Genomic DNA, 57,026 nt, shown 5'->3' with positions numbered 1-57,026 from the left:
CGTCCTCGGCGACGAGTCCGTCTGGCGCCTGGGCGAACTGGCGGCCCGCGGCGACGCACTGCTGGAGCGGGCCTGGCATCTGCACATCATCAGCACATCGGGGGCGGTCGCGGCGGAGGTGTTGCAGCGCACCGTGGTCGGCCGGCTCGCACGCGGCGGCAACCTGATCACCAACTGGCTCAAGGAACCCGCCGAATTGCCGTGGGGCCGCATCGGTCAGCTGGCACCCCTCGCCGACGGGCCCGCACGCTTCGTCCAGCACCCGTTCTACGAGATCGCCGACACCGACCTGCCCTGGTCCGACTATGTGATCCCACCCATGAACCACACCCCGGCCGCCACCCGGGAGGAGTCCGATCTGTCGCCGCGGGAGGCGCTGATCGGCATGTCCGGAGCGGCGCGCGGCCGGGCCATCGACGCCTCGGTGCTGTTCCTGGGCGACGTGATGGCCTTGCGGGAGCACAGTAAATCGCTGGCGATGCGGTTGCTGCACGCACACCGGCGGTTCGTGCCCGTGATCGCCGCCCATCGGGGCGTGGCCGCCGCGGACTGGCCCTACCTCGCGATGCGCGAACTGCGCGACGCCCTCCCGGACCGCGCCGAGATAGAGCGGCGCCGCACCGCCTGTGAGGACGCCCTCGCGGTGGCGATGCCGGATTATCTGGATCTGTCGCCGGGCGCGCCCGCACACCATCAGCCGCACCGCACCCCGCATGGGGCCGCGGCGGGCGTCTGCGACGGGATCGCCATCGGGCTCGGGGACATGCCCACCGAACGGGGGGCGGTGCTGGCCTGCGAGAGCGCCGACGCCAACGTCATTCCGATCCTGCCGTTCGTCGGCGCGGTGGTGACCGCCCGCGGCAGTCAGTACTCACACATCGCGATCATCTGCCGGGAACTCGGGATCCCGGCCGTGGTGTCGCATCCGCTGGCCACTGAAATCAAACCGGGACAGCGGGTGTACGTGAACGGAGATACGGGAGAGGTGCGAATTGTCCACTGATAACCAGACTTTCGATCCGGTGGCCGATCCGGAGGCGGTGCTGACGGTCCTCGAAGACAAGATCGCGGTCGGCCGGCCCCGGCTGGACCTGCGGCTCACCGATTCGGTCCGCGACGACATCGACCTCGACTCGCTGTCGCTGATGGAGGCGCTGACCCGGGTCGAGGAGGAGTACGGCATCGAACTCATCGACCACGAGGACATCTACGGCGTCGAGACCGTCGGCGACCTGGTCGCGCTGATCCAGCGCACCTATCACGATCGGTACCCGAACGACCCCGCGTCCCGGGAGGCGCGGTGAGATCACTCGTCGACTGGATCACCGAACGCGACAACGACGGCACGGTCCGCTTCTACACCGGACACGAGTGGGAGAGCCTGGGCTACGACTCGATGGCCACCGAGGCCCTGAATGTGGCGGCCGCCCTGCGCGAACGCGGAATCGGGCGCGGCGACCGGGTGGCGCTGGTCCTGCCGACCTGCCCCGAATTTCCCCGATACTTCTTCGGTGTCATGGCGATCGGCGCGATACCCACCGTCGTCGCCCCGATCGGGCTGCCCGAGGGTGGCCGGGCCGGGCACCTGTCGCGGTTGCGCGCACTGGCCCCGGCGGCCGTGGTCGCCGGGCCGGAGACGCTCGCCGGCCTGACCGAGGCCGGAGCGGACCGGCCCCGCCATCTCATCGATGCCGAGGAGCCGATACCGGCGGCCGACAGGGTCGCGCTGTGCCCGGCGACCGACGACGAGACCGCGATCATCCAATTCACCTCGGGTTCCAGCAGTCTGCCGCGAGCGGTCCGGATCAGCGCACGCGCCGCCATCGCCCACGTGGAAATGCTGAAATCGGTATTCCACGACAGCACGGGGCATTCCACCCAGACCTTCGGATCCTGGCTGCCGTTGCATCACGACATGGGGCTGATCGGCACCTTCCTGTCGCCGATCCTCTACTCCCAGGACGCGTGGCTGATGCGTCCGGAGCATTTCGTCCGGCGCCCGCTGACCTGGCTCGAACTGTTCGGCCGCCACGGGGCGAACCATTCCGCCATACCGAATTTCGCGATCGAGCGCATCGTGCGGCTGGTGGGGTCCACGGCCCTGGCGGGCATGGACTTCTCCGAGTGGCGGTCGCTGATCGTGGGCTCGGATCGCATCAATTTCGCCGCGCTGCGCAGCTTCTACGAGCTGCTGGCGCCGTTCGGGCTGCCCGCCCGGACCGTCAAACCGGGATACGGGATGGCGGAGACCACGCTCGCGGTGTCGGTCTGCCCGCTGCCGGACGTGCCGACCGCGCTGGACATCGATCACCGGACCCTGTCCGATCAGGCCCAGGTCGAGGTGCTCGGGCAGCGGGACCTGCTCGATGCCGAGCCGGTGCCCGACGGCGCGACCTGCATCGTGTCGTGCGGGCGGGCCCTGCCGGGTGCGCACATCGAGGTCGTCGACTCCGATCGTGTCGTGCTGCCCGACGGCCAGGTCGGCGAGATCACCGTGGCCTCACCGGCATTGTTCAGCGGCTATCTCGACGAGGACGACACCGTCCCCGTGGTGCATTACACCGGCGATCTGGGCTTCCGCTATCAGGACGAGGTCTACGTGCTGGGCCGGATGGGCAACGCGATCAAGGTGAACGGCACGTTCATCACCGCAGAGGACGTCGAACTCGCTCTCGCCGAACGGCTTCGGGTCCATCACGACAAGATCACCGTGGTGCTGCGTGATCTCGAGATGGCGGGTAAACCCTCGAGCCTGGTGGTCTTCCAGCAGCGGGTGCCCGCCGAGGCCGTCGAGACGACGCTGTCGGTACTGCGGCGGTCGGGGCTCGACGCGGCCACCGCGGCCCTGGTCACCATGGCGCCCTTGGCGATTCCGAGGACCACGAGCGGAAAACCGCGGCGCGTCGAGCTGTGGAACGATCTGGCGACCGGAATCAGTGCGGCCCGTCACCTGTTCGTCGGCGCCGCCTCACCCCTGCTGCGCCTCACCCTGGGAGCCGGTCATGAGCCACCCGGGCATTGAGCGTTTCGAGACCCCGCAGATCTCGCGAGCCCTGTTCGGCGGCAAAGGATTCTTCCTCACCAAGTTGGCCGAGATGAATTATCCGGTACCGCCTTTCCGGATCCTGCCTGGTGAACGCCTGCGGCAGACCGGCGGCCCGCTCGACGAGATCGCGCAACTGATCCGGGAATTGCGGAGGGAAGCGGCCGCGACCATGGCGGCCGACCGCGCCACCGTGGCCTTCGCCGTGCGATCGAGCGCGCCGGTGAGTATGCCCGGCATGATGGACACCCTGCTGTGTATCGGTCTGACACCGGAGAACGTGCCGGCGCTGGCCGAGCGGCTCGGCGGGCAGGAATCCGCATGGCGCGCAGTGGCTTCCGGTGCCCGTGCGCTGTGTGTGCACGTCGCGGGTGTGCCGGAGGCGGAACTACCCACCGGAGCGCCCGAGCGGATCCATCCCGAGCTGATCGACATCTACGAACAGCGCACCGGGGCGCGATTCCCGCTCGATCCCGCGGCGCAGGTGAAGGCGGCCGTGGATGCGGTGGCCGCCTCGTGGAACAACCGCCGGGCACGGGAATACCGTGCCGCACATGGCATTTCGGAATCAGACCGGCCGTCCGTGGTCGTGCAGGCGATGGCGTACGGGACCGCGGCCACCGCCAGCGGCAGCGGTGTCGTCTTCAGCCACGATCCCCTCACCGGGATGCGCGGACTGCACGGGGAATATCTGCCCGTGGCAACGGGGGAATCCCTGGTCGGCGGCACCGCGACACCGGTGAACATCGAGGTGCTCGCCGATTCCGCGCCGGGCGCCTACGGTGAGCTCGCCGCCACGGTGGACGAACTGTTCTGCTGGTTGACGTTGATCGTCGAGGTCGAATTCGTCGTCGAATCCGGGAAGCTGTGGCTGGTGCAGGTGCGCCCGGCGGTGGCCGCCGATCGGGTCCACAACACGGTCACCGTCGACGCGTGGCGGGCGGGGCTGCTGGATCGCCCGGCCGCCCTGCGACGGCTGCGGCCGGCAGCGCTGTTCGACCAAGCGTCCCCGCATGCCGCCGCCGGTCACGCGCCGTTGCTCGCCCGCGGAATCGCCGCGTCGACCGGTGTGGCGTCGGGCCGGCTGGCCCGCGACACCGCGGCCGTGCTCGCCGCGGCCGGTGCGCCGACGGTGCTGCTGCGGCCGTCCACCGAGCCCGAGGACTTCGCGGGCATGCTGCACGCGACCGCCGTGGTGACCCAGGAAGGCGGGTCCGGTTCGCACGCGGCGGTCGTGGCGCGCGAACTCGGAAAGCCGGCGGTGGTCGGTGCCCGGTTCGTCGATCCAGAGTGGCCGGCGCGGGCCGGCGGCGAACTGGTCACGGTCTGCGGGACCACGGGCCGGATCTGGCACGGGCTGGTTCCGGCCGTCGAGGGGCACCCGCCGCCGTGGCCGTCGGATCTGATCGGGGAACCGCTGCGCACGACCGTGGTCGACTCACCCGACGACCTGCCGTCCGTGGAGACGGACGGCGCGGGCCGCGGTCTCGTCGTCACCGCCGACCCCGACCTCGCCTGCCGCGCGGCGGCCGGCTCGCCGATCGCCTTCGTCTGCGGCGCCGGTCCGGCCGAGCGGCCGTGGCTGGCGGAGCTGCCCGACATCCCGTTGCGCTACGTGGTGGTCAACTCACCCGTGCAGCGACGCTTCGTCTGCACCCTGCTGGCGATCCGAGAAACCCTGTCCCCCAGATCGGAGACGCGACGATGACCACCGCCGACGATGCGCTCGTGGTGATACCCCGGCGCACCCGAGTCCTGCACACCCTGCGGGTCGCCGGGTGGCTGGCCGCCGACCACTTCGGTGCGGACGCACCGCTGACCGACGCGACACTGTTCACACAGGTCCCGACACCGCGCGGTGACATGATCACGCTCACCCCGGCGGGAGAACACGCGGCCGAGGTGGAGCTGGGCGCCGTCTGCCGCCACCTGTCCCCTGCCGGGCGGGACCACATCGCCGCCCTGCTCGATCGGTTCGAACAGGCCGATCCGCGAATCAAGAACGCGGTGACGGCATTTCAGCGCGATCGCGGAACGGTGACCGCGCGCGCAGTGCTCGAACTGCACCGCGAGGTCGCCGAGCTGCTCACCGCGATCGGCGACGCCCTCCCGCTGTGGGACGAGTACCCGGCACGGTTCGCGACCGTGGTGGCGCTCATCGAGTCCGGCGATCTCGACAGTGTCGCCTCGCCGTTGCGGGACAGCTACCACACGGTGTGGCATCTGCTCCATCGTGATCTGCGACTGGTGGCCGACTGCCCGTAGCCGGGCCGGCTACTACGGCGAGTCGGCGGCCACCGCGTGATCGTCGCCCTGCACGACCAGCGCGACGTGCAGGCGGGAGCGGCAATCCAGCTTCTGCATGATCTGGCGGATGTGGTTGACCACGGTCCATTCCGAGAGGTTCAGCCGCTTGGCGATCATGCGGTTGGTCATTCCGGTCGCCACCAACTCGGCGATCTCGCGCTGGCGGGCGGTCAGCACATCCAGCCGGGAGTCCGCCGGTTCGAGGGTGGCCGGTGCCGACAGCGAATACGCGGCGGCATCGGCCACCGTCCAGTGGTTCACCTGCGCGGCGATCTCCCGGAACCGCTCCGGCCCCAGCATCGTCCGAAGGCGATGAACCGAGCCGGGCACATCCTCCGGATCGAGCTGCGGAATGCTGTGCCGGGCGCGCAACCGCCGCGCCGCCAGCCACAATCGTGCCGAATGCTCGTGGTGGGCGGTCCCGGCCCGGTCGTAGACCCGGGCACAGCCTTCGATCGCGATCACGGCCGACACCACTTGGTCGGCGAGGCCCTCGTCCGCGAGCACTTCGCGGTAGACCGCCAGCGATCGGTCCGGTGCCGGTCCGCCGATCTGGCTGCGCGCCAGCGCATTCAGTGCCGACAGGCGAATCGATCCGGCGCAACGCCGGATCCGTGCCGCCACCTCGTCCCAGCCCTCGGCGCGAGCCGAAAGGCCGGCCAGGGCTTCGGTGATCCACATCCAGTCGGCGAACCGTTCCGACAGCCGGCCCGCGAATCGCGACGACAGCGTCAGGCAGTGCTGTGCCGATTCCGCGTCACCCAGGGCGCACAGCGCGGCGGCGAGCGGCACTCCGGTCCGGGCGGCCCGGAATTCGTCGCCGGCCTCGCGGTAGGCCTGTCCCGCCGCGGTCAGCATGCGCATCGCCCGATGCAACCGGTCGGTGCGTAATGCCCACAGCCCCAGCAATTCCCGGCACAGCGCCGCCGACACCCCGGCGAGCGGCTCGGTGCGCGGCGCCAGCAGTCCGGACAGCACCGTCTCCAGCTCGCGCACCCGGCCGTGCTGCGACCACACCGGATCCAGCAGCGCGATCGTCTCGATCGCGCGTTCGGCCTGCCCCACCGCGATCAGCTGGTTGATCGTCGTGAGCAGGCTGTCCGGTGCCGCCCGCCGGTTCGTGCGAGGTCCGGCGACGAGCACGCGCTCGGCGAACTCCGTGCGCAACCGGGCCGCTCGCGCGGGGTCGGCCGCGTCGACCCGGCGGCAGTAGCTGCGCACCGTGGCACCCACCCGGCAACTGCCGATATCCGTTCCGGATTCGACCCGGTGGATCAGTCCGCGCTCGAACAGCACATCGAGTGCCGCGGTGGTGCGACCGCGATCCAGCACACTCACCCGGTAGGCGAGCTCGATATCGAAGGGCGTCTCGAACAGTGACAGCCGCAGCAGCAGGTCGACCACGTGCGCGTCGAGATCCCCGATCGTCCACTCGACCGCATCGTGCATGGTCCGGTGCCGGGTCGGGGCCGAGCCCAGCGCCGGGGACTGCAGATCCACACCCGCCTTGATCCGCCGCAGCGCACGCGCCGGGCCGACCCGCGCGATCTCGGCGGCGGCTAGCTCCAGCGCCAACGGGACACCGTCGAGTTCCCGCACGATCTCGTCGAGCACCAGACGATCGGCCAGGGAGTGCATCCGCCGGTAGTGGCTGTCGATACTCGCCAGCAGCAATCGCGAGGCCGGCGAGGATCCCGGATCGTAATTCAGCAGACCGGTATCGACCGCCAGCGGCCGCACCAGGACCACGTACTCCTGCGGCAGGCGCAGCGCCTCACGGCTGGTTACCACGATCCGCACCTGCGGACACCGGTCGAGCAACTGTCCTACGTGGGGTGCCAGTTCCCGGGCGACGGGATCGCAATTGTCCAGCAGGACGATTCGCGCCTCGGCGCCGATCACCGCCGCGAGCTCGGAGAACGCGGACGCCACCTGCCGCGGCTCGACCGTCACGGTACCGGGCGCGGCGTCCAGGAACCCGATCAGCCGGTCGCGAAATTCACTGTACCACAGCACTTCTCGCGCCAATCGTGACTTTCCGACGCCGGCCCGGCCGGTCAGGGTCAGCAATCGGATCGACTGTTCACCGAGGAGCCTGCGGAGGGTGTCGACGTCGTCGCCACGCCCGACGAAGGCGGGGCCGGACGGTGCGGCAGAGCCGGGTGGGGAAAGCGGGTGTTCGTGCCTCATGCGCCAATCACTTTCACACTGCGCCCCGATGGCGATCGAGAGAATCGATCAGGCCGTGCCGCGCTGCACCATTCGTCGCGCGAATCCAACTCCCCGAATGTCGACGAATACGACGTGATCCCGGATAACGATACCAACCCGAGGCCGCTCACGAGCGGTATCGAACCGGTCACGATCATCTGCCCGGACCGTGATCGACAGATCCGGTCCGCCGCGAGGCTTGCGCCGCGCCCGCACCGGGGGGCAGAATTCAACACACAATGAATTCAACGCTCGGTGAATAATCTCGCCGGTCGTACGAGCTGAGAGGTGGACCGTGGCGAACTCCGATTCGTCCCCGGCGATCACCGTCGAGCACCTGCGGGTGCGGCGCGGGGGACATGAAGTGCTGCACGATATTTCGCTGACCGTTCCGGCGGGCAGCATCACCGGTCTGCTCGGCCCCTCCGGCTGCGGTAAGACCACACTGATGCGCAGCATCGTCGGCACCCAGCTGATCCAGGCCGGCAGTGTGCGGGTACTCGGCGAGGAGGCCGGCAGCCGTGGTCTGCGGTCCCGCATCGGATACGTCACGCAGGCGCCGAGCATCTACGACGACCTCAGCGTGGTGGAGAACGTCTCCTATTTCGCGGCGCTCTACGGCCGCGACACGAAGGCGGTGCACGCGGCGATCGACCAGGTCGGCATGACCCCGCACGGCCGGCATCGGGGCAATCAACTCTCCGGCGGACAGCGGACCCGGGTGTCGCTGGCGTGTGCGCTGGTCGCCGATCCGGAACTGCTGGTCCTCGACGAGCCGACCGTGGGGCTGGATCCGGTGCTGCGGGCCGAGCTGTGGAAGCAGTTCCACGAACTCGCCGGTCAGGGCCGCACACTCGTGGTGTCGAGTCATGTCATGGACGAGGCCGAGCACTGCGACCAGCTACTGCTCATGCGCGACGGCCACCTCTTGGCTCAGCTCACCCCCGACAAACTGCGCGCCGACACCGGCGAAACCAGCTTGGAGAACGCATTTCTCGCCCTCATCACGATGGGACAGCCGCGATGACAACGACATTCGCCCCGCCGTCACGCCGGCCGCTGCGCTGCTACACCGCGACCTCGGCGCGCATCCTGCGTCAGCTGCGCGCGGACCGGCGCACCGTCGCCATGCTGCTGCTGGTGCCGACACTGCTCATGACACTGCTGTATTTCGTCTATCACGAGACGCCGACGATGCCCGGCGTGCCGTCGCTGTTCGACCGCGTCGGGATCAGCATGCTGGGCATCCTGCCCTTCATCGTGATGTTCCTGATCACCGCGATCGCCATGCAGCGCGAGCGGACCTCGGGCACGCTGGAGCGGCTGATGACGACGCCGTTGTCGAAACTGGATCTGCTGGGCGGGTACGGCACCGCGTTCTCCGTCGCCGCGGCGGCGCAGGCGGGCCTGGCGTGTCTGGTCTCCTTCTGGTTGCTGGGATTACAGGCCGCCGGCAGCGCCTGGCTCGTGCTGCTGATCGCCGTGGTCGACGCGGTGCTGGGCGTGGCGCTGGGGCTGCTGGCCAGCGCCTTCGCGCGCACCGAATTCCAGGCCGTGCAGTTCATGCCGCTGGTGGTGGGCCCACAGTTCTTCCTCTGCGGCCTGTTGGTCCCGCGCGATCAACTGCCACGCTGGCTGGAGATCATCAGCGACGTGCTGCCGCTCAGCTATGCGGTCGACGCGCTGCAGGAGGTCTCCCGGCACCCGGGCGCGACCGCCGCGATGTGGCGAGATCTGGGCATCGTCGCCGCATTCGCCGCTGTCGCACTGGCTTTGGGCGCCGCCACCCTCCGCCGGCGCACGGCATGAGCGGTCGGGCGCACGACGTGAGCGATGTGACCGATCGGGTGGGCGGGCGCAGCGGGCGGCGAGCCGGCGAATCGGGTACGCGGGAGGCGATTCTGGACGCGGCGCGCACCCGCTTCGCCGAAGTCGGATTCGACAAGGCGTCGATCCGCTCGATCGCGGGCGCGGCGGGAGTCGATCCCGCACTGGTGCATCACTACTTCGGCACCAAACAGCAATTGTTCTCCGCCACACTGAATCTGCCGATCGATCCGGAGATGATCCGCGGGCCGATCCGGGCCGCCGAACTCGACCGGCTGGGCGAGACCGTGGTCCGGACCGTGGTCGGCGCGTGGGATTCCTCGGTGGGCGAGCACGCGGTCGCGGCTTTCCGGGGCATCCTCGCGGGCGGGGACGCCGCGCTCGCGCGCAGCTTCCTGCTGGAGGTCGCGCTGAAAGACGTTCGGGAGAAGGTGGATTCGCCACCGGGCACCGGCACCACGCGAGTGGTCCTCGCCGTATCGCAGATGGTCGGCCTGCTGGTCGCGCGCATGATTCTGCAGGTCGAACCCGTGGCATCGATGCCGCTGGACGAGCTGGCCGCGACAGTCGGGCCGACGATCCAGCGTTATCTGACGGGCGAATTGCCCGTCGCCGGCGGCTAGCCCGCACACCGCCGGCCGGCGGACTCAGCCCTGCGCGGTGAAGGCCTCGTGCTCGGCGTCGCCGACCGCACGGGCCTCGTCGACCAGCAGCACCGGAATACCGTTGTCGACCGGGTAGGCGCGGCGCAGGCGCGGGTTGTAGAGCACGCTGTTGCCGTCCGCGTCGCGGACCAGCGACAACGGCCCCTTGTCCTCCGGACAGGCCAGCAGGCTCAACAACGTCGGGTCCAGGGTTTGCTCCGCCATATCGGACAACCTACCCGCCCGCCTGATCCGCGGGCCGCGCCGCCCGCCGGAACGAGATGTGCCGATGCCCGAAGAAGCTGAGCACCGCCACCAGACCCATCACCACGACCGTCGCGGGAGTCTCCGGCAGGTCGAACACCCCGACCGCCAGCTGCACTCCGGCCATGTTCAATATCAGTCCGCCCGAGTTCACGGCGACGAATCGCACGAAGTCGGCGACCAGGTGACCGCGCACCCGGAAGACCAGGGTGCGATGGGCGAAGAAGGCGAACACGATGCTGATCGAGTAGGCCAGCGCCACCGCCACCGCGGGCGGCCAGCCGCCGGGCAGCACCTTCAGCCACATCACCGTCAGCACCATGCCCAGCAGCGTGTTGGCCGCGCCGACCGCGGCGAAGGCGATCTCCTGGCGGCGGATCAGTCGCAGCAGCAGACCCGGCGGCGGGGTGCCGGGCTCCCCCGCCACCCGCGCCGCGGCCGTTCCGTCCGCGCCAACGCTCACGACACCACGTCCGCGGCTTCCTGCTTTACCGGTTCGCCGGATTCGCCGGGACGCCGCCGGGAACGCAGGTACAGCCACTGCATCACCGCCAGCAGCACCAGGCCGCCGGCCGCGGCGGCGACACCGATACGCCACCCCGGCGGCTCCCAGGAGACCTCCAGCGTGGCATCGTGGGTTCCGGCCGGAATATCCACGGCGACAATCGATTTCGCGACCTCACGAATTGGCAGCTCATGCCCGTCGAGGGTGGCGCGATAGCCGGGCCAGTTCAGCCGCGCGAGGACCACACGCCCGCCGTCGGGTGAGCTCACACGTACCCGGCTGGTGCGGTCCGTTTCCGACAGCGAGCTCGCCCGCACGTCGTGGGCGTCGGCGATGCGGCCGTTCTGCGTGGAAACCAGGCCCTGCTCACGCTCGAGCACCCAGATGTAGCGTTCGTGGCCCGGATGGTCGACCCACTTCCAGCCCGGCGGGGCGGGCTGATTGCCCAGCTCCGGGTACATGGCCCGCTGCAGGACGACCCGGTCGAGTTTCATCAGGTCCACCGGGGCGACCCCGGTGGACGGCTCGGGGGTGAACAGCCGCCGGAACGAGTCCGGACAGACGCTGGAATCCCAGCGCATGCACAGCATCTCGCCGAACCAGTAGTGCCCGTTGGGTGTGTAACCGTTGACGTAGTTGCGATGCACGTCCTTGGCGAAGTTGCCGAACACCAGCGATCCGTAGGCGCCCTGCAGGCTCTTGTCCTGCGGCTGCAGCAGTCCCCGGTCGCCGAGCTGGATGGTGACGCCGTCGAAGGCCGGGAAGGCTGCCTCCGCCTCGGAGCGGTGCACGGGCAGATTCCAGCCCATCGGCGTCGGCTGCACCAGATACACCTGCAGGTAGGCGATCGGGAGCATGGCGACGACGGTCGCCAGCGCGGCCGCCCCGCTTCCGCGCTTCGCCCACAACCACACCACGCCGGCACCGACCGCAGCGACCCCGAGCGCGGAGAGTACATGCCACCAGATGTGGTGCGGGTCGGCGGAAAACGTTCGCACCCAGAGCAATCCGATCAGCACCGCCGCCGCCACCGCGCGCGAGCGCCAGTCGCGCACCGTGCCGAACCGGCCCAGCAGCACGCAGACCAGGATCAGCAGGCCGACCGCCACCATCGGCAGCACTCGCGCGGGCCAGCGCAGCGGGCCGACCGTCCCCGGCCCCGCCGTCCACATCAGGAACATGATCGCGAACAGCGCCACCGAGATCAGTTCCCGCCACACCTGGCGCGCGCGATTCCAGTCGACGAATGCCAGCGCCGGAATCAGGAACCACGCGATATAGGTGACCGGCAGCGGCTGCACATACCCCCACCACGAGGTGAACGCCGGCATCGCCGACGGCAAGCTGGCGTTCAGCGATTCCGACCACGGCACCGTCAGGAACCGGTCGTTGTTGATCTGGGAGTTGCCCCGCCAGCTCACCGTCGCGGACAGCATGCTCGGCAGATACGTCATCAAACCGGCCATACCGGCCGCGGCGGCGACCACCGCCACGCGCAGCACCGGCCGCCAGGCGCGTTGGACGACGAACTCTCCCACCGCGACGGCCACCAGCATCAGCGCCGCCTCGACGGCCGGAAAGACGTATTCGACCGAAATCGCCAGATACAGGAAGACGAACAACGGAATCGGCCCGTAACCGCGGGTGCCGCCGTAGCGCGACCGGTCACCGGCCGGGCCGCGGGCATAACGCACGGCACTGGCCCAGGCGTGCAGCATCCAGGCTGTGCCGGTCAACGCGGTGACCCAGCTGGCCTCGTCGAAGAACAGGAACCAGCCCGAGAGCGGAAATGCGATGCCCGCCACGGCAGCCCACGACGCGCGACTGCCGTAGACCAGGCAGACCCGGTACACGCCGAGTGCGGCGATGATCGAGAAGATCAGCTTGACGACCGTGGCCAGCAGCGCGAGGTTGTCCACCGAGGGTGCGATCAGATCGATCAGCAGCTGCGGCGGATTGAACAGGCCCGCCTCTTCCATCGTGTAGTTCCCGGTCATCCACTGTTCGGGCACCATCAGCGGCAGATGGCCCTCGCGCAGATGCCGGCCGAGCATCACCCACAGCGGGGTGTACTGGGATTCGGTGTCGTCGGTGTAGAAGTGCCGCGCGTTGGCGAGCAGCACCGCGATATAACCGGCAATTACCCCGAGTGCGGTGATCGCTCCCCATCGGAACACGATCCGCCGCGGATGCCCCGCGCCACTCTCCTCGGGCCGGGGAGCGGCAGGCCGCCCATCATCGACGGCGACATCGCGCCGATCCTCCCCGGGCTCCGCGAGCGCCGTCGTCGACACTGCACTTTCCACCACGATTGACAGACCCTACCCGCCCGCGTGCTCGCGGGCACCGCACCCGCAATCGCCGCCCGCTCGCGGAGCCGAAGCCGGTGACCAGCAGCGTGTTAGAGTTCACCCCGATTCGGGCTCTGGATACAGCCGAGGAGTTCCGGTGCGCACCGTCATCGAAAGTCGAACCAGCTGATGCCGATTCCGTCCGCAACCGCACAATCCCCTGCCGCCGGGCAGGCTCCGACACCGGATGTTCACCTCCCGGTCACCGGCGGCGGCGAGCGGGTGCATGCGGTCTCGGTGGTGATCCCCGTGTATCGCGGGGAGCAGACCATCGCCGGACTGGTCGCCGAACTGCACGAATTGTCGCAGTCCTCGGTGACGCCGGAGGGCAACCGTTTCGCGGTCGAGGAGATCGTGCTGGTCCACGACCACGGCCCCGACCGTTCCGACGTCGTGCTGCAGCGGCTGGCCGCCGAATTGCCGCAGGTGCGGGTCATCTGGCTGAGTCGCAACTTCGGTCAGGACGCGGCCACCATCGCCGGGATGGCCGCCGCGCGCGGCGAGTGGATCGTCACGATGGACGAGGACGGACAGCACGATCCGGGATTCATCGGCGCCTTCCTCGACACCGCGCTCGCCCAGCGCGCGGATCTGGTCTATTCGAAGCCGACCAACACCCGCCCGCACGGCTTACTGCGCAACCTCACCTCGCGCGGCGCCAAGGTGGTGCTGGCGACGGTCTTCGCCTTCCCCGATTCCACCCGCTTCGAAAGTTACCGGCTGATCCGCGGCGACATCGGCCGCCAGCTGGCCGAGGTCGCCTCCAACGGGGTGTATCTGGACGTGGCGCTGACCTGGGTGGTGGACAACACCGCGCAGGCGCCGGTGGTGCTGCGCGCGGAGGGCCGCGAAGAGTCCGGTTACAACTACCGCCGGCTGTTCTCGCTGTTCTGGAAGATGGTGCTGTGCAGCGGAACTCGCGGCCTGCGCCTGGTGAGCATGCTGGGCGTGACCCTGGCCGCCGGTGGTGCCGTGATGGCCGCGGTGGTTATCTGGAACGCCCTGTTCGGCAGCGGTCACGATCCCGAGGGCTGGGCCTCGATCATCGTGGTGCTGCTGCTGGTCTCGGGTGCGATCCTGTTCTCACTCGGCCTGATCGCGGAGTATCTGGGTGTGGCGTTGCATGTGCTGGTGGGCAAACCGCTGTATCTGACGGTAGATTCCCCGACACCGCGTCCGCACGCCGAGGCGCGGGTTCCGACCACGGCCGCAGCAATCGGGGGACACGATCCGGGTGAGCACTGACCGCATCCTCTTCAGCCGTCCCTACCGCGCCCAGGCCGAGCTGACGAATCTGGCCGCCGTCCTGGCCTCCGACCATAGCCACGGCGACGGGCCGTTCACCGCGGCGGCGACGGCGAAATTGCGCGCCATCACCGGCGCTCCGCACGCCCTGCTGACCACCTCGTGCACCCACGCGCTGGAGATGGCCGGGCTGCTGCTCGAACTGGGTCCCGACGACGAGGTGATCGTCCCCAGTTTCGCCTTCACCTCCACCGCCACCGCGGTCGCGATGCGCGGGGCCACCTGCGTCTTCGCCGATATCGACGAGCGCGGCAACCTCGATCCGGAGTCGGTGGCCGCGGCGGTCACCGAACGCACCAAGGCGATCGTGGTCATCCACTACGGCGGCGTCGGCGCCGATATGGACCGGCTGCTCGAGATCTCCGAGGCGCACGGCCTGGCCATCGTCGAGGACACCGCGCACGGCCTCGGCGGCCGGTGGCGCGGGCGGCCGCTGGGCACGATCGGCACCGTGGGCGCACTCAGCTTCCACGACACCAAGAACGTGCACTGCGGTGAGGGCGGGGCCATCCTGCTCACCGACGAGATCCTCATGGGACGCGCCGAGATCATCCGCGAGAAGGGCACCGACCGGGCCCGGTTCCTGCGCGGGGCGGTCGACAAGTACTCCTGGCAGGACATCGGATCGAGTTATCTTCCCAGCGAGTTGAATGCCGCGGTGCTCGATGCGCAGCTGGCCGAATTCGACCGGATCCAGGTCGGGCGCCTGCGGGTGTGGAACGCCTACGCCGCCGCGCTGCCGGAGTGGGCCGCGCGTAACGACGTGCGGCTGATGCAGGTCCCGGACGATCGCGAGCACACCGCGCATCTGTACTACCTGCGCACCCCGACCGAGGACGCCCGCGACGCGTTGATCGGTTACCTTCGCGAACAAGGCATTTCGGCCCCGTTCCACTACGTGCCGCTGCACTCCAGCCCGGCCGGGCAGAAACTCGGCCGCACCACGGTTCCCTGCCCGCGCACCGACGACTTCTCGGCGACCCTGCTGCGGCTGCCGCTGTGGCCGGATCTGAGCGATCAGCAGGTCACGCGCGTGATCGAGACGGTCACCGCGTTCACCGTGTGAGCGGGCGCGGGGACCACTCGCGAAAACGGCACCGGACCGGCCGAACCGGGCGCTGCGTACGCCGGTTCCGCCGCAACCTCCTGGCCCCTACCCCAGCAGAGCGGCCGCGACCTCCGGGGTGAGCACCTCGTAGCCTTCCGATTCCCGGTTGTAGTACCAGGTGTTCTCGTTCGGTTCGAGGCGCAGCGCCGATCGCACCGCGTGGGTGGCGGGACGGAAGCTGGAACTGCGCGGGATTTCGTCGACCACCTGCACGAGGTCGGGTCGCTGGGCGGGGTCGAGGGGGCGCAGGCCCTCGGTGACGTCGGCAGGTTCGAGGTGGTGGCCCGCGCGCACGCTCACGACGGCGACCGCGAGCGTCGTGCTCGGGGTGCGGCGGCCGAACGCGACCTCCATGTCGACGGCCGTGATGTCGTTGAGCGCATCCACGATCGGCTGGGTGTAGACCGGCCCGCGCGCGGTCGCGATGACGGTGTCGCGGCGGTCCATCAGCCAGTAGTCGCCGTCGCTGTCGCGGCGGAACAGATTCTCCGTCGGCATCCAGGCATCCCCGGCGGTGAAGACTCCGCGCAGGCCGCCGCGGGAGATGTCGACGCTGTCGGCGGCCCGCCCGATCAGCAGGCCCACTTCGTTGTCGGCGGCACGGCGCGCGAAACCCCGTGCGTCGGTGACGATCTGCTCGGCGATCGGATCGTAGGAGATCAGCTCCACCTTCGCCGTGCCCGGCACCGGGCGGCCCTTGCAGCCGATCTTCACGCCCGCCACGTTGGCGAGCACTACGTCGCCCTCGATCGAGGCGTAGAACTCCAGCACCCGCGCGGGCGCGAACCGCTCGGTGGTGCGCCGCCACAGACCGGCCGGCATGCCGGAGCCGATGAACAGCCGGATCGGATGCGAATGGCCGGCGGGGAAGGTTTCCACGTCGAGGATGTCGCGCAGCATGGTCCAGGTGTAGGTGACCACGGTGACCCCGTAGCGGTGCACCTCCGCGGCGAAGCTGGGCGGATCCAGCGATCGGGCCAGCGCGATCCGGCTGCCACCGGCCACCGCGCCGCCCAAACTGACCAGCAGTCCCGACGAATGATGCAGCGGCGCAAGGCAATACACCGTATCGCGGCGGTCGAGGTCGGCTGCCGAGGCGGTGCCGAAGGCCGACAGCGCCCACCGATGGTTGGTGATGTATTTCAGGTCGAGTTTGTCGCCGGTACCGGTGACCAGGATGAACGCCAGCTCGCGCGCCACCCCCGGATCGGGGCGGAACCAGCCCGGCAGGGCCACCGCCGCCGGGTCGACCTGCTCCAGGTCGAGCACATCGGCGCCGTCCGGAATGTCGAGCGTGCGGGCATTGCCGCCGCCGAGCACCAGGACCCGGGTTCCGGCGGCGGCCGCGGCCTCCAGATTCTCCGGGTCGGCCACGATCACCGTGGTTCCGGTCGATTCGACCGCCCGCGCGGTATCGCCGCCGGGCGCCAGCAGCACCGCCACCGCCCCGATCCGCGAGAGCGCCGCGACCGAGGCCAGCGCACTCGGCCGGGTTTCCATCAGCACTCCGACGCGGGTGCCGGGGCGCACGCCGGCCGAGATCAGCCCGCGCACCACATTGTCGATGCGGGCGCCGACCGCGGCGTGGGTGTGCACCCGGTCGTCGAAGAGGAACAGCTCGCGCATCGGCGCGCTGCGCTGTTGTTCGGCGAGCAGGCGGCCCAGCGAGATCCGGGTGTGCGGCTGGATCATGCCGAGCCGGGTCAGCCGGGGCAGCGCCCGGGCGGCCTCCCCCGTCAGCTCCTTCGATCCGCGCAGCGCGTTTCCGGCCAGGCTGCCGAACGCCGCGCCGATTCCGGCGCCGGCTTCGGCCAGGGTGGCCGCGGTGTGCACGACGCGAGTGGCGGCGGTGGACTGGCGGTCGGCGGCGACGTGCTCGTGCATGGGCGCGATCTGTTCGGGCAGTTCGGCGTGCCCGCTCAGCCAGTTCACCCAGTCACGCACCAGCGGCCAGGTCTGGTTGGTGGCGGTACTGCCCGCCACGAGACCGAAATGCCCGGCCACCAGGGTGGCCTCGTAGACCTCGGCATTGGGCGCCGCGCGCACGATGCCGCGCACCGCCGCCGGCTGGCCGATGTCGTCGACCTCCCCGACGAAGGCGAGGATGGGGCATTTCACCTCGGCCAGCGAGATCGGCTGATCACGAATGACGAAGCCGCCGGACATCATCCGGTTGTGCGCGACGAACTGCTTGAGCAGATCGGCGGCCGCCGGTCCGGAATAGCCCACCCAGCCGTCGTGTTCGAGGAAGCGGCGCTGACGTTCCTTGGGCAGCAACGCCTCTCGGTCGTGCAGCTGGCGCAGGAAGTCGATCCGGGCCTTCGCCGTCTTCACCGGATCGAGCAACTGGAAGCCGACGCGCACCATGGCATCGGTGATCGGCAGCCGGGTCAGGACGTGGTCGGCGACGAAATCGGCGACCTCCGACACCAGCCCGTAGGGCAGCCCGAACGGCAGGCCCGCCACGATGTCGACCGGGCTGCCGAAGGTGACGATGCTCTGCACGCCCTTGCCGTAGCGGAACGCGGTGGCCTGGTAGGCGAACATGCCGCCCTGCGAGTACCCCATCAGGTGCACGCCGCGGCCGGTCAGTTCGTTGACGGTGTCGATCGCGCTGGACAGGGCGAGGACATGGTCGGCCAGATCGCGCTGCCAGCCACCTTCCTCGGTGGCCGGAGAGCCGAAATCAATTACCCAGCAATCGATTCCGGCGCGATGCAGGATGCCGACGGCGCCGCCCTCGGCGTTGACGTCGTAGATGTCGGCATTGACCATCAGTGGCGGCACCAGCAGCGCGACGGGCCGGTCCGCGGCCGGATCGTCGGGGAAGTAGTGGCGCAGCCGGTACATCCGCTTGCGCTCGGTGACCTCGAAGGGCGAGGACTCCACATCGTGGGCGAGGCCGCCGAAACGGATGACCTCGAGACCGTTCTGCGCGGTCGCCATCAACCGCCGCGCCGGCCCCGTCAGGGTTCTCGTATCGAATTTCACAACCACTCCCAGCCCTTGTGCCCTGCGCTCACACCTTCACGCCCCCTGCGTGCGGGTCGAGCCTGCCACATCGACAGCCTACTGCGGGCCTGGTGTGATCGGTCCCATCCGCGATCACAGGTTGCGCACGGACGGGGTGCGGGTACGGCCGGTGGCACAGAGTTTCGGCGAAAATGTTCGCGCGGCAGCGACTTTGCCCCTACGATGGATCGCGGAACGCCGTTGTAGCGCATGACTATTCGATCAGATGTCTAGTTCGCCAGGCTAGTCCCGACTCCAGTTCTCGTAGGTGGCAGAAACCGGTTGCGATCGGTTTCGTGTCCGCGTGTTCGCGTGCCGAAGCACGTTTTCGGCGCTGTCCGCATCCATCGCCAACCCCGAGGTGAGGACCGCAGATGACCCTCGAACTTCCCGCCCAGACCGATAACCACGACCGCAAATCCCTGTCCACCGCCGCCGCCCATCAACTGGCCCACACCACCAAATCCGAACCCCAGATGCAGGGCATATCCTCGCGCTGGCTGACCCGCATGCTGCCGTGGACCCAGGTCGAGGGCGGTATCTACCGGGTCAACCGCCGCCTCACCCACACCGTGGGCAACGGCGAGGTGGAATTCGTCATCGACGGATCGCACGCCCATGTCATCCCGCTGGAACTGCAGGAATTGCCGGCGTTGCGCGACCTCGACGACGAGGAGATCCTCGCGGCGATGGCCGGGCAATTCATTCAGCGCGACCTCGAGCCCGGGACGGTGCTCGCCGAATTCGGCAATCCGGTCGATCAGCTGATGTTGATCGTGCACGGCAAACTCAGCAAGATCGGCACCGGCGAATACGGCGAATCAACCAAACTCGGCATGCTCGGCGACGGCGACTACTTCGGCGACGCCCTGCTCACCGACCGTGACGCGATCTGGCCCGTGACGGTGAAGACGGTCACGCCGGTCACGCTGCTCACGTTGCCGCGCACGGCATTCGACCGCCTGGTGGACCAGGCGCCGCTCCTCGGCGAACACCTGTCCCGGGTGTCGCAGTCACCGGTGCGACCGCAGAACAAATACGGTGAGGCGAATATCGAGATCACCTCCGGGCATATCGGCGAACCGCTGCTCGACGGCACCTTCGTCGATTACGACAGTTCGCCGCGCGAATACGAACTCAGCGCCGCGCAGAGCGTGCTGCGCGTGCACACCCGGGTGGCCGATCTGTTCAACGATCCGCACAATCAGATAGAACAGCAATTGCGGTTGACCATCGAGGCACTGCACGAGCGCCGCGAATACGATCTGGTCAACAGCCCCGATTTCGGACTGCTGAACAATTGCGATCTGAAACAGCGCATCTACACCGAATCGGGCCCGCCGACGCCGGACGATCTCGACGAACTGCTGAGCATGCGCCGTAGTACCAAGTTCTTTCTCGCCCATCCGAAGGCGATCGCGGCCTTCGGCCGGGAATGCAACAAACTCGGCCTGTACCCGGACCCGGTGGACATCGAGGGCCGCCGGGTCCCCGCGTGGCGGGGTGTACCGATACTGCCGTGCGGAAAGATACCGGTCAGCGAGAAGCAGACCACGTCCATTCTGGCGATGCGAGTCGGGGAAAAGGACCAGGGGGTGATCGGATTGCATCAGACCGGAATTCCGGACGAATACGAACCCAGCCTGAACGTGCGATTCAAGGGAATCGACGATCAATCGATCATCTCGTATCTGGTCAGTTGCTATTACTCGGCGGCGGTGCTCGTTCCGGACGCACTGGGCATTCTCGACAATGTGGCCGTCGCCCGGCAGAGCGATTGACGGGGTGAGCGCAGATGTCGGTACTCTCCCGTGCCGCGGCGCCACCGGCCGGTGACGATCTCGCCGCAATGATCGCGGCCCTGCTCGGCAGTGTCGATCACGCTCCCCCGGCCCGAATGGCGATACCGGGCTCCGCGCCGACGTCTCCGCCGGGCGGCGCGACGGTGCAGACGATGGTCACCGGTGCGGTACCGGCCGGCCTGCTCGGACCCACGGGCCTGGGCACCTCGGGGCTTCGACTACCTCGCCCGAACGCGAATTCCGCAGCGCCCGGGGCACGGTCACCGAGCGCCGGGCCGGCCGCATCCGGCGCCGGCGGATCGGACGAGGAACTGCCCGCCCGAACGGATATCCCGCCGTTGTACTGCCCGCCACCCCTACGTGACGATCCCGCGCTGGGGTCGGCCGTCGATGCGGGAATCCTGCAGTGGGCCACCGATATCGGGCTCTACGAGGGCCGGCTGGACGAGCTCGCGAAGGCCGGATTCGGCCGCCTAATCATGCTCGCCCACCCCGACTGCGACGACGCCGATCGACTGCTCGCGGCGGCCAAGGCCGCCGTCTCGGAGTGGTCGGTGGACGACTACTACTGCGAGGAGGACGCCGACGACCACGCCCCCGACGGAACCCCGTCCGACGCCGCCGCCGAACTGGGACCGCGGCTCGAATTGGCCATGGCCGCAATAGATCCCGTCCAGCTTCCCGTGGCATACCAGGCACAACTGGAGCGAGCGCTGCGGGCCGATCCCATCCTGCGGGCCTTCCGCACCTCGTTCGACCATCTGGCGCGGTACTCCAGCGACGCGCAGCTCGCCCGATTGCGCACCGAGATCGGCGGCTGGTTCATCGCGCTGGGCGCCGAGGCGGGGTGGCGCGCGGCGGGCCGGATGCCACCGGTGTGGGAATACCTCACCAACCGGCAACCGCACAGTTTCCTGCCGTGTATGGCGCCGATCGATGTGCTCGGCGGCTACGAACTCGACGCGGCCGGCTACTGCGATCCCCGCATGCGGCGCGCGGTCACCACGGCCGCCCTTGCCGCCCAGATGGTCAACGACCTGTATTCGATGGCTCGCGAAGACCTGTCCGGCGGAAGGGAATTCAATCTGCCGACGGTGCTGGCCGCCGAGGAGGGCTGCACGCGCCGCGAGGCCGTGCAGCGCACCGCCGCGATCCACGACGAACTGGTCCATCGATTCGAAGCCGAGGCGACGGCACTGGCGGCGACCGGTTCGCCGCAGCAACGCCGCTTCCTCGCCGGACTGTGGGCATGGCTGGGCGGTAATCGCGCCTGGCACGCCGACAGCCGCCGCTACCGCGACGCCTGAGTTCGATTCGGGTTCCACCGGCAGTACCCACCGATCGAGAGGATGATCTGCGATGACCGTGCTCCAGCCCGCAACCGACGGTGTTCTGCACACGAGTTACCAGCGGGCCGTCGCCGCCTACTGGAACGACAATCCCAACGACGATCGCGTCAATACCGAACTCGGCGCGGTCGACGGGCTGTACCACCATCATTACGGCATCGGTGAGCCCGACTGGTCGGTGCTGGAGGGACCGGAGCAGACGCGCGGCGAACGCATCGTCGCCGAATTGCACCGGCTCGAAACCGCCCAGGCCGATCTGCTGCTCGACTACCTCGGCGACATCGGGCCCGGTGACCGGCTGCTGGATGCCGGCTCCGGCCGCGGCGGCACCAGCTTCATGGCCCACGAGCGTTTCGGCTGCCGGGTCGACGGGGTGACCATCTCCGAATATCAGGTCGGCTTCGCCAACGATCAGGCCCGCGAGCGGGGCGTCGACGATCAGGTGCGGTTCCACTACCGCAATATGCTCGACACCGGATTCGAGGCCGGTTCGATGCGCGGCATGTGGACCAACGAAACCGATATGTACGTCGACCTGCCGGATCTGTTCGCCGAAGTCGCCCGGTTGCTGGAACCGGGCGGGCGCTACGTCTGCGTCACCGGCTGCTCCAACGACGTCACCGGCGGCCGGTCGGCCGCCGTGAGCTGGATCGACGCCCACTACGGGTGCATGATCCATCCGCGCGGCGAGTATTTCCGGGCGATGACGGCCAATGGCCTCGTCCCGATCGCGGTCACCGACCTGACCTCCGCGACCATCCCGTACTGGGAACTTCGTTCCCGGTGTGAGCTGGCGACCGGGGTGGAGGAACCGTTCCTCACGTCCTATCGCGAGGGCAGTTTCCAGTACCTGGTCATAGCCGCCGATAAGGTAGGGCGGTGACCGGCACCCACACCACCTCCACCGACAGCACGGTCGACCGCGAGTCCCTGCCCGTCGAACTGGTCGACGAGCAGGGCCGCGCGACCGGAATCTGCCCGGTGTCCGACGCCCATACCGCGCCCGGACGGCTGCATCGCGCATTCTCGGTGCTGCTGTTCGGGCCGGACGGGCGGGTGCTGCTGCAGCAGCGGGCCGCGGTCAAGACCCGGTTCCCGCTGCGCTGGTCCAACACCTGTTGCGGACACCCGGGGCCGGGCCAGTCCCTCGCAGAGGCCGCCGCTGTCCGGCTGGGCGAGGAACTGCGGATCGGCGCGCAACTGCGTGAGGTCGGGGTCTATCGCTACCGGGCCGACGATCCCGCGACCGGGCGGGTCGAGGACGAATGGGATCACGTCCTGATCGGTGAGTTCACCGGCGTGCCCGACCATCCCGACCCGGCCGAAGTAGCCGCGCTGCGCTGGGCGGATCCCGAGCAGCTGGACGTCGATATCGCTTCCGCCCCAGCGGATTTCACGCCGTGGCTGCACGGTGTGCTGGCCACGGCGCGCGCCGGGCACTGAGCCGGCTCACAGATCCAGCAACCAGTCGTTGGGGGCGAACAGTTCGAAGTGGACCTGCTCGTCGGCCACACCGGCGGCCTTCAGCTGCGCCCGTGCCGCCTGTAGGAAGCCGGTGCCGCCGCACAGGTAGATCTCGGCGGCCGCGGGCAGCTCGATGCCGGTCAGCGACAGCAGGCCCGTATGCGCGCCGGCGCTGGGCTCCTCGTACCAGACGTGCAGTTCGGCGTCGGGCAGACCGGCGACCAGATCGGCCTGGGTGCCGCGCAGCGGGTGCGTGGACTCGGCCCGGTCCGCGTGCAACGCCAGCACCCGGCGTGGCGATCCGGTGGCCGCGAGATATTCCAGGATTCCGACCATCGGGGTGACGCCGATGCCGGCCGAGATGAGCACCAGCGGTGTCCGGGCGGCGGTGTCGATGGTCAGATCGCCGAACGGCAGCGTGATCTGCAGCCGGTCGCCCACCTCGACGTCGGTGTGCAACCACGACGACACCTCCCCCTCGGGCCGGTCACCGACGGCGGTGACACGACGCACCGCGAAGGCCAGCCGACCGGCACCGGGCGCGTTGACGAGGCTGTACTGGCGCAGCTGGCGGGCGCCGTCGGGCAGGTCGGCGCCGACCGAAACATATTGTCCGGGAACGAATTCGGGAAGCGGGGCGGCCGCGTCGACGGATTCCACGACGAAGGTGACGGTGTCGGCCGGATCCTCGATGCGCTGCACCACCCGGACCTCGCGGAAGACCGCGCCCGGTTCGACACCCGCGCCGGAGTACAGCTCGTTCTCGAATCCCATCAGGGTGTCGGCCATCAGCCAGTAGACCCGGTCCCAGGCGGCCGCCACCTCGGCGGTGACGGCCTCACCCAGCACGTGCACGATCGCCGCGAACAGATGCTCGTGCACGACCGGATACTGGTCGGGCACCACCCCGAGCGAGGCGTGCTTGTGGCCGATGCGGGCCAGCAGTTGGCGCGGATGCGGCAGGTTCGGATCGACGAGGTGGGTGGCGAATGTGGCGATCGAGGCGGCCAGCGCGCGCTGCTGCTCCCCCTGGGCCTGATTGCCGCGATTGAACACGTTGCGCAGCAGATCGGGGTGTGCGGCGAAGAGGCGGCGGTAGAACTCGGCGGTGATGTCGTCGATCCGCGCTCCGATCACCGGCAGGGTCGCCCGCACGATCTCGGCGTGGTGTGGTTCCAGTTCGGCGATGGTGTCCAGGGCCGATGTCGACGCGGTCGTCATGGTGAAACTCCTCTTCGAGCAGCAATTCCGGTGAATCACCGGACGAATTCCACGGTAACCATTTCCGGTGTTTCGAATCCAATTCCGAGGCCGTGTGTTCAATTACGCCTTTGGTTGCGGATTATGTTGTCCGCACCACATTTTCGTCCCGATACAGCGAAATGCGCTGTTACGCCGAGGAGGTTGGCGCACAGCGCAATACGAAGAGGTGCGAATCAGGAGACGGCGGGGACATCGGCCGCGAAACCGCCGAACGGCAATGCCGGCGACGCCGACAGATGCAGTAATTGCTGCGTCCGCCGATCGACCAGATCGCTGAGGGTATAGCGGTCGAGTTCGCGATAGAACGACTCCTGCGCCTCGGCCAGTATTCGCCGCAGGCGACACGCCCCGGCGATCGGACAGGGATGGTCGCCCACGCAGTCGACCACCTCGGCCGCGCCTTCGAGGCCGCGCACGATCTGCCCGACGGTGGCGGTGCGACCGGCGTCGGTGAGGAAGATGCCGCCGGCGCGACCCCGCTGCGAGGCCACCAGCCCCAGTTCGGAGAGTTTGGTGACGGCCTTGGCGACGTAGTGTTCGGAGGCGTTGACCTGCCGGGCGATCAGCTTCGCGGTCACGCGCTCCTCGGCGCCGCTGCTCACCGCGAGCCGCATCATCGCCCGCAGCCCCAGATCGGTGAATCGCGACAACTGCATTCCCCCAGGCTACTTAATTCCGCCTTTCGAAAGCGTATTCAGCGGTGTGGGGTCAATTACCCCGCCTCGTGCCGATTTTGCGGGCCGGCTCACACCCGCCCCCGCGCGCCCGGCTACCCGGATTCGCGGCGACCGTCTGGCAGCATGTCCGCATGGAGCTGATCGGATTCGATCGCATCAGCGCGGCGCAGAAGATGCTGGCGCCCGTCATCCGCCGCACGCCCGTCATCGCCTCGCGGGTCCTGTCCGAGCGCACCGGCGCCGATGTGCGGCTCAAATGCGAGAACCTGCAGCGGACGGGGTCGTTCAAACCGCGCGGCGCGTACTTCCGCATCGCCAATCTCGCCCCGGAGGAACGCACCCACGGTGTGGTGGCCGCGAGCGCCGGCAATCATGCGCAGGGAGTCGCTTGGGCCGCAACGACTTTGGGTATCGCCTCAACGGTGTTCATGCCGGTCGGAGCGCCGCTGCCCAAACTCGTCGCCACCCGCGCCTACGGCGCCACCGTGCATCAGGTGGGCGAGACGGTGGACGAGGCGCTGCTCGCGGCCCAAAAATTCGCCGAGCGGAGTGGGGCGACGCTGATCCATCCGTTCGACCATCCGGATATCGTCGCCGGCCAGGCCAGCGTCGGATCGGAATTGCTCGAACAGTTTCCGGACGTCGGCACCGTTCTGGTGCCGACCGGGGGTGGCGGACTGCTCGCGGGGATCGCCGCGGCCCTGCATCCGGTCGCGCCGCAGGTGCGGGTGATCGGCGTCCAGGCGGCGCTTGCGGCCGCCTGGCCCGATTCGCTGCGTTCCGGCGAACCCGTTGCCTTGCAGCGCATGTCGACGATCGCCGACGGTATCGCCGTGGGACGGCCGGGTGAGGTGCCGTTCGCCCATGTCATCGCCCACCAGCCGACGATCGTCACCGTGGGCGAGGACGCGCTCTCGGCGGCCGTGCTGCTGTGCCTGGAACGGGCGAAACTCGTCGTGGAACCGGCGGGCGCGGCGGCGGTCGCGGCCCTGCTGAGCCTTCCGGCCGACGAACTGCGCCTGCGCGGACCGGTCTGCGCGATCATCTCCGGCGGCAATGTGGACCCGATTCTGCTGACCCGCATCATCGGCCACGGACTCAGCACCGGCGGGCGCTACCTCGCCGTGCGGATCACCATTTCGGATCGCCCGGGCAGTCTGAGCCGGCTACTCGATGCCGTGGCGGGCACCGGGGCGAATGTGCTCGACGTGGTGCACGCGCGCACTCCGGCCGGTCTGGCCATCGACGAGGTGGAGGTGCAGCTGACCCTCGAGACCCGCGGCCCCGCCCATCGCGATGATGTTCTCGGCGCGCTCGAGCATGCGGAATACGCTGTGCGCGTGCAGGATTGAGCCAACCGCGTCAGTGCGCGCCGCCCAGTTCCAGCGCCAGCACCCCGGCGATCAGGAGGCCGATGCCGCCGATCTGCACGGCCGAGAGCGGCTCGTCGAGGAACAGCGCGCCGATCGTGGCGACCAGCGCCACCCCGATCGCCGACCACACCCCGTAGGCGACGCCGACCGACATCCCCCGCTTCAGGGCCTGCGACAGGAAGAGGAACGCCGCCACGTAGCCGACCACCACGACGATCGAGGGCACCAGCTTGGTGAATCCCTCGGACAGCTTCAGCGACACCGTCGCCGACACCTCGGTCACGATGGCCAATCCGAGAAAGAGGAACATCATGCGCGCACGATATCGGGCGCGGAGGTTGAAGGGCCCGCACGGCCGGGACCCACGGGCCGCTGGTTCAGCTCAGCCAGGTTCGGGCGTCGGCGGCCGTGGTGCGGACCTCGCCCAGCTGTTCGGCGACCCGGACACCGGCGGTACCACCGCGGGAGTTGCGGGAGGCGATGGAACCCTGCACCGTGAGCACCTCGCGCACCTGCGGCGTCAAGGCCGGATCCACGGCGGCGAACTCGGCATCGGTCAACTCGTCCAGGCCGACGCCACGCGCCTCGGCGGCGCGCACGCACGCACCGGCCGCCTCGTGCGCCACGCGGAACGGAACGCCTTGGCGCACCAGCCATTCCGCGATATCGGTGGCCAGGGTGTATCCGGCGGGCGCCAATTCGGCCATCCGCTCGGTGTGAAAGGTCAGGGTGGAGACCAGACCGGCGATGGCGGGCAGCAGAAGTTCCAGCTGTGCCACCGAATCGAACAGCGGCTCCTTGTCCTCCTGCAAGTCCCGGTTGTAGGCCAGCGGTTGCGCCTTGAGCGTCGCCAGCAGACCGGTGAGATTGCCGATCAGGCGACCGGCCTTCCCGCGGGTCAGCTCCGACACGTCGGGGTTCTTCTTCTGCGGCATGATCGACGACCCGGTCGACCAGGCATCGGCAAGGGTGATGTAGCCGAATTCCGGTGTGCTCCAGATGATGATCTCCTCCGCCATCCGCGACAGATCGACCGCGATCATCGCGAGGACGAAGGCGGCCTCGGCGGCGAAGTCGCGCGCGGAGGTCGCATCGATCGAATTGGCCGCGGCGGCATCGAAATCCAGATCGGCGGCGATCGCTTCGGGATCGAGGCCCAGCGAGGAACCCGCGAGTGCGCCCGAACCATACGGGGAGATCGCCGCGCGCTTGTCGAAATCGCGCAGCCGGTCCACGTCACGCAGCAGCGGGTGCGCGTGGGCGAGCAGCTGATGGGCCAGCAGCACCGGCTGGGCCGCCTGCAGATGGGTCTTGCCGGGCATCACCGCATCCGGATGCGCCGCGGCCTGCTCGACCAGGGCGTCGACGACCTCGAGCACACCGAAGGCGATGCGGCGCACCGCATCACGCAACCACATGCGGAACAGGGTGGCCACCTGATCGTTGCGCGAACGCCCCGCGCGCAACCGGCCGCCGAGTTCGGGGCCGACCCGATCGATCAGACCGCGTTCGAGCGCGCCGTGCACGTCCTCATCGGATTCGGCCGGGGTGAACGCGCCGGAGGCGACATCGGCCGCGAGCCGGTCGAGTCCGTCCAGCATGCCCGCCAGATCGGCCTCCGACAGCAGTCCGGCCTTGTGCAGCACCCGAGCGTGGGCCTTGGACGCGCGAATATCGTAGGGCGCCAGCGCCCAGTCGAAATGGGTCGATTTGCTCAGCGCCGCCATGGCGGCGGCGGGGCCGGAGGCGAAACGCCCACCCCACAGCGCGCCCTCGTTGGTGGCTTGGCTCATCGGTTCTCGTCTCCTCGTGTGGCGGTCATCAGAATGTGGTGGTCCAGTTCGGCGCGAGCGGCCTCGGGCTGCGCGCGGCCGTGGTCGGTCAGGAGGGTGACCGGATCGCCGGCCGTGACGGCCCAGCCGCGCGCGGTGAACCATTCGCGCGGGTCGGTGCGGCCCTCCCAGGGGTACCAGAGTTCTTCGAGGTTCAGCGTGATCCCGGCCTCGGCGAGCAGTCGCTTGCGGCGCTCCCGCAGCGCGCGCAGCGCGGTCGAATCCTCGCGCCGGCCGCGCCCGATGTTCAGGGCGATCCGGCTGCCGGGCGCGCTGAGCGCCGCGATATCGCCGAACAGCCGGTCCTGCGCCTCGCCGGGCAGGTAGCGCAGCAGTCCCTCCGCCAGCCAGGCGGTCGGCGCGGTGGGCTCGAAACCGTTGTCCCACAACTCCTTCGGCCAATCCTGACGCAGATCCACGGCGATCGCGCGCCGGTCGGCGGCGGGTCGCACATCGGCGAGCACGGAGTTCTTGAACTCCAGCACCTTCGGCTGGTCGATTTCGAAAACCACGGTGCCGGAGGGCCATTCGAGCCGGTAGGCGCGGGCATCGAGTCCGCTGGCGAGAATCACGACCTGCCGGATACCGGCGTCGGAGGCGGCGGCGAAGTACTCGTCGAAATAGACCGTGCGAGCGATGAGCATCGCCGCCAGCGAGCTGTAGACAGCACCCCCTGCGCTGCCGGAGCCGTCCGCACCGCCGCCGAAGTCCGCCGCGCCCTCGCTCACCGAACTGCCCGCGCCCTCGGCGGCAGAATCGGCACCGCCCGATGCCGCCGCGACCTGAGCGCGCATGATGTGGCTCCAGCCCGAACCGGCGGCCTCGACCAGACGCGCGGCATAGGGGTCGCGGAACAGCGCATCGGGGCGCCGGGTTTCGGCCGCCCGCATCGCGGCCACCCCGAGGGCGGTCGCGCCGACACTTTCGGTGATATCCCAGCTGTCGTCGTCACTGCGCACGGACATCTCCTCCGGTTCGGCCTGCCTCGCTTGGAATCCGCATCGGGACCGGCGCGAGGTTCTGCGACCGGCCCGGTCGCAGGTTACTCCGCGCCCCTGGGAAGCCACCCGGCGCCGACGACCGACACGTCCGCTCGCCGCACGGGCGACCGGCGCGGGCGACGGGCATCGCAAGGCTGGGCCCGGCCGACATGTCCGGCCGGACTCTCAGCTTCCTACTTCTTGGACAGGTCCCGACGCGCGGCGACCTTGGAGGACAGGCCGTGGATCTGGACGAAGCCCTTGGCCAGCGACTGGTCGAAGCTGTCGCCCTCGTCGTAGGTGGCCAGGTTGAAGTCGTAGAGCGACTCCTCGCTGCGGCGGCCGTTGACGACGACGTTGCCGCCGTGCAGCACCATCCGCACCTCGCCGGAGACGTGCTGCTGAGTGTCGCGCACGAAGGCGTCCAGGGCCCGCTTGAGCGGGGAGAACCACAGGCCGTCGTAGACCAGCTCGCCCCAGCGCTGCTCGACCTGGCGCTTGTAGCGGCCCAGTTCGCGCTCGACGGTGACGGCCTCGAGTTCCTGGTGCGCGGTGATCAGCGCGATCGCGCCCGGGGCCTCGTAGATCTCGCGGCTCTTGATGCCGACGAGGCGGTCCTCGACCATGTCCAGCCGGCCCACGCCCTGGCGACCGGCGCGCTTGTTGAGTTCGGTGATGGCCTCGAGCACGCTGACCGGGCGGCCGTCGATCGCGATCGGCACACCCTTGTCGAAGGTGACGATCAGTTCGTCGGGCGCCTCGAAGTTGACGGTCGGGTCGACGGTGTAGTCGTAGACGTCCTTGGTCGGCGCGTTCCACAGATCCTCGAGGAAGCCGGTCTCGACCGCGCGGCCCCACAGGTTCTGGTCGATCGAGAACGGCGACTTCTTGCTCACCGTGATCGGCAGCGCGTTCTCCTCGGCGAAGGCGATGGCCTTCTCGCGGGTCCACGCGTAGTCGCGCACGGGGGCGATGACGTTCAGATCGGGCGCGAGCGCGCCGATGCCGACCTCGAAGCGGACCTGGTCGTTGCCCTTACCGGTGCAGCCGTGGGCGACGGTGGTGGCGCCGTGATATTCGGCGGCCTCGACCAGGTGCTTGACGATCAGCGGGCGGCTGATCGCGGACACCAGCGGGTAGCGGCCCATGTAGAGGGCGTTGGCCTGCACGGTCGGCAGGCAGTACTCGTCGGCGAATTCGTCGCGGGCGTCGACCACGATGGCCTCGACCGCGCCGCAGTCCAGTGCGCGCTGGCGCACCACGTTCATGTCCTCGCCGCCCTGGCCCAGATCGATCGCGACGGCGACCACCTCGGCCCCGGTCTCCTTGCCGATCCAGCTGATGGCAACGGAGGTGTCCAACCCGCCGGAATAGGCGAGTACGACGCGATCGGCCATATCTGATGCTCCTCAGGTTCGTGCGTATGCGTAGGTGGGTGCGCGATGTCACCGGTGCGATGCGCCGCCGCTACCCGCCCTCGGACGGCTCACATCAACTGCAAATGATTATGCACGATGATGCAATCCCATTCATAACCGGGGGTGGGCATACCGCTGCCCGAGCACCCCGGCGCCCCCGCCGGCCCGGCCGACGGATCGGACAACTACGGATATTCACCCCGAAACCTCTGGGCCTCAATGAGTTTGCCGAAACCGGGTATCACCGATGTGTCACCCTGATAGCGAACAGCCTCAGGCCCCGGGAAAGGCGGACCCATGCTCTCCACGTTTGCGGGTTATTTCGGCACGATCGGATCCGATGTGCTGGCGATCGGCCAATCGGTGATCACCCTCATCTCCGATCTGATCGGCGCGGGCGGCGCGGGCACGCCGGGCGGCGGCCTCGGCGGGAGCTACCCGCCCGGACAGTATCCCCTGGCCTGAGCCACGGGACGTGAGTTGCGGGCTCGCGTTCCGAGCGTTGCGAGCCCGGCACTCATCCGAAGCCGACCCGGTCGAGCCGGAAGTCGAACAGTGCCCGGTCGCCCAGAATCTCGATCTCGGCGGCCTCGACCGCCCGGCGACCGCCGCCCGCGCCCACCGCTGCGCGCCGCCGAGGTGACGACCCAGCTGCCCGACGGTCCAGCCCGGGCAGCTCGGTACGGGAACCGCGGTGTCGGCGTGCGCGAGCGCGGCACGCAGCAACTCGGTCTGGGCCACGATCTCATCGCAATACCGCTCGAAGGTCAGCGCCATGCGCACACCCCAGGAACGGGCGCCGACATGTTCGCGGACTCGACGCGTCAGGCCTCGCCGAGAACGCCGGTGACGATCCGGCGAATCCGCTCGTAATCGGGATCGGCGAGGGTCGGTCGCCGTTCGGGCCACTCGCCCGGCGCGTCCTCGATGCCGAACAGGACCGCGGTGAAGCGCGGATGGATTGCGCGAGAGAAGATGTCGTCCACCGCGGCCGGCGCCTCGGATTCGGGTAACTGCCACTGCGCCGCGACGAATGCGGCGAGGTTGCGCCGCGTGGTCGCGAAGATGGCGTCGTAGAAGTCGGCGGCGGCGGCCGGCACCCGCTCCGCCTCGGCGATCACCAGCCGGCAGGTCCGCACCGACTGGACCCACACCACCGACCACAGGAATCCGAGGCAATATCCGGTCACCGCGTCCAGGCGGTCGTCACCGTAGTCCTGGGGAGTCCCCAGCCGGTTCAGATGCAGCCCCCGCACGAAGTCGACGACGGCGAGGAACAGCGCGTCCTTGTTCTCGAAGTGCGCGTACAGGGTTCGCTTCGAGGTTTCGGCGCGCGCGGCCAGCACATCCATCGACGTCCGCTCGAACCCGACCTCGAGGAAGACGTCCTTGGCCGTCCACAGGATGTGTTCGCGCAGTCGATCGCCACGCCTCGCCATGCGGTCTTCCCTTCCGTCAAAGTAAACGGTACGGTGTAGTTTACTTACGTCGCACTCGTTCAGGAGTAGCTCATGATCGTCGTCACCACACCTACAGGCAGTATCGGCCACCAGGTCCTCGACCTCGTCGCCGACAGCGACCAGCCGATCCGGGTGATCGCCCGCGATCCGGCGCGCCTGGCCCCGCACATCCGCGAGCGGGTCGACGTGGTGCAGGGTTCGACCACCGACCGCGAGGTCGTCGCCGCCGCGGTGAAGGGCGCCGACACCGTCTTCTGGCTGGTTCCGCCGAATCCTGCGGCGCCCAGCGTGCCCGGGCACGTCCTGGAATTCGTGACGCCGCTGTGCGAGGCGCTCGACAGCGTCGGCCGGATCGTCGCCGTATCGAGCCTGGGTCGCGCAGGCGGCCGTAAGGCGGGCCAGATTTCGGCGATCTTCGCCATGGACGCGCTGATCGAGAGCAGCGGGGTGCATTATCGGTCGCTCTGCCCACCCGGATTCATGGACAATATGCTCCGGCAGGTCGATCCGATCCGGAACCTGGGCACCTTCTTCGGCACCATCTCCGGCGATCTCCGCGCACCCACATGCGCCACCCGGGATATCGCTGCCGTCGCGGCGCGACTACTGCTCGACGAGTCCTGGACCGGACAGGACAGCGTGGAGATCCGTGGCCCGGAAGATCTGTCGCACAACGAGATGGCGCGCATCATGTCCGAGGTGCTCGGTCGCTCGATCGCCTACCAGCAGGTCCCGGCGGCCGACTACGCGGCGTCGCTGACGGCACACGGGATGAGCGCGGCCTGGGCGCAGGGACTGGTGGATATGTCGGCCGCGGTCGAGGACGGCCTCTACGACACGCCGCGCACACCGGAGTCCTACTCCCCCACCGGTTTCCGGCAGTGGTGCGAGGAGGTGCTCGCCCCTGCCGTCGCCGGCTGATCCGTCCGATTCGCGTCGCAGGTCCGGAATATCGGCGGAATCGGCGGACTGCCGCATCCGGTTCGGCCAATCCCATTGATCGCCAACATGTTCCGGTCGGCGCGGAATCCGTGCACGAGCGCTTGGTTTCGAATACCATCCGAACGACACGATCCCGCGCCGACAGGACTGTGATGACCGCATCCGACAGCAGTGCGACCTCCGATGCCGAGGCGCCCAGCAGTGCCCGCATCTACGACTACGCATTGGGCGGCAAGGACAACTACGAAGTCGACCGCCGCGCCCTCGAGCAGGTCATGGAGGGCTTTCCGACGGTACGGATCGCGGCCCGGCACAACCGGCAGTTCATGCATCGCGCGGTCGGCGTCCTCGCCGACGCCGGAGTGAAACAGTTCCTCGACATCGGCACGGGCATCCCGACCGAACCCAATCTGCATCAAGTGGCACAGGAGCGGGCGCCGGAGGCCCGTGTGGTGTACGTCGACCACGACCCGGTGGTGCTGGCTCACGCGCGCGCCCTGCTCGCGGGATCGCCCGAGGGCCGCACCACCTTCATTCGGGCCGACCTCACCGATCCCGAGGCGATCCTGTCGGCACCCGAATTGCGCGAGACCCTCGATCTGTCCAGTCCGGTGGCGTTGAGCCTGGTCGCGGTGCTGCATTTCCTGTCCGCCGAACAGAATCCGGCCGGCATACTGAAGACCCTGCTCGACAACCTCGCACCGGGCTCGTTCGTCGTCGCGTCACACATCACCGCCGATCTGGACCCGGAAGGGATGGACCGGGCGCTCGAGATGTATCGCCGCAGCGCCGTTTACGCGCAGGCTCGCACCCGTGACGAATTCGCCGCCTTCTTCGACGGCCTCGAATTGCTGGATCCGGGCGTGGTCGCGGTCAATCGCTGGCGTCCCGGCATCGAACCCCCGTCCTGGCTCGACAAGCAGGTCAACTGCTGGGGCGCGGTAGCCCGAAAGCCGTAGCGCCGCACGCTCACCCGCGCCAGTCCGGATCGCGGCCGAGGAGGGCCACGATGGCGTCCAGCGGCGGGCGGGATTCGTCCTCGGCCAGCCGGGGGCGATAGGCGCCACCCGGGCCGTTGAGCGGACTGCCGGGCGCGGTGATCGAGCGTGCGATGGGCAGGGCCGCGGTCAGTAATCGCGCCGGCACCGGGCAGGGACGGCGCAGGGCCCGGGCGAGATCCCAGCGGTGGGTGAGCATGTCCACCAGATGGACGCCGAGCACGTGTTCGATGGGCAGCGGGCCGGACCGCGGCAACACGACCACCTCGCCGGAACGCTCCATCGCGGCGATCCACCGGGCGGTGATCTGCGCGAACACCTCGGGCGGATCGTCCCCGCCGTCGACCGGGGACCCGAGCACGGAAACGTTGACCGCCTCGTGCCGCTCGTTCATATGGGCGATCAGGTCGGCGACATTCCATCCCGCGCACGGCGTCGGCGCGGTGAGATCCGCGTCGTCGAGTGTGACCACGTCGTGGCCGATCAGGGCCAGAGCCATCGCGTCCAGCCGCAGAAGTTCGCTCATGACAACACCTTTCAATTTTTAGCGAACGAGCGTTCGCCAAATGACTATAGCGAACGATCGGCCGCTATGCTGGGCTCATGTCTCCTCGCCGCTCCGCCGCGGACGCCGCCCACACCCGAGAGCGCATCATCTCGGCCGCGGTCGAACAGGCCTCGCTGATCGGCGTGGAGGGGGTGACCATCGGATCGCTCGCCGAGAGCCTGGAGATGAGCAAGGCCGGGGTCGTGGGGCCCTTCGGATCGCGTGAACAGTTGCAGCTGAGCGCATTGGAGCAGGCCGGGAAGATCTTTCGAGCGGCGGTGATCACCCCGCTGGACGGGTTACCGCCGGGCACCGAACGGATGACACGTCTGATCGACAACTGGATCGGCTATCTGGCCGAATGCCCGTTTCCGGGAGGCTGTTTCGTCACCGCGGCCTCGACCGAACTCGACGGCCGGCCCGGAGTGCTCCGCGAGCGTCTGCGCGCGTACGTCGAGAGCGCACGCGCGGCGCTGGAAACCGAAATCGTTGCGTACCAAGCGGAATCGGCGGGCCCCCATCGTCCGGCGGACGAACTGGTCACCACGGTCATCGGAATCACGATGGCGGTCAACCAGGAAGTACAACTTCTCGACGATCCCCGCGCCGCCGAACGCGGGAGGGCGGCACTTCGAGCGGCCGTGGGGCTGACACCGTGACGCACACGGACCAGGCGGGTCGATCCCCGATTCGGCCGTCTACGCCAGGTGTTCGATCTTCGCGGCCAGTTCCGCACCCGTCATGGGTTCGCGGGCGATCACCGCGATGGTGTCGTCGCCCGCGATGGTGCCGACCACTTCGGGCAGGGCCGCGCGGTCGAGCGCGCTCGCCAGGAAGTGCGCCGCGCCCGGCGGCGTGCGCAGGACCGCGAGGTTACCGCTGTGATCGGTGGAGACCAGCAGATCGCCGAGCAGTTTCGAGAGCCGGGACGTACCGCCGGTGACGCCGCGCACGGGGCTGCCGTCCTCGGGGACGACGTAGATGCCGGCGCCACCGTCGGCCGCGCGCAGCTTCACCGCGCCGAGCTCGTCCAGATCGCGCGACAGCGTGGCCTGGGTGGTTTCGATACCCTCGTCGGCGAGCAGGGCCGCCAACTCGGTCTGGCTGCGAACCGCGTGGGCGGACAACAGTTCCACGATGCGCTGCTGGCGCCCGGCGCGGGTGCGCGCGATGGCCGGGCCGGTGCGCGGACCCTCCGATCCGGCAGCCGACCCGTTCGCTCTCGCCGTGCTCACGCCGCACCGCCCGATCGTCGCTCCAGCAACCACACCAGCAGCGCCTTCTGCGCATGCAGCCGATTCTCGGCCTCGTCCCACACCACACTGTGCGGCCCGTCGAGCACCTCGTCGGTGATCTCCTCGCCGCGATGCGCCGGAAGGCAGTGCAGCACAACCACATCCGAGGCGGCGTGGGTGAGCAGCTCGGCGTTCAGCTGGAACGGCCGGAACGGGCCGACCCGGTCGAGGCCGTCGTTCTCCTGTCCCATCGAGGTCCAGGTATCGGTGACCAGGGCATCGGCGCCGGTGGCCGCCGCGACCGGATCGTCGGTGAGGGTGATCGTGGCGCCGGTTTCGGCGGCCCGTTTGCGGGCGGCCTCGAGCACCCAGTCGTAGGGCCGGAAACCCTCGGGCGCGGCGATGGTGACGTCCAGCCCGGCAGTGACGCCGCCCAGCAACAGCGAATGCGCCATATTGTTCGCACCGTCGCCGAAGTAGGTGAGTTTGCGACCGGCGAGCTCGCCTTTTTGCTCCCGCAAGGTCAGCAGATCGGCCAGCACCTGGCAGGGATGGAATTCGTTGGACAGCGCGTTCACCACCGGAACCGTTGCCGCCGAAGCCATCTCGTCGAGCCGATGTTGTTCGAAGGTCCGCCAGACGACGGCGTCGACGTAGCGCGAGAGCACCCGGCCCGTATCGGCGAGGGTTTCCTCACGGCCCAGCTGGGTGTCGCGGCCGTCGACGACCACCGCGTGCCCGCCCAGTTGCGCGATGCCCATCTCGAAGGAGAATCGGGTGCGGGTGGAGTTCTTCTCGAAGATCACACCTACACCGCGCGGCCCCTCCAGCGGCCGCCGGGAGATCGGCGCCGCCTTCAATTCCGCTGCCAGCGCGAGGATTTCGGCCTGTTCGGCGGGCGTGACGTCGTCGTCACGCAGGAAATGCCGCACCATGGTCACTCACTCTCCTGGGAAGCCGCGTCGAGGATGCCGGGCAGATCGGCGAGGAAGCCCTCCGCCTGCGCCTCGGTCAGGATCAGCGGCGGGGCCAACCGGATCACATTCGGTTTCGGCGGGTTGATCAGATAGCCGGCGGCGCGCGCGGCCTGCTCGACCTTCGCCGAAACGTCCTGGGTCAGTTGGATTCCGATGAGCAGCCCCGCGCCGCGCACGTGGTCGATCAGCGGATGGCCGAGGTCCTCGATGCCGTCGATCAGCGTCTTGCCGACCGATTCGACATGGGCCGCCAGTCCCTGCTCGTCGATGGTCCGCAGCACCGCCAGCGCCGCCGCGGCGCTGACCGGATTACCGCCGAAGGTGGTGCCGTGCAGGCCGGGAGTGAGCAGCTCCGCCGCCGGGCCCTGCGCCAGCACCGCGCCGATGGGCAGGCCGCCACCGAGACCCTTGGCCAGCGTCATCACATCGGGCACGATGCCCGCGGCATGATGGGCGAAAAACGGTCCGGTACGGCAGATTCCGGTCTGCACCTCGTCGAGGATCAGCAGCGCACCGTGCTCGGAGGTGATCCGGCGGGCCTCGGCCAGATAGTCCAGCGGCGGCACCACCACGCCGCTCTCCCCCATGATCGGCTCGAGGAAGACCGCGGCGGTATCGGAATCCACCGCGGCGGCCAGCGCCGCGGCGTCGCCGTAGGGCACGTGCACGACACCCGGGGGCATCGGCTCGAACGGCGCCCGCTTCGACGGCTGCCCGGTCAGCGCGAGCGCGCCCATGGTGCGGCCGTGGAAGGCCTCGTCGCAGGCGACGATCTTGTGCCGTCCGGTGAGGCGTGCGATCTTGAACGCCGCCTCGTTGGCCTCGGTACCCGAATTGCAGAAGAACGCCCGGCCGTTGCCGTCACCGAAATGCGCGAGCAGCTTCTCGGCCAGTTCCAGAACCGGTTCGCTGACATACAGATTCGAGACGTGGCCGAGCGTGCCGAGCTGCTGGGTGACGGCCGCCAGAATCGCCGGATGGGCGTGGCCCAGGCTGTTGACCGCGATACCGCCGAGGAAGTCGACGTACCGGTTGCCCTCGGCGTCGTACACGACCGCGCCCGAGCCGCGCACCAGCGCCACCTTCGGGGTGCCGTAGTTGTTCATCAGCGCGGACGACCACCGCTGCTGCAACTGCTCCGTACTCGTGACGTTGTCGCTCATGAGTTTGTCGTTCCTGCCGTCTCGGGAGGGGTCACCATCGTTCCGATACCTTCCCCGGTGAACAGTTCCAGCAGTACCGCATGCGGCACCCGGCCGTCGATCACGTGCGCGGTCGGGACACCGGCCTCGACAGCGCGCAGGCAGGCCTCCATCTTCGGCACCATGCCCGCGTCCAGGCTCGGCAGCAGGGCGGCCAAGGCGTCGGTATCGATATGGGTGGTCAGCGACGAGCGGTCGGGCCAATTCGTGTACAGGCCTTCGACATCGGTGAGCACCACCAGTTTCTCCGCGCCGATGCCCTGCGCCAGCGCCGCGGCGGCGGTATCGGCGTTGATGTTGTGCACCACGCCGTCGGCATCGGGCGCGATGGTCGACACCACCGGAATGCGCCCGGCGCGAACGAGATCCAGCACCGCGTCCGGATTGACGGCGGTGACGTCGCCGACCAGGCCGATATCGGTCTGCTCGCCGTCGACGGTGACGGTGCGGCGGGTGGCGGTGAACAGCCGCGCGTCCTCTCCGGAGATGCCGACCGCGTACGGGCCGTGCGCGTTGATCAGCCCGACCAGTTCGCGGCCGACCTGACCGAACAGCACCATCCGCACCACATCCATCACCTCGGGGGTGGTGACGCGGAAGCCGCCGCGGAATTCGCCCTGCAACCCCAGTTTCTTCAGCATGGCGCTGATCTGCGGGCCACCCCCGTGCACCACCACGGGATGCACGCCGACGGTGCGCAGGAACGCCATATCGGCGGCGAAGGCGTGTTTGAGGGTGTCGTCGATCATGGCGTTGCCGCCGTATTTGACGACCACGATCTTGTCGCGGAACTTCTGCAGCCACGGCAGCGCACCCGCCAGCACGTGCGCCTTGTCCAGTGCCGACAGATCCTGAGTGGTCACCGGAATCTCCGGTCTCGCTTCGGTGGTCATGAGCTGTAGGCCGAATTCTCTTCGACATAGCCGTGTGAGAGGTCGGTGGTGCGCACGGTGGCGGTGCCCTCGCCGAGGCCGAGTTCCACCAGCACCGCGATATCGGGACCGGACAGATCCACCTCTCGGGCACCGGGAGCGCCGGTTCCGTTGACGCACACCGGATTTCCGTTGAACGACACGGTGACCCGATCCGGATCCAATTCGATGGGCGCGATGCCCACCGCGGCCAGCACCCGGCCCCAGTTCGGGTCGGAACCGAAGAACGCGGTCTTGACCAGCGAGTCGCGGGCGACCGCACGGGCCGCGATCAGCGCCTCGTCCTCGCTCACGGCCCCGGTGACGGTGATCTCGACGCGCTTGGTGACGCCTTCGGCGTCGGCCATCAACTGTGCGGCGAGGTCGTCGCAGACCGCCAGCACCGCGGCGTCGAGTTCGTCCTGGCTCGGGGTGACGCCGCTGGCGCCGTTGGCCAGCAGCAAGACGGTGTCGTTGGTCGAGCAGGAGCCGTCGACGTCGAGCCGGTCGAAGGTCAGCCGGGTCGCATTGCGCAGCGCCGTATCCAGCTGCTGCGGGGTGGCGGCGGCGTCGGTGGTGACCACCACGAGCATGGTCGCCAGGGACGGGGCGAGCATGCCCGCTCCCTTGGCCATCGCGCCGACGTTCCACTTGTCGGCATGGTGGAACGCGGCCTGTTTGGGCACGGTGTCGGTGGTCATGATGGCGTGCGCGGCATCGGTGCCGCCGGACAGGCCGCCCGCCATCTCGTGCACGATCTCGGTCACACCGGGCAGCAGTTTGTCCATCGGCAGCCGGTCACCGATCAAACCGGTCGAGCAGACCGCGATTTCGCCCGCCCCGGTCTCGGTTCCCCAGTTGCTCAACGCTTTCGCCAGTTCCTCGGCGGTGGCATGGGTGTCCTGGAATCCGCCCGGGCCGGTGCAGGCGTTGGCGCCGCCGGAGTTCAGGATCACCGCGCGCAGACGCCCGCTGGTGAGCACCTGCTGCGACCACAGCACCGGCGCGGCCTTCACCTTGTTGCGGGTGAACACGCCCGCCGCGGCATAGTCGGGCCCCTCGTTGAAAACCAGCGCCAGATCGAGCTTTCCGTTGGCCTTGATGCCTGCTGCGATGCCGGCGGCCCGGTATCCGAGCGGTGCGGTCACACCCTGGGTGCGGACCAGTTTGCCGCCGGCGATATCGGTGTCGGTCACGGTGCCACTCCTACGGTGGAAAGTCCGGCGGTCTCGTCGAGACCGAGAGCGAGATTCATCGATTGCACCGCGGCGCCCGCGGTGCCCTTGGTCAGATTGTCGATCGCGCCGATCACCACCAGCGTGCGCGCGGCGGTGTCGACGGCGACCTGCAGGGTGATGGCGTTGGAGCCGACCACCGAACCGGTCTGCGGCAGTACGCCTTCGGGCAGCAGGTGAATGAACGGTTCGTCGCCGTAGGCCTTGTCGTACACCGCGCGAGCGGCGGCCAGGTCGGCCACCGCACCCGCGGCGTCGGGGCGCAGGCGTGCGGTGCAGGTGGCCAGGATGCCACGCGGCATCGGGGCCAGCACCGGCGTGAAAGAGACTGTGACATCGCCGATCTCGGCACCCGTGGCCGCGGCCGCGGCCTTCAGGTTCTGCGCGATCTCCGGCGTGTGGCGGTGTGCGCCGGCGATGTTGTAGGCGCGGACCGAGCCCATCACCTCCGAACCCAGCAAACCCACATCGAGTTTGCGGCCCGCGCCCGAGGTGCCGCTCACCGCGACCACGGTTACCTCCGGTTCGACGATGCCCGCCCCGACCGCCGGGGCAAGGGCCAGACTCGACACCGTCGGATAGCAACCCGGGACCGCGATGCGAGTGGCCCCGCGCAGCTGTTCGCGAGCGCCGGGCAACTCGGGCAGACCGTAGGGCCAGCTGCCGGCGTGCGGGGATCCGTAGTAGGTCTCCCAGTCCTCCGGGTCGGTCAGCCGGAAATCGGCGCCGCAGTCGATGATCACCGTCGACTCCGGCAGCTGCTGCGCGATGGCCGCGGACTGTCCGTGCGGCAGCCCGAGAAACACCACGTCGTGTCCGGCCAGCACCTCCACCGTGGTCGCTTCGAGCACCCGATCGGCCAGCGGCAGCAGATGCGGCTGCAACTGCGCCAGCTTGGTCCCGGCATTGGATCCCGCGGTCAGCGCCCCGATCTCGAGGCGCCCGGCTCGGTACTCCGGATGCCCCAGCAGCACACGCAGGACCTCACCGCCCGCGTATCCGCTCGCACCAGCTACCGCGACCCGCAGCACGGGCCCACTCGAGGTATCCGCCATGTGATGATTATGCACGATCATGCAAGCTCATTCACGAGCGGGGTGCGGGACGTCGTCGATGTGGCGGCAATCACGCGCACGCCGATCCCCAGCGCCGTCCCTTCGAAGGAACCAGCGCGCGCTGCCCACCGTCGCGACCTCGCCGACAGGTTCGACACCTGCCGGGTACGGCGGCCGCGGCGCCAGAGCCGGGCCGGATCGCCCGCGGTGAAAGCAATGGCCCCGACGATGAACGCCCGTCGGATCACCATGCCGACCCGATTGCTGGGCACATTCGACGCGGTCGGCGCAGATGAGCGGACAGCATCGACGGGCACCGCGTTGCGGGACATCACCGAACTGGTCGAGCTCGGCGTAGTGCGCAGACCGGAATCCGGCGGTCGCAGTGAGTCTTACGAGCTCGGGTGGCCGTAGGCGACGGGCGCGGAGGCGCCGTTCCGGAACTCGGGCGGGGTGCTCGGAAAATGGGTTGGCGGCGGATAGTCGAGTTGATAGCCTCTTGCGGTCCGACCTGATCACGCGAGGGGGTGAGTCCCATTTTCACGGCATTCCTTGGGCGCTCCCCGTTCTCACGATCGGACGTTTGACGCACGTCGTCATCGGGAGTGCTCGTCCGAGCGATCCCGAGAGGGGACGACAATGCATTCTTCCGAACTCATGGTGACGCGCATCGCGGACCGGCAGTGGCATGCGCTGACCGGCGACCGGCTGGTCGGTAGTGGTGAGGCGTCACCGCGGCCCGATGGGCGACTGTTTCTCAGCATCGACTCCTGGCAGGACGAGGCCTTCGATCGCCTCGCCGTCGCCATGCTGGCCGAGCTGCCGAAACCGCTGTACACGCTGGTCGACGAGGCCGATCTCGAGCTGACCACGCAATGGCGCCGGGCGGGTCTCGCGCCCCGGCGGCGCGAATGGGAATACCGGGTTCCCACCGATCCGGCGATCACAGGACTCGATTCGGCACCGCCACCGGACGTCGAGATCCTGAATTTCGGTGCGGCCGAAGCGCATTCACTGCGCGAACTGGACCGTACCGTACGCGCCGAAGTCGAGTCCACCGCCGGTTGGCACACCATGCCGGCCGAGGTGATCTCCCCACCTATCGATCCGGCGAACTACGTGGTGGCGGCCCAGGCCGGCCGGTACGTCGGGTTGTGCCGGGTGGCGCAACCGACTCGGCTGCCGCGCATCGGACTGGTCGCGGTCCGCGCCGACGCACGCCGGCGCGGCATCGCCCGCGCCCTGCTGGGCCGGGCGCTGAGCTCGCTGCACCGTGCCGGGAAGACGTGGGCAGCGGCCGAAATCGACGAATCCAACGCGGCGGCCACCGCCCTGTTCGAAGGCATCGGCGCCGAGCGGTCGAACAGCACGCTGGAGTTGGTGTGGCGATGAAGAAGGGAGCGATCGAAGTACAGGGGCACGTCGTGGAATGCCTGCGTAATGCGACATTCACGGTGGAACTCCCCAACGGTCACCAGGTCCTGGCCCACCTGTCCGGAAAGGTCCGGATGAACTACATCAAAATCCTCCCGGACGATCGGGTCCTGGTGGAGCTGAGCCCCTACGACCTGACCAGGGGCCGAATCCTGTTCCGCTATCGGAGTTGATCTAGCGGATATCAGCCACGATCTAGATTTGTTGCTGCAACAACAGTTATTGTTGTTGCAGCAACAAACTGGAGGCGGCCATGATGTACTCGTTCACCGAAGAAGCCGTGATAGCAGGCGATATCGATCGGATCTGGGCGGTAGCCACGGACGTCGCGCACTGGGCCGAATGGGATCCGCACGAGGAGAAGGCCCGCCTCGACGGGCCGTTCGCCCCGGGAACCAAGGGGTGGGTGAAGCCCAAGGGAGCACCCGCGGGGCCGTTCACGATCGTCGCGGTGGAACCTGGCCAGTCGTGGACCAGCGAGGCGGGCCTGCCGTTCGGCAAGTTGCGGGGCCGGCGCACCTACGAGCCGCTCGGCGACGGCACGGTCCGGGTTTCCGAGAACGTGGAAGTCCACGGACCGATGGGACCGCTGTTCAAACTCATCTGGGAAAAGGGAATGCGGGCGGATATGCCGCGCACCTTCGCGGCCCTCGCGGCGGAAGCGGCACGGCGTGGCTGAACGACCGACGCGGGCAGTACCCCAGGGTCCGCTCCTGTCCCCTGGGTTCTGGTTGCATCATGCCGCCCTCGAGTGGCGCGCAACGCTGGAACGGAACCTGCGTCCGCTCGGACTGACGCCGACTCAATTCAATCTGCTGGCCTCCACCGGATGGTTGGCCCGCCACGGCGCACGCCCCACTCAGCAGCAGGCGGCGGATATGGCGGGCACCGACCGGATGATGGCGTCGCGGGTGATCCGTGTCCTGGAGGAGCGCGGCATGCTCCGGCGCCACCCGGACACCGCCGACGCCCGTGCCTTCCGGCTCGAACTCACCGCCGCGGGAAGGGATTTGGCGTCCGCGGCAATCAGGGTCGCCGTAGAGACCGACGAACAGATCTTCGGCGCCCATGGCGACCAGCTGCGCGAACACCTCCGGCCGATCGCCGCCCACCGGGTACCGGCAGAACGACCGACCGAGTGAAACGACACCGCGCAACCTGATCCGACAGCGGCCCAAATCCACGAGGCTTGCACGATTGGTTCACCGTCTCGCCGACTATCGCGCACGGTGCGCCGGGTCGAGCCCCGCGGGGCATTCCGACCGTCTCGAGCCGCGCGCCTGGAGTGCGGCTCCGGTGGCCCGGACACCCACCAGCCGTTCGGTGTTTCGCACGGGACGGCCGTCTCCTCCGCCACACGCGCGGCCCCGCTTCACTGTTGAGGCAGATGCGGTTCCGAAGGCGGCGCGCCACTCGGGCCCGTATGGATGGTGGGAGCGGAGGATGAGTCCGGGCCGCCGGGCTGTTCCGGCGTGGATGCATAACCCGGTTGCGGACCAGTTGGGGCAGACGCGGCGGGTTGGTGGCCGTGGACCGGCGGCGTACCGGCAGCGGCGTGCGGACCGGCGACCGGGTGCGGACCGGCGGCGTTCGGATCTCCCTGAGCGCCCGACGGGACGCCCGGATAACCCGGCCCTGCCGGATACGCCGGTGCGGGGGCACCCGGGTAGCCGGGAACAGCGGCGCCCGGATACGACGGCCAGCCATGAAGCGCGGGCGGTGAAGATTCGGGGGCCGGGTAGACCGCGGGAGCCGAATAATTGGGCGCGACAGCGGGAGCCGGATAGCCGGTCGGGACGCCGGGGTAGGCAGCCGCACTCGGGTAAGACGCAGCGCCGGGGTAACCGGGAATCGCCGACGGAGGAACGGGTGTCGCCGAGGAGCCCGATGGTGCCGCGATCAGGGCCCCCACCGCGACCAGGATTGCGATGGCGGCGGGTATCGCGAGCCAGTTACCACTGGCTGACACCCGAACGTAGGAGTCGACGCAGAGAATCACGATGCTACGGGCGATCGAGACGAACAGCGCGCCACCGCCCAGCGCGGCAACGATACGAATCCGAACGGATCCTGCCCCGGTAACCGAGAGCATGATGCCGCCGACCAATGCGGCAAGTGAGCACGCCCAGAACGGGATCAGAGCGGAAATGAAGCCGTACTCGAAGGCGGGATAGTCACGGCCCGGGCCGACGATTGCCCATACCGATTGCGCGGCCGTGAGAATCGCCGCCACCGCCAACGCGATGCCCGCCACGATGTCCACGGCCGTGCGCCTCCTCCGCGGCCTGATCCCCGGGAATGGCTGAGCGCCAGGGTAATTCGGCGACACACCCCAGCCCGGCGGTTGCGGTGCGGGATATCCGGGCTGGTACGGGTTCGCCATAGGTCGGGACTCCTTGTCGACATCGCTTGTGGCTCAGCCTAAGCGAGTGCGGAGGTCCACGCGGGCTCGACGGTGGACGCGCCGGTTCGTCGGGGCCACCGTCGTTCCGCCACGGAAGGGCCGCCGGGCTGCCGACCAACGCACACCCGCCGGACCAGCTATCAGCAACTCCGACCCGCTCGCCCGACGGGTTACCGGCAACCCGTCCAAACCTCCGCGAACCTGGCCAGAAGTTTGGCGATAATTCACGAATCGTCGTTCACTTTCCGCTATCGTCGCGCTCGTCGGGACGGTGTCTCGGCGGGGCCGGCGTCGCGGCGGCGAGGCAGGTCCCTCTCGACCGGCGGTCGCGTCCGGACCGTCGGCGGTGTCGTGGAGGAGCAGGATGTACCCCGGTGCGCATGTCGATCGTTTCCCTGATAAACCGGCGGTCGTGCTGGCCGAGAGCGGTGCGGCGCTGACCTACCGCGAACTCGAGGACAACTCGGTTCGCCTCGCGCGCCACCTCTACGATGCGGGCCTGCGCAGGGGCGATCACGTCGCGCTGCTGTCGGGCAATACGCTCAAGGTGTACGAGGTCTACTGGGCGGCGTTGCGATCCGGCCTTTACATCACGGCCGTCAACAGGCATCTGTCCGCGGACGAGATCAGCTATATCGTCAACGATTGCGGCGCACGGGCGCTCATCGTGTCGGCGGAGCTGGCGGATGTCGCGCAGCGGGTGGTCGCGCAGACGCCCGAGGTCGGGATCCGGCTCGCCTTCGGCGGTCCCGTTCCCGGGTACGACTCGTACGACAAGGCGCTGGCCGCATCCTCGGCGGAGCCGCTGCCGGATCAGCCGCGCGGCGCCGACATGCTGTATTCGTCGGGCACCACCGGCCGCCCGAAGGGCATCAAACATCCGTTGCCGGATCGTCAGGTCGGCGATGCGCCGGGTGACACCTATACCGCGGTGTTCGGCCCGCTCTACGGATTCGACACCGACACCGTGTACCTGTCGCCGGCTCCGCTGTATCACGCCGCGCCGTTGCGGTTCGGCGGTGTGGTGCACGCCCTCGGCGGAACCGTGGTGGTGCTGGAGCGCTTCGACGCCGAACAGGCCCTCGCCGCGATCGAACGCTATCGCGTCACCCACAGCCAGTGGGTGCCGACGATGTTCGTGCGCATGCTGAAACTCGACGAGAGCGTGCGTGCCCGTTACGACGTATCGAGCATGCGGGTCGCCGTCCATGCCGCCGCGCCATGTCCGGTGGAGGTGAAGCAGGCGATGATCGACTGGTGGGGCCCGGTGCTGCACGAGTATTACGCCTCGACCGAAGGTAACGGCGCCACCTTCATCGACAGTGAGCAGTGGTTGCGCAAACCAGGCTCGGTCGGGCCCGCGGGCCTGGGCGCGGTTCGCATCTGCGACGACGACGGACGCGAGTTGCCCGCCGGCGAGATCGGCACCATCTATTTCGAACGCGAGGAAGTCCCGTTCGACTACCACAACGATCCGGAGAAGACCGCGAAGGCGATTCACCCGGATCACCCGACCTGGACCACCACCGGCGATATCGGCTACATCGACGCCGACGGGTTCCTGTTCCTGACCGACCGCAAGGCGTTCATGATCATCTCCGGCGGGGTGAACATCTACCCGCAGGAAATCGAGGACGCCCTGGCCCTGCACCCCGACGTCCTCGATGTGGCGGTGATCGGCGTGCCCGACGAGGAGATGGGCGAATCGGTGAAGGCGGTCGTCCAGCCCGCCCCCGGCGCGGAGCCGGGACCCGAACTGGCGCAACGACTCCGCGACTTCCTGCGCGAGCGCATCGCCCACTACAAGGTGCCGCGCAGCGTCGATTTCGCCGACGAACTGCCCCGTACACCGACGGGAAAGCTGGTCAAGGGCAAGCTGCGCGAGCAGTACGTGTGAGGGTTCGGCCGGGCGGGTTCGTCTCGCCCGGCGACCACGAATCTCACTGGAAAGCAGCGCTTTTCATCGCGGCACGTTGCGCAGATTCGATCGGGCCATGTCGATCATGCGGCCCACCCCGCCGGTGAGCACGATCTTGCTGGCCGCGAGCGCGAAGCCACGCACCTGCGCCGCGGTGATGTGCGGCGGGAGGGACAGGGCGTTCGGATCGGTGACCAGGTCGACCAGCGCGGGGCCCGGATGTGCCAGCGCCTCGGCGAGGGCGGCGCGGATGTCGGACGGTTCGGTGACTCGCACCGCGTGGATGCCCGCGGCGCGGGCCACGGCGGCGAAATCTACCGGGGCATGGTCGGTTTCGAAGTTCGGCAGGCCGTCCACCAGCATCTCCAGCCGCACCATACCCAGCGACGAATTGTTGAAGACGATGATCTTGACCGGCAGCCGGTGCAGCGCCACGGTGAGCACCTCACCCATCAGCATGCCCAATCCGCCGTCGCCGGACATCGAGATCACCTGCCGGTCCGGATAGGCGAATTGCGCGCCGATGGCATGCGGCAGGGCGTTGGCCATCGTGCCGTGCAGAAACGACCCGATCACCCGTCGACGGCCGTTCGGTGTCAGATAGCGCGCCGCCCACACATTGCACATGCCGGTGTCGACGGTGAAGATCGCGTCGTCGGAGGCGAGTTCGTCGAGGATATCGGCGGCGTATTCGGGGTGAATCGGCTTGTGGTCGGCCACATTTCGGGTGTAGGCGTCGACGACCTGCTCGAGCAGCCGGCAATGCTCGCCGAGCATGCGGTCCAGGAATTCGCGGTCGGATTTCTGCTTCAGGAGGGGTAGAACCGCGCGCAGGGTTTCCCGGACGTCGCCGTGCACGGCCAGTTGCAGCGGCGTGCGCCGGCCGAGGCGGGCGGCGTCGTGGTCGATCTGCACGGTATTGGTTCCCGGCAGGAATTCGTCGTAGGGGAAATCGGTGCCGACCAGCACGACCAGGTCGGCCTCGTGCATCGCCTTGTAGCAGGCGCCGTACCCGAGCAGACCGCTCATTCCCACGTCGTAGGGATTGTCGAACTGGATCCATTCCTTACCGCGCAGGCTGTGCCCGATGGGTGCGTGGAGTAGTTGCGCGAGCCGCATCACCTCCTCGTGCGCGTCGCGCACGCCGGCACCGCAGAACAGGGTGACGGTGCGCGCCGCGTTCAGCGCGTCGGCGAGCGCCTGCACCTGTTCGGCGGCGGGCATCACGTGGCCGAGTTCGGAGACGAGACTCGTCTCGCCGGTCGGGTGCGCGGCGTCCAATTGCGCGACATCGCCGGGCAGCACCACCACCGACACCTCGTTGCGAGCCAGCGCATGCTGGATCGCGATCCGCAGCATGCGCGGCATCTGCTCGGGCCGGCTGATCATTTCGCAGTACCCGCTGCATTCGACGAAGAGCCGTTCCGGATGCGTTTCCTGGAAGAACTGGGTGCCGATCTGATCGGAGGGGATGTGGGAGGCCAGTGCCAGCACCGGCGCTCCGGTGCGGTGCGCGTCGTAGAGGCCCTGGATCAGGTGCGTGTTGCCCGGACCGCAGCTCCCCGCGCAGACGGCCAGGCGGCCGGTCAATTGCGCCTCCGCCGCCGCGGCGAAGGCGCCGGCCTCCTCGTTGCGCACATGCACCCATTCGATTTCTGGTGTGCGGCGCACCGCGTCGACGATCGGATTGAGACTGTCCCCCACCACGCCGTAGATCCGCCGCACTCCGGCCTGTACGAGAACGTGCACGAATTGATCGGCCACATTCGTTTTCGCCATGCGCTCTCCTCCACCGCTGTGATCGGCGCCGGCGTATTCGCCTTCGCCCGGAAGCCGAGGCTCCCTTCCCGGATGAACAGATTCGCGATCGCCACGAATACTACCGGGCGGGGTGGAGCGAAAATGGCGTCGTACAGCGCGCGGACCGCTTGCCGCAGCTGAGCAGATTTCGCACAGAGCGCCGAGGCGCGCCCTTTTATTCGATGTCGTAGGCATTTCCCGGCCAGCGGCGCCGGCCGTTGGCGAAATTGCCCCCTGAATATTCACAGCGCATTCCGGTCGGCCGGCCGAGCCGTCGTCCGGCACGGTCTTGCGGAGGCAAAGGCGTTGGGGGACAGCAGATATCGGCTACAGCGCATACGGCGCCCCCGCTTGCGGATACGACCGGCAACGCGCACGCGACATCGAGAAACCACCACCGTGATCTCGATGTGATCGACGATCGGAGGTCCGTACATCCATGCGCTCCTCAGGCTTTCGGTAATGGCATGCCCGATAGCCGGGGCCGGAGACCGCCGTATCGCGGAAAACGATCGGAATTCGGTGGTTGGTTCTTCCCGGCTACCGAGGCGGATGCCAGTACACTCGAAACGTCCCGCATCCGGAATAGGCAAGCGCCCGAATGTTTTTCACGGATCCCGGACATTCACTACGGGGACAGAACTTCGAACGCCACCACAGGGTGGCTTCCAGTAACAGGCTCGATCGTCAGGGAGGCTAAAGATATGTCCGTCACCGGCAGCACCCTCGCCCGCCGCGCCCTGGGGCGCGAACTGCGCCGCCTCCGCGAGGCCAAAGGACTGAAACAGGCCGCCGCCGCCCGCGCCGCCGAAACCTCACCCCAGTCCATCGGCCGCATCGAGGAGGGGCTGTCGACGAGAACCACTGGGCTACAGGTGAATGCGCTGTGCGACTTCTACGAGGCGTCGGATGAGGAGCGCCGGACACTGCTTGGATTGGTATCCGAGGTGCGGGCATCGCGGGAGCGCGGAGGCGGGTGGTGGAGGGCATATGCGGATGAGCTTGCCACCGACTTCGACCACTACCTCGCCCTCGAAGAGGCCGCACAACGATTCACGGCATGGAAGCTCAGCGTGATTCCCGGAATGCTCCAAACAGCTGCCTACCGGCGCGCGCTCGCCTGGGCCGAGGCACCCGAGGCACCAACAGAGCAGATCGAGATGCGCGTACAGATCGCGACACACCGGCAGACGCGACTCTCGGACGACACTTTCACTGTCGATGTGCTGCTTCACGAGGCTGCCGTCCGCGACCAGGTCGGAGGCCCCGCCGTGGCGGCGGAGCAATTGCACCACCTCGCCGAAATGTCGGAAATGCCAAACGTTTCAGTGCGCGTGGTACCGTTCCACGCTCGCCGTCACCTCGGCTCGATGGTGGGCTCATTCATCCTTCTGGAGTTCCCCGACCTGCCCCTGTCGAAGTTGACGGAGCCGCCGATCATTTATGTGGAGGAGTACGCCGGTGACCTCTACCTCGAACGGCCGGAGGAAATCTCGCGATATCGGCATGCACTCGAGGAGATCGGCCGTGTAGCGTTGGATCAGGACATGTCCAGGGATCTGATCCTGGCTGTAGCGAAGGAGTTCGCATGAGCGTAGACCTATCCGGCGCCCAGTGGTTCAAGTCCAGTCGCAGCAGCTCGCAAAAGGAATGTGTCGAGGTAGCCCACCTTTCCGAAGGCATGGTCGGCGTCCGAGATTCCAAGAACCCCACCGGCCCCGCCCTGGTCTTCGCCCCCGCCGAATGGGATGCGTTCACCGCCCGCCTCGAGCGCGGCAGCTTCGACCTCACCTAACCTTCTGTGCCACAAGGGCGTTCGAGCACCTCGCTCGAACGCCCTTGTCATACAACCATCTTCACAAACCTCGAGCGCGACATTCGTTCGATCGAGAACTGGACCTACCGCTCGCGTATGACCCGCCCGTGCGGTCCGCTCATCAGGTGCGAGCGTCGTGGGTCTCACGGTGGGCCAACACCTCGCCCATGTGGTCCTGTGCCCAGGATCTGAGGCCGCGCGTCAAGTGATGGAGTGAGAGGCCGAGTTCGGTGAGCTCGTAGGTGACCGTGACGGGAACGGTCGGCGTCACTGTGCGGGTGAGCAGACCGTCACGCTCGAGAGCCCGCAAAGTTTGGGTCAGCATCTTCTGGCTGACTCCGACCAGCAGCCGAGACAGTTCGGAGTAACGCATCGCTCTCGGGGCACGCGAGACACCGGGCCGATCGGACGCTACGCCCGCATCCCCGCTCAACGCGCACAGAATCAGCACAACCCATTTGTCGGAGATTCGATCGAGGAGTTGACGACTGGGGCATGCCGCCAGGAATGCGTTGTACTCCGCGCTGCTTCGAGCCCCCTCGAATACCTTCGCTGTCACCGGTCTCGCCTTTCATCGGAGAGTTACGCACTTTCGAGTGCCTACTTCCCAAAGGGAAGTAGCTCTCCAACAATGGTGCCAGGAGGTCGCAGACACCTCCTCCCGATCGGAGACGAAAGGCACCAGGTGAACGCACCCCTCCTTCCCGGCGGTACCCGAATGCTCGGCGACGCGACTGTCACCCGATTCGGCTACGGCGCCATGCAGCTCGCCGGCCCCGGGGTCTTGGGGCCGCCCACCGACCGCGACGGCGCGCTGGCCGTGCTGCGTGAGGCAGTCGATGCCGGTATCACCCACATCGACACCAGTGCCGCGTACGGGCCTGATGTGACGAACGAGTTGATCCGCGAGGCGCTGCACCCCTACCCGGACACGGTGTACATCGCCACGAAGGTCGGAGCGCGCCGCGACGCGCAGGGCGGCTGGCCTACGGCCCGGCGTCCCGAAGACTTACGCGAACAGGTGCACCAGAATCTTCGGTCGCTCGGGGTCGAGACGCTCGACCTGGTCAACCTGCGCATGGGCGATGCCGCAGGCCCCCAGCCCGGCTCGCTCGCAGCGGCATTGGAGACGCTCGCCGACCTTCAGCAGGACGGTCTGATACGCCATCTCGGAGTCAGCAACGTCACCGCGGATCAAGTCGCCGAGGCGCGGAGCATCGTGGCGATCGTGTGCGTGCAGAACATGTACAACCTCGCCCATCGCCACGACGACGACCTCATCGACCGGCTCGCCGACGACGACATCGCCTACGTACCGTACTTCCCGCTCGGTGGCTTCACACCGCTGCAGTCGGAGACACTCACCCGGGTCGCGACCCGGGTGAGTGCCGCGCCGCTGCCGGTGGCGCTGGCCTGGCTGTTGCGGCGCGCACCGAACATCCTGCTCATTCCCGGTACGTCGTCCGCGGCTCACCTGCGCGAGAACATCGCCGGGGCCGGGCTCTCACTGTCGGATGAGGACGTCGCCGAGCTGGACGGAATCGCTCGCTGACCATGCCGTCGAGGAGCCGCTCGCCCTGCGGCCGCTCATCCCCCGCGCGGGCCCGGATCTTCCACGATCACTTGGGGCTCCGCCGGCCGCCCCGGCCACGGGCGCTCGGCGACCACGGGGAACTGTCCGGTGTGGTCGTGGCGAATGGCCGCTATTCGCAGCACTTTTCGGCGCGTCAGGAACCATCCTCCGACCAGCACCGGTCCCATGACGCAGACCGTCGCCACGACCGCCCAGCGTTGGATCGGGTCGCTGCTGCACGCCATCAGGGCGATCACGACCACCAGGAAGGCGAGGGTGGCGTAACCGGTGTAGGGAGCGCCGATCATGCGGTAGGCGGGGCGGTGGGAGATGCCGTCCCACCAGCGGCGCCACAGGCGCAGCTGGCAGAGCAGAACCACCATCCACGAGACGATCGTGCCGAGGGCGGAGACATTCAGGACGATCTCGAATGCCTTGTCCGGCACCACCGCGTCGAGCCCGACGCCGATCAGCGCGATCGCGCCGGTGGCCAGGATGCCGACGTAGGGCACGCCGGTGCGCGACATGCGGGTGGCGACGGCGGGGGCGCTGCCGTTCGCCGACATCGATCGCAGGATGCGGCCGGTGGAATAGAGGCCCGCGTTGAGGCTGGAGAACGCGGCGGTGAGCACGATCAGATTCATCATCGACCCGGCGGCGGGGACGCCGATGCGGGCGAAGAACGTGACGAACGGGCTCTCGCCGTCACGAAAGGCGGTGTAGGGCAGCAACAGTCCCAGCAGGACGAGGGAGCCGACGTAGAACACCCCGATGCGGGCGATGACCGAGTTGATGGCCCGCGGCATCACCTCGTGGGGATTCTCGGTCTCCCCCGCGGCGATGCCGACCAATTCCACTGCCGCATAGGCGAAGACGACGCCCGTGGTGACCGTGACGAGCGGCAGCACACCGGTCGGGAACAGGCCGCCGTGATGCGTGATCACGCTCACCCCCGTGGACTCGCCCCGGAGGGCGAATCGGCCGGCGAGGAAGACCGTGCCCACGATCAGAAATCCGATGAGGGCGACGACTTTCACCAGCGCCACCCAGAATTCGAGTTCCCCGAACCACCGCACCGAGATCAAATTCGTGCCGACCACCGCGATCAGCGCCACCAGTGCGATCACCCACTGCGGCACCACCGTGAACGCACCCCAATATCGGACATATGTCGCGATCGCGGTGATGTCGACGATGCCGGTCATGCACCAGTGAAAGAAATACATCCACCCGACGGCGAATGCGAGTTTCTCGCCATAAAATTCGCGCGCGTAGGATACGAACGATCCGGATGACGGCCGGTACAGCACCAACTCCCCCAGCGCCCGCAGCACGAAGAAGACGAAGACACCGCAGACCGCGTAGACCAGAAAAAGCCCTGGACCTGCATCGGCGAGACGTCCACCCGCACCGAGGAACAGTCCGGTGCCGATCACTCCGCCGATCGCGATCATCTGCAATTGACGGCTGCGCAACGACTTTCGGTAGCCGTCCTGCTCGGTATGCAACGCCGCGGCCAGAGCCGACAATTCGACGGGTCGGTGGTCTGTGCTCATGACCGGACCTTCCGGTGGACAACATTGAATCTTCAAACAACGTACTGCCGCACAGCGTTACGTTCAGGAGTGGGAATATCGAAATACCGTGCGGTTGGTTCTCACTGAGCGAGTGCCGTTACCCGCTGTGTCGAGAATTCAAACCAATGGAGTCGAATTCGACAGCGCGAAATTCGTTGTCGCGGAACCGTCCTGCCGTGGCGGTTCGGTGATCGCCGATCCGACCGGCGTCGACACCCGGCGATACCCTCGAGGGAGTTGTCGCGCGCCACCCGGACGCCGAGGCTGAGCTCGTGAACGACATTCGATACGGCCTACTCCTTCCCGGCGGCGTCGCGCAGCTGCAGCGCGACGGCGCGGCCCGCCATCTGGCCGAGTTGGCGGTGACAGCCGAACGTATGGGATTCGATTCGGTATGGCTGGGCGATTCGCTGAGCCGGGCCCGGATCGAACCCCTGACGGTCCTGGCCGCCGCGGCGGCGCTGACCGAGCGGATCACTCTCGGGACGGCTGCGCTGATGCCGGCGTACCGGCACCCGGTGCAGGCGGCCGCCACCCTCGCATCGCTGGATCAGCTGGCCTCGGGGCGGCTGATCCTCGGCGTCGGCGCCGGATTCCCGGAACTCAGCCGAGCCGAATTCGACCTGGTCGGCGTCGACTACCGAACCCGCTTCTCCCAGCTCGACGACACCGTCGACCTGTGGCGGCGGCTGTGGTCCGGCAACACCGACCCCTTCCACGGCAAGGTTCTCCACTACGACTGGTTGCCGGACGTCCCGCAGCCGCATCGGCCGGGCGGACCGCCCATCTGGGCCACCGGCATCACGCCCGCCGCGCTCGCCAGGACCGGACGGCGCTACGACGGCTGGCTCCCCTACCCACCGGATGTGGCCGCCTATGCCGACGGCCTGGCCACCGTCCGGTCCGCCGCGACCGCCGCCGGCCGCGCTGAAACATCCATTACTCCGGCACTTTTCGCCACCGTCTACCTCAGCGACGACGCGCAGGAGGGCCGGGCGGCGCTGGACCGCTACGCGCAGGCGACCTACCGGATGCCGGTGGAAACGGTCGAAACGATCCAGGTCCTGCTGACCGGAAACGCCGAACACGTTGCGGCGCAACTGCATCGGTACATCGACGCGGGCGCCGAACACATCCTCCTGCGCATCGCCGCCCTCGACCCGGCCGAGTTCGACAGCCAATTGGCTCTGACCGAGTCCCTGTTACGGCCCATGACGATCTCGCACTGAAATCTGATCCCGCCGCCTTCGGGAACCGAGGGCAGGAACCACGCTCGCCGCGGACCACCGAGATCGCCGCGACGAGACGCCGGGCAGCCGCTGTTTGTGACATCGGATATCTATGTGCCGCACATCACTTTTCCACACTGTCACACCGATCGTGTGAGCGGCATCTTGTGTTCGTTCAACGATCACGGCAGCAAGGACAAGTCATGGAATCCCGTTTCACCCTCACCGACAATGCACTCGGCGCGAAGTTCGCCAAGCGATTCGGCAACACCAGCATGGTCATCCTCCAGTCGACCCTGCCCAAGGCGACCCAGGACCTGATGATGCTGCGCGTCAGCCAGATCAACGGCTGCGGCTGGTGCACCGACGTGCACAGCAAGGACCTCGCGGCCGCCGGCGAGCCCGCGGTGCGCATCAACCTGGTCGCCGCGTGGCGCGAGGCGTCGGTGTTCTCCGAAGCCGAGCGGGCGGCGCTGGCGCTGGCCGAGGAGGGCACCCGTCTCGCCGACGCCCACCAGGGGGTCTCGGACGAGACCTGGGCGCAGGTGCGCAAGCATTACGACGACGACCAGATCGCCGCACTGGTCGGCCTGGTCGCGCAGATCAACGCGGCCAACCGGCTCGGCGTGATCGTGCGCCAGCAGGGCGGCTCGTATGATCCCGGCATGTTCGCCGAGATCACCGGCTGATCAGCGAGCGACACGCGATCCGGCCCGGGGGTAGTCGACCTGGGCCGGACCGCGCCGAGTGTTACTGCGTCGCCTCGGCCAGGATCGCCAGCACCGGCTCGGAGGTGTAGAACGGTTCGAGGCGTTCGCGAATCAGTTTGGCCAGCACGCCGTTTCGCTTCGCCGCCTCGACCACCGCGGGGCCGTAGCGCAGGATCTCGGTGCGGATGTCGTCGGCGGACAGGCCGAGTTCGGGCAGCAGTGCGCCGAGGGTGTGGTCGCCGTACTTGGTGAAGAACACGTCGACGCATTCGTCGAGGAGCACACCCACGTACTCCTTGTCGCGGGTGGTGACGACGATGCGGTGCACCAGCAGGGCGAGTTCGCGCAGGTCGGCCTGGGTCAGGTAGTCGCGCAGGCCGCTGACCGGCTCACCGGCGTGCAGATCCCAGAACTCCATCGCCGCGCCGTGCACCGGTGCGTCGCGCAGCATTTCCCGGATCGCGTTGTTGGTGCGCTTGAGGGCGAACATGGCACCCTTACCGGCCATATCGCCGATGAAGGTGCCGCTGCTGGCCTTCTCGGCGGCCTTGCGCGCGGACTTGGCCGCGTTGGTGCCGAACGACACCAGCGACCCGACGCCCGGAACCTTGCTGGCCATCTGCCGGTTCGACTCCATGAAATCGTCGATCAGCTTGTCGACGAATTTGGACGCCGCCGTCGCCACCAGGGGGCTTTCGGTCAGCCGCTCCAGCAGGCGCTCCTGGGCCTGGTGCATGCCGAAGATCTTCTCCAGCAACGCTTCCACGGGTTCGCGGTCCACGACGTCGCCGAGGGTGTAGTCGTTGTTCTCGGCGATATTGTCGTAGATCGCGTCGGCGAACACCGCCACCGAATCCTGCAGCACCGGGCTGCCGCCGATGCGGTTCACGACGGTGCGCACGGTCTGGCGAGCGTCTTCGACGGAGACCACATCGCGGAAGACGATCGTGTCGGCGACCGCCAGCACATCGTCGACATCACGGGCGACGACCTCGGCGAACCGATCTCCCGTCACCTCCGCCAGCAGGTAGTCCACCTGCGCGTCGAGCAGTTTCGCGGCGACGTCCTGTGCTGCGGTCATCGGTTCCCCTTCAGCTGTCCGGACCGCCGGACCAGCCGGAATCACACGTCGTCGCGCATCGACTTCCGAATCTCGTCCAGGCGTTCCCGCGCGGCTTTCTCCCGCGCCTGCCATTGTTCGTCGGCGCTGCGGCCCGCCGGTGTCTGCCGGTCGAGTTCACCCAACCCCTGGGCGGTGCCGTAGCGCT

The 57,026-nt window shown here is 68.3% G+C and carries 55 protein-coding genes and 1 pseudogene (2 of these 56 cut by a window edge); 29 read left to right on the top strand and 27 right to left on the bottom strand.

Annotated elements, in window-relative coordinates:
- The 5 genes in view from C8258_RS19575 to C8258_RS19555 are tightly spaced (each overlapping or abutting the next) and all read left to right on the top strand, a layout consistent with a single transcriptional unit that may run on beyond the window.
- A protein-coding gene (locus C8258_RS19575) for a PEP-utilizing enzyme (RefSeq protein WP_106956420.1) crosses the window boundary here: on the top strand, positions 1-1,003 show its 3' portion. 470 nt of this gene lie to the left of the window's left edge; only the last 1,003 of its 1,473 coding nucleotides appear in the window; its start codon lies off the left edge, out of view; the stop codon is at positions 1,001-1,003.
- Positions 993-1,304 carry an acyl carrier protein gene (locus tag C8258_RS19570; protein ID WP_157163521.1) on the top strand — a complete coding sequence of 104 codons (312 nt, stop codon included), beginning with the start codon at positions 993-995 and terminating at the stop codon, positions 1,302-1,304. Before C8258_RS19575 ends, C8258_RS19570 begins: the two co-directional genes overlap by 11 nt.
- Positions 1,301-3,022 carry an AMP-binding protein gene (locus C8258_RS19565; RefSeq protein ID WP_106956419.1) on the top strand — a complete coding sequence of 574 codons (1,722 nt, stop codon included), beginning with the start codon at positions 1,301-1,303 and terminating at the stop codon, positions 3,020-3,022. Before C8258_RS19570 ends, C8258_RS19565 begins: the two co-directional genes overlap by 4 nt.
- On the top strand, positions 3,003-4,751 hold the full coding sequence (locus C8258_RS19560) for a PEP/pyruvate-binding domain-containing protein (protein ID WP_106956418.1): 1,749 nt from the start codon (positions 3,003-3,005) through the stop codon (positions 4,749-4,751). Before C8258_RS19565 ends, C8258_RS19560 begins: the two co-directional genes overlap by 20 nt.
- The gene (locus C8258_RS19555) at positions 4,748-5,308 is read left to right on the top strand and encodes a hypothetical protein (protein ID WP_106956417.1); all 561 of its coding nucleotides are present in this window, start codon (positions 4,748-4,750) and stop codon (positions 5,306-5,308) included. The genes C8258_RS19560 and C8258_RS19555 overlap by 4 nt, the downstream gene beginning before the upstream one ends.
- A 12-nt stretch (positions 5,309-5,320) precedes the next feature.
- On the opposite strand, the gene C8258_RS19550 is transcribed toward C8258_RS19555, so the two are convergent.
- Complete coding sequence (locus C8258_RS19550) at positions 5,321-7,540, bottom strand: LuxR C-terminal-related transcriptional regulator (protein ID WP_106956416.1); 2,220 nt, start codon at positions 7,538-7,540, stop codon at positions 5,321-5,323.
- Positions 7,541-7,856: 316 nt separating this feature from the next.
- Here C8258_RS19550 and C8258_RS19545 point away from each other — a divergent pair, with 316 nt between their 5' ends.
- The 3 genes from C8258_RS19545 to C8258_RS19535 are packed head-to-tail and all read left to right on the top strand — an operon-like array spanning position 7,857 to position 10,011.
- Entirely contained in the window at positions 7,857-8,588 is a 732-nt protein-coding gene (locus C8258_RS19545) for an ABC transporter ATP-binding protein (RefSeq protein WP_063007893.1), read from the top strand.
- Positions 8,585-9,370: an ABC transporter permease gene (locus C8258_RS19540; protein ID WP_106956415.1), complete on the top strand. Its 786-nt coding sequence runs from the start codon at positions 8,585-8,587 to the stop codon at positions 9,368-9,370. Before C8258_RS19545 ends, C8258_RS19540 begins: the two co-directional genes overlap by 4 nt.
- 17 nt (positions 9,371-9,387) lie before the next feature.
- Positions 9,388-10,011: a TetR/AcrR family transcriptional regulator gene (locus tag C8258_RS19535; RefSeq protein WP_233225196.1), complete on the top strand. Its 624-nt coding sequence runs from the start codon at positions 9,388-9,390 to the stop codon at positions 10,009-10,011.
- 24 nt (positions 10,012-10,035) lie between these two features.
- Here C8258_RS19535 and C8258_RS19530 read toward each other — a convergent pair whose 3' ends face one another.
- Genes C8258_RS19530 through C8258_RS19520 form a run of 3 tightly spaced genes read right to left on the bottom strand, consistent with a single transcriptional unit; the run spans position 10,036 to position 12,978 of the window.
- Positions 10,036-10,257: a Trm112 family protein gene (locus C8258_RS19530; RefSeq protein WP_036500728.1), complete on the bottom strand. Its 222-nt coding sequence runs from the start codon at positions 10,255-10,257 to the stop codon at positions 10,036-10,038.
- 10 nt (positions 10,258-10,267) lie between these two features.
- Positions 10,268-10,759: a GtrA family protein gene (locus C8258_RS19525; RefSeq protein ID WP_369974778.1), complete on the bottom strand. Its 492-nt coding sequence runs from the start codon at positions 10,757-10,759 to the stop codon at positions 10,268-10,270.
- Complete coding sequence (locus C8258_RS19520; protein WP_106956455.1) at positions 10,756-12,978, bottom strand: hypothetical protein; 2,223 nt, start codon at positions 12,976-12,978, stop codon at positions 10,756-10,758. The genes C8258_RS19525 and C8258_RS19520 overlap by 4 nt, the downstream gene beginning before the upstream one ends.
- Before the next feature lie 396 nt (positions 12,979-13,374).
- Here C8258_RS19520 and C8258_RS19515 point away from each other — a divergent pair, with 396 nt between their 5' ends.
- Both C8258_RS19515 and rffA read left to right on the top strand, forming a co-directional pair.
- Entirely contained in the window at positions 13,375-14,397 is a 1,023-nt protein-coding gene (locus C8258_RS19515) for a glycosyltransferase (protein WP_106956454.1), read from the top strand.
- Entirely contained in the window at positions 14,387-15,523 is a 1,137-nt protein-coding gene (gene rffA, locus C8258_RS19510) for a dTDP-4-amino-4,6-dideoxygalactose transaminase (protein ID WP_106956413.1), read from the top strand. The genes C8258_RS19515 and rffA overlap by 11 nt, the downstream gene beginning before the upstream one ends.
- Positions 15,524-15,610: 87 nt before the next feature.
- On the opposite strand, the gene C8258_RS19505 is transcribed toward rffA, so the two are convergent.
- Positions 15,611-18,562, bottom strand: coding sequence for an AMP-binding protein (locus tag C8258_RS19505; RefSeq protein WP_106956412.1), 2,952 nt, complete (start codon positions 18,560-18,562; stop codon positions 15,611-15,613).
- 389 nt (positions 18,563-18,951) lie between these two features.
- Here C8258_RS19505 and C8258_RS19500 point away from each other — a divergent pair, with 389 nt between their 5' ends.
- From C8258_RS19500 to idi, 4 genes are read left to right on the top strand one after another with little or no spacing between them, the layout of a single operon-like run.
- The gene (locus C8258_RS19500; protein WP_106956411.1) at positions 18,952-20,358 is read left to right on the top strand and encodes a family 2B encapsulin nanocompartment shell protein; all 1,407 of its coding nucleotides are present in this window, start codon (positions 18,952-18,954) and stop codon (positions 20,356-20,358) included.
- Positions 20,359-20,372: 14 nt separating this feature from the next.
- Positions 20,373-21,686, top strand: coding sequence for a family 2 encapsulin nanocompartment cargo protein terpene cyclase (locus C8258_RS19495; RefSeq protein ID WP_106956410.1), 1,314 nt, complete (start codon positions 20,373-20,375; stop codon positions 21,684-21,686).
- 52 nt (positions 21,687-21,738) lie between these two features.
- Positions 21,739-22,611, top strand: coding sequence for a geranyl diphosphate 2-C-methyltransferase (locus tag C8258_RS19490; RefSeq protein WP_106956409.1), 873 nt, complete (start codon positions 21,739-21,741; stop codon positions 22,609-22,611).
- A complete protein-coding gene (gene idi, locus C8258_RS19485) occupies positions 22,608-23,171 on the top strand; it encodes an isopentenyl-diphosphate Delta-isomerase (RefSeq protein ID WP_233225195.1) in 564 nt (187 codons plus the stop codon). The genes C8258_RS19490 and idi overlap by 4 nt, the downstream gene beginning before the upstream one ends.
- Before the next feature lie 6 nt (positions 23,172-23,177).
- Here the strand turns inward: idi and C8258_RS19480 are convergent, their stop codons facing one another.
- Complete coding sequence (locus C8258_RS19480; protein WP_106956408.1) at positions 23,178-24,413, bottom strand: globin domain-containing protein; 1,236 nt, start codon at positions 24,411-24,413, stop codon at positions 23,178-23,180.
- A gap of 215 nt (positions 24,414-24,628) precedes the next feature.
- A complete protein-coding gene (locus tag C8258_RS19475) occupies positions 24,629-25,111 on the bottom strand; it encodes an Rrf2 family transcriptional regulator (RefSeq protein WP_106956407.1) in 483 nt (160 codons plus the stop codon).
- A gap of 152 nt (positions 25,112-25,263) precedes the next feature.
- On the opposite strand from C8258_RS19475, the gene ilvA reads away from it, so the two are divergent.
- A complete protein-coding gene (gene ilvA / locus C8258_RS19470) occupies positions 25,264-26,484 on the top strand; it encodes a threonine ammonia-lyase (RefSeq protein ID WP_106956406.1) in 1,221 nt (406 codons plus the stop codon).
- Between the two features lie 10 nt (positions 26,485-26,494).
- On the opposite strand, the gene C8258_RS19465 is transcribed toward ilvA, so the two are convergent.
- The 4 genes from C8258_RS19465 to C8258_RS19450 form a co-directional block, all read right to left on the bottom strand.
- Positions 26,495-26,818, bottom strand: a complete 324-nt coding sequence (locus C8258_RS19465; protein ID WP_036500715.1) for a multidrug efflux SMR transporter — start codon at positions 26,816-26,818, stop codon at positions 26,495-26,497.
- Positions 26,819-26,882: 64 nt separating this feature from the next.
- Entirely contained in the window at positions 26,883-28,298 is a 1,416-nt protein-coding gene (gene argH / locus C8258_RS19460) for an argininosuccinate lyase (RefSeq protein ID WP_106956405.1), read from the bottom strand.
- Positions 28,295-29,296, bottom strand: a complete 1,002-nt coding sequence (locus C8258_RS19455; RefSeq protein WP_369974777.1) for an SAM-dependent methyltransferase — start codon at positions 29,294-29,296, stop codon at positions 28,295-28,297. The genes argH and C8258_RS19455 overlap by 4 nt, the downstream gene beginning before the upstream one ends.
- A gap of 215 nt (positions 29,297-29,511) precedes the next feature.
- On the bottom strand, positions 29,512-30,714 hold the full coding sequence (locus C8258_RS19450; protein ID WP_030518242.1) for an argininosuccinate synthase: 1,203 nt from the start codon (positions 30,712-30,714) through the stop codon (positions 29,512-29,514).
- Positions 30,715-31,032: 318 nt separating this feature from the next.
- Between C8258_RS19450 and C8258_RS33670 the strand changes: the two genes are divergently transcribed.
- On the top strand, positions 31,033-31,200 hold the full coding sequence (locus tag C8258_RS33670) for a hypothetical protein (protein WP_157163392.1): 168 nt from the start codon (positions 31,033-31,035) through the stop codon (positions 31,198-31,200).
- Positions 31,201-31,266: 66 nt separating this feature from the next.
- On the opposite strand, the pseudogene C8258_RS33665 reads toward C8258_RS33670, so the two are convergent.
- Together C8258_RS33665 and C8258_RS19440 are read right to left on the bottom strand one after the other, a co-directional pair.
- A pseudogene (locus C8258_RS33665) lies at positions 31,267-31,512 on the bottom strand (maleylpyruvate isomerase N-terminal domain-containing protein); the annotation flags it as partial.
- Positions 31,513-31,559: 47 nt separating this feature from the next.
- Positions 31,560-32,174 (bottom strand): TetR/AcrR family transcriptional regulator, encoded by a 615-nt coding sequence (locus C8258_RS19440; protein WP_106956402.1) that lies wholly within the window; start codon positions 32,172-32,174, stop codon positions 31,560-31,562.
- 72 nt (positions 32,175-32,246) lie between these two features.
- On the opposite strand from C8258_RS19440, the gene C8258_RS19435 reads away from it, so the two are divergent.
- Positions 32,247-33,116 (top strand): NmrA family NAD(P)-binding protein, encoded by an 870-nt coding sequence (locus tag C8258_RS19435; protein WP_106956401.1) that lies wholly within the window; start codon positions 32,247-32,249, stop codon positions 33,114-33,116.
- Positions 33,117-33,289: 173 nt separating this feature from the next.
- The gene (locus tag C8258_RS19430) at positions 33,290-34,096 is read left to right on the top strand and encodes an SAM-dependent methyltransferase (RefSeq protein WP_106956400.1); all 807 of its coding nucleotides are present in this window, start codon (positions 33,290-33,292) and stop codon (positions 34,094-34,096) included.
- A 10-nt stretch (positions 34,097-34,106) separates the two neighbouring features.
- Here the strand turns inward: C8258_RS19430 and C8258_RS19425 are convergent, their stop codons facing one another.
- Positions 34,107-34,661, bottom strand: a complete 555-nt coding sequence (locus C8258_RS19425; protein WP_106956399.1) for a TIGR03086 family metal-binding protein — start codon at positions 34,659-34,661, stop codon at positions 34,107-34,109.
- A gap of 77 nt (positions 34,662-34,738) precedes the next feature.
- Between C8258_RS19425 and C8258_RS19420 the strand changes: the two genes are divergently transcribed.
- Positions 34,739-35,341, top strand: coding sequence for a TetR/AcrR family transcriptional regulator (locus C8258_RS19420; protein WP_106956398.1), 603 nt, complete (start codon positions 34,739-34,741; stop codon positions 35,339-35,341).
- A gap of 39 nt (positions 35,342-35,380) precedes the next feature.
- On the opposite strand, the gene C8258_RS19415 is transcribed toward C8258_RS19420, so the two are convergent.
- From C8258_RS19415 to C8258_RS32340, 7 genes are read right to left on the bottom strand one after another with little or no spacing between them, the layout of a single operon-like run.
- A complete protein-coding gene (locus C8258_RS19415; RefSeq protein WP_039777686.1) occupies positions 35,381-35,854 on the bottom strand; it encodes an arginine repressor in 474 nt (157 codons plus the stop codon).
- A gap of 59 nt (positions 35,855-35,913) precedes the next feature.
- Positions 35,914-36,852 carry an ornithine carbamoyltransferase gene (argF, locus tag C8258_RS19410; RefSeq protein ID WP_106956397.1) on the bottom strand — a complete coding sequence of 313 codons (939 nt, stop codon included), beginning with the start codon at positions 36,850-36,852 and terminating at the stop codon, positions 35,914-35,916.
- A 2-nt stretch (positions 36,853-36,854) separates the two neighbouring features.
- Positions 36,855-38,057 (bottom strand): acetylornithine transaminase, encoded by a 1,203-nt coding sequence (locus C8258_RS19405; protein WP_106956396.1) that lies wholly within the window; start codon positions 38,055-38,057, stop codon positions 36,855-36,857.
- Positions 38,054-38,989, bottom strand: coding sequence for an acetylglutamate kinase (gene argB / locus C8258_RS19400; protein WP_106956395.1), 936 nt, complete (start codon positions 38,987-38,989; stop codon positions 38,054-38,056). The genes C8258_RS19405 and argB overlap by 4 nt, the downstream gene beginning before the upstream one ends.
- The gene (gene argJ / locus C8258_RS19395) at positions 38,986-40,203 is read right to left on the bottom strand and encodes a bifunctional glutamate N-acetyltransferase/amino-acid acetyltransferase ArgJ (protein WP_036500701.1); all 1,218 of its coding nucleotides are present in this window, start codon (positions 40,201-40,203) and stop codon (positions 38,986-38,988) included. The genes argB and argJ overlap by 4 nt, the downstream gene beginning before the upstream one ends.
- Positions 40,200-41,297 (bottom strand): N-acetyl-gamma-glutamyl-phosphate reductase, encoded by a 1,098-nt coding sequence (gene argC, locus C8258_RS19390; RefSeq protein WP_106956452.1) that lies wholly within the window; start codon positions 41,295-41,297, stop codon positions 40,200-40,202. The genes argJ and argC overlap by 4 nt, the downstream gene beginning before the upstream one ends.
- A gap of 17 nt (positions 41,298-41,314) precedes the next feature.
- Positions 41,315-41,629: a hypothetical protein gene (locus tag C8258_RS32340; RefSeq protein ID WP_146161280.1), complete on the bottom strand. Its 315-nt coding sequence runs from the start codon at positions 41,627-41,629 to the stop codon at positions 41,315-41,317.
- A gap of 307 nt (positions 41,630-41,936) precedes the next feature.
- Here C8258_RS32340 and C8258_RS19380 point away from each other — a divergent pair, with 307 nt between their 5' ends.
- The 4 genes from C8258_RS19380 (at position 41,937) to C8258_RS19365 (ending at position 43,873) form a co-directional block, all read left to right on the top strand.
- Positions 41,937-42,689, top strand: coding sequence for an N-acetyltransferase (locus tag C8258_RS19380; RefSeq protein ID WP_199195767.1), 753 nt, complete (start codon positions 41,937-41,939; stop codon positions 42,687-42,689).
- The gene (infA, locus tag C8258_RS19375; RefSeq protein ID WP_223273528.1) at positions 42,680-42,904 is read left to right on the top strand and encodes a translation initiation factor IF-1; all 225 of its coding nucleotides are present in this window, start codon (positions 42,680-42,682) and stop codon (positions 42,902-42,904) included. The genes C8258_RS19380 and infA overlap by 10 nt, the downstream gene beginning before the upstream one ends.
- Before the next feature lie 80 nt (positions 42,905-42,984).
- A complete protein-coding gene (locus tag C8258_RS19370; RefSeq protein ID WP_106956393.1) occupies positions 42,985-43,410 on the top strand; it encodes an SRPBCC family protein in 426 nt (141 codons plus the stop codon).
- Positions 43,403-43,873 carry a MarR family winged helix-turn-helix transcriptional regulator gene (locus tag C8258_RS19365; RefSeq protein WP_158271282.1) on the top strand — a complete coding sequence of 157 codons (471 nt, stop codon included), beginning with the start codon at positions 43,403-43,405 and terminating at the stop codon, positions 43,871-43,873. Before C8258_RS19370 ends, C8258_RS19365 begins: the two co-directional genes overlap by 8 nt.
- Before the next feature lie 230 nt (positions 43,874-44,103).
- Here the strand turns inward: C8258_RS19365 and C8258_RS32335 are convergent, their stop codons facing one another.
- Positions 44,104-44,994 carry a hypothetical protein gene (locus C8258_RS32335; RefSeq protein WP_146161279.1) on the bottom strand — a complete coding sequence of 297 codons (891 nt, stop codon included), beginning with the start codon at positions 44,992-44,994 and terminating at the stop codon, positions 44,104-44,106.
- A 505-nt stretch (positions 44,995-45,499) separates the two neighbouring features.
- On the opposite strand from C8258_RS32335, the gene C8258_RS19360 reads away from it, so the two are divergent.
- Positions 45,500-47,032, top strand: a complete 1,533-nt coding sequence (locus C8258_RS19360) for an acyl-CoA synthetase (RefSeq protein ID WP_106956391.1) — start codon at positions 45,500-45,502, stop codon at positions 47,030-47,032.
- A 63-nt stretch (positions 47,033-47,095) separates the two neighbouring features.
- Here C8258_RS19360 and C8258_RS19355 read toward each other — a convergent pair whose 3' ends face one another.
- A complete protein-coding gene (locus tag C8258_RS19355; RefSeq protein ID WP_106956390.1) occupies positions 47,096-48,832 on the bottom strand; it encodes a pyruvate dehydrogenase in 1,737 nt (578 codons plus the stop codon).
- Positions 48,833-49,557: 725 nt separating this feature from the next.
- On the opposite strand from C8258_RS19355, the gene C8258_RS19350 reads away from it, so the two are divergent.
- Together C8258_RS19350 and C8258_RS19345 are read left to right on the top strand one after the other, a co-directional pair.
- Entirely contained in the window at positions 49,558-50,445 is an 888-nt protein-coding gene (locus C8258_RS19350; RefSeq protein ID WP_106956389.1) for a helix-turn-helix transcriptional regulator, read from the top strand.
- On the top strand, positions 50,442-50,648 hold the full coding sequence (locus tag C8258_RS19345) for a DUF397 domain-containing protein (RefSeq protein WP_106956388.1): 207 nt from the start codon (positions 50,442-50,444) through the stop codon (positions 50,646-50,648). Before C8258_RS19350 ends, C8258_RS19345 begins: the two co-directional genes overlap by 4 nt.
- A 142-nt stretch (positions 50,649-50,790) precedes the next feature.
- On the opposite strand, the gene C8258_RS19340 is transcribed toward C8258_RS19345, so the two are convergent.
- The gene (locus tag C8258_RS19340; protein ID WP_106956387.1) at positions 50,791-51,228 is read right to left on the bottom strand and encodes a helix-turn-helix domain-containing protein; all 438 of its coding nucleotides are present in this window, start codon (positions 51,226-51,228) and stop codon (positions 50,791-50,793) included.
- Between the two features lie 126 nt (positions 51,229-51,354).
- Here C8258_RS19340 and C8258_RS19335 point away from each other — a divergent pair, with 126 nt between their 5' ends.
- A complete protein-coding gene (locus tag C8258_RS19335) occupies positions 51,355-52,221 on the top strand; it encodes an oxidoreductase (protein ID WP_255420431.1) in 867 nt (288 codons plus the stop codon).
- Positions 52,222-52,256: 35 nt separating this feature from the next.
- On the opposite strand, the gene C8258_RS19330 is transcribed toward C8258_RS19335, so the two are convergent.
- Positions 52,257-53,798 (bottom strand): amino acid permease, encoded by a 1,542-nt coding sequence (locus tag C8258_RS19330; protein WP_106956385.1) that lies wholly within the window; start codon positions 53,796-53,798, stop codon positions 52,257-52,259.
- A 293-nt stretch (positions 53,799-54,091) separates the two neighbouring features.
- Between C8258_RS19330 and C8258_RS19325 the strand changes: the two genes are divergently transcribed.
- Both C8258_RS19325 and C8258_RS19320 read left to right on the top strand, forming a co-directional pair.
- Entirely contained in the window at positions 54,092-55,048 is a 957-nt protein-coding gene (locus C8258_RS19325) for an LLM class flavin-dependent oxidoreductase (protein WP_233225194.1), read from the top strand.
- A 203-nt stretch (positions 55,049-55,251) separates the two neighbouring features.
- The gene (locus C8258_RS19320; protein ID WP_106956384.1) at positions 55,252-55,737 is read left to right on the top strand and encodes a carboxymuconolactone decarboxylase family protein; all 486 of its coding nucleotides are present in this window, start codon (positions 55,252-55,254) and stop codon (positions 55,735-55,737) included.
- A gap of 61 nt (positions 55,738-55,798) precedes the next feature.
- Here the strand turns inward: C8258_RS19320 and C8258_RS19315 are convergent, their stop codons facing one another.
- Together C8258_RS19315 and C8258_RS19310 are read right to left on the bottom strand one after the other, a co-directional pair.
- Positions 55,799-56,839, bottom strand: a complete 1,041-nt coding sequence (locus C8258_RS19315; RefSeq protein ID WP_106956383.1) for a hypothetical protein — start codon at positions 56,837-56,839, stop codon at positions 55,799-55,801.
- A 41-nt stretch (positions 56,840-56,880) separates the two neighbouring features.
- Positions 56,881-57,026: the final stretch of a hypothetical protein gene (locus C8258_RS19310; RefSeq protein WP_063007862.1), read on the bottom strand. The gene runs 340 nt beyond the window's last position; the window shows 146 of its 486 coding nt (coding positions 341-486); the start codon falls outside the window, past its right edge; it ends in the stop codon at positions 56,881-56,883.

The sequence above is a fragment of the Nocardia sp. MDA0666 genome, assembly GCF_003023875.1.
In the GTDB taxonomy this organism is placed as follows: domain Bacteria; phylum Actinomycetota; class Actinomycetes; order Mycobacteriales; family Mycobacteriaceae; genus Nocardia; species Nocardia aobensis.
This window is presented reverse-complemented; position numbering and strand designations above follow the sequence as displayed.

Bases quoted from the DNA above. Each gene is read 5' to 3' on its own strand.
- C8258_RS19560 (WP_106956418.1), top strand. From the start codon at position 3,003: ATGAGCCACCCGGGCATTGAGCGTTTCGAGACCCCGCAGATCTCGCGA.
- C8258_RS19555 (WP_106956417.1), top strand. From the start codon at position 4,748: ATGACCACCGCCGACGATGCGCTCGTGGTGATACCCCGGCGCACCCGA.
- C8258_RS19550 (WP_106956416.1), bottom strand. From the start codon at position 7,540: ATGAGGCACGAACACCCGCTTTCCCCACCCGGCTCTGCCGCACCGTCC.
- C8258_RS19540 (WP_106956415.1), top strand. From the start codon at position 8,585: ATGACAACGACATTCGCCCCGCCGTCACGCCGGCCGCTGCGCTGCTAC.
- C8258_RS19530 (WP_036500728.1), bottom strand. From the start codon at position 10,257: ATGGCGGAGCAAACCCTGGACCCGACGTTGTTGAGCCTGCTGGCCTGT.
- C8258_RS19500 (WP_106956411.1), top strand. From the start codon at position 18,952: ATGACCCTCGAACTTCCCGCCCAGACCGATAACCACGACCGCAAATCC.
- C8258_RS19495 (WP_106956410.1), top strand. From the start codon at position 20,373: ATGTCGGTACTCTCCCGTGCCGCGGCGCCACCGGCCGGTGACGATCTC.
- C8258_RS19490 (WP_106956409.1), top strand. From the start codon at position 21,739: ATGACCGTGCTCCAGCCCGCAACCGACGGTGTTCTGCACACGAGTTAC.
- C8258_RS19480 (WP_106956408.1), bottom strand. From the start codon at position 24,413: ATGACGACCGCGTCGACATCGGCCCTGGACACCATCGCCGAACTGGAA.
- C8258_RS19475 (WP_106956407.1), bottom strand. From the start codon at position 25,111: ATGCAGTTGTCGCGATTCACCGATCTGGGGCTGCGGGCGATGATGCGG.
- ilvA (WP_106956406.1), top strand. From the start codon at position 25,264: ATGGAGCTGATCGGATTCGATCGCATCAGCGCGGCGCAGAAGATGCTG.
- C8258_RS19465 (WP_036500715.1), bottom strand. From the start codon at position 26,818: ATGATGTTCCTCTTTCTCGGATTGGCCATCGTGACCGAGGTGTCGGCG.
- argH (WP_106956405.1), bottom strand. From the start codon at position 28,298: ATGAGCCAAGCCACCAACGAGGGCGCGCTGTGGGGTGGGCGTTTCGCC.
- C8258_RS19450 (WP_030518242.1), bottom strand. From the start codon at position 30,714: ATGGCCGATCGCGTCGTACTCGCCTATTCCGGCGGGTTGGACACCTCC.
- C8258_RS33670 (WP_157163392.1), top strand. From the start codon at position 31,033: ATGCTCTCCACGTTTGCGGGTTATTTCGGCACGATCGGATCCGATGTG.
- C8258_RS19440 (WP_106956402.1), bottom strand. From the start codon at position 32,174: ATGGCGAGGCGTGGCGATCGACTGCGCGAACACATCCTGTGGACGGCC.
- C8258_RS19435 (WP_106956401.1), top strand. From the start codon at position 32,247: ATGATCGTCGTCACCACACCTACAGGCAGTATCGGCCACCAGGTCCTC.
- C8258_RS19430 (WP_106956400.1), top strand. From the start codon at position 33,290: ATGACCGCATCCGACAGCAGTGCGACCTCCGATGCCGAGGCGCCCAGC.
- C8258_RS19425 (WP_106956399.1), bottom strand. From the start codon at position 34,661: ATGAGCGAACTTCTGCGGCTGGACGCGATGGCTCTGGCCCTGATCGGC.
- C8258_RS19420 (WP_106956398.1), top strand. From the start codon at position 34,739: ATGTCTCCTCGCCGCTCCGCCGCGGACGCCGCCCACACCCGAGAGCGC.
- argF (WP_106956397.1), bottom strand. From the start codon at position 36,852: ATGGTGCGGCATTTCCTGCGTGACGACGACGTCACGCCCGCCGAACAG.
- C8258_RS19405 (WP_106956396.1), bottom strand. From the start codon at position 38,057: ATGAGCGACAACGTCACGAGTACGGAGCAGTTGCAGCAGCGGTGGTCG.
- argB (WP_106956395.1), bottom strand. From the start codon at position 38,989: ATGACCACCGAAGCGAGACCGGAGATTCCGGTGACCACTCAGGATCTG.
- argC (WP_106956452.1), bottom strand. From the start codon at position 41,297: ATGGCGGATACCTCGAGTGGGCCCGTGCTGCGGGTCGCGGTAGCTGGT.
- C8258_RS32340 (WP_146161280.1), bottom strand. From the start codon at position 41,629: ATGTCCCGCAACGCGGTGCCCGTCGATGCTGTCCGCTCATCTGCGCCG.
- C8258_RS19380 (WP_199195767.1), top strand. From the start codon at position 41,937: ATGCATTCTTCCGAACTCATGGTGACGCGCATCGCGGACCGGCAGTGG.
- C8258_RS19370 (WP_106956393.1), top strand. From the start codon at position 42,985: ATGATGTACTCGTTCACCGAAGAAGCCGTGATAGCAGGCGATATCGAT.
- C8258_RS19360 (WP_106956391.1), top strand. From the start codon at position 45,500: ATGTACCCCGGTGCGCATGTCGATCGTTTCCCTGATAAACCGGCGGTC.
- C8258_RS19355 (WP_106956390.1), bottom strand. From the start codon at position 48,832: ATGGCGAAAACGAATGTGGCCGATCAATTCGTGCACGTTCTCGTACAG.
- C8258_RS19350 (WP_106956389.1), top strand. From the start codon at position 49,558: ATGTCCGTCACCGGCAGCACCCTCGCCCGCCGCGCCCTGGGGCGCGAA.
- C8258_RS19345 (WP_106956388.1), top strand. From the start codon at position 50,442: ATGAGCGTAGACCTATCCGGCGCCCAGTGGTTCAAGTCCAGTCGCAGC.
- C8258_RS19330 (WP_106956385.1), bottom strand. From the start codon at position 53,798: ATGAGCACAGACCACCGACCCGTCGAATTGTCGGCTCTGGCCGCGGCG.
- C8258_RS19320 (WP_106956384.1), top strand. From the start codon at position 55,252: ATGGAATCCCGTTTCACCCTCACCGACAATGCACTCGGCGCGAAGTTC.
- C8258_RS19315 (WP_106956383.1), bottom strand. From the start codon at position 56,839: ATGACCGCAGCACAGGACGTCGCCGCGAAACTGCTCGACGCGCAGGTG.